General features: G+C 66.0%; 48 protein-coding genes and 4 tRNA genes. 33 read left to right on the top strand and 19 right to left on the bottom strand.

Features of this window, described 5'->3' with window-relative positions:
* Window positions 1–122 precede the first annotated feature (122 nt).
* From DFR45_RS13145 to DFR45_RS13135, 3 genes are all read left to right on the top strand, one after another.
* Window positions 123–527: a group II truncated hemoglobin gene (locus DFR45_RS13145; RefSeq protein ID WP_114484204.1), complete on the top strand. Its 405-nt coding sequence runs from the start codon at window positions 123–125 to the stop codon at window positions 525–527.
* 85 nt (window positions 528–612) lie between these two features.
* A complete protein-coding gene (locus DFR45_RS13140; RefSeq protein ID WP_114484203.1) occupies window positions 613–1,110 on the top strand; it encodes a MaoC family dehydratase in 498 nt (165 codons plus the stop codon).
* Between the two features lie 149 nt (window positions 1,111–1,259).
* Window positions 1,260–1,335 (top strand) — tRNA-His (locus DFR45_RS13135).
* An 89-nt stretch (window positions 1,336–1,424) separates the two neighbouring features.
* Here the strand turns inward: DFR45_RS13135 and DFR45_RS13130 are convergent.
* Genes DFR45_RS13130 through DFR45_RS13115 form a run of 4 tightly spaced genes read right to left on the bottom strand, consistent with a single transcriptional unit; the run spans window position 1,425 to window position 10,706 of the window.
* Window positions 1,425–3,053, bottom strand: coding sequence for an efflux transporter outer membrane subunit (locus tag DFR45_RS13130; RefSeq protein ID WP_114484202.1), 1,629 nt, complete (start codon window positions 3,051–3,053; stop codon window positions 1,425–1,427).
* Window positions 3,050–6,208 (bottom strand): efflux RND transporter permease subunit, encoded by a 3,159-nt coding sequence (locus DFR45_RS13125; protein WP_114484201.1) that lies wholly within the window; start codon window positions 6,206–6,208, stop codon window positions 3,050–3,052. Before DFR45_RS13125 ends, DFR45_RS13130 begins: the two co-directional genes overlap by 4 nt.
* Entirely contained in the window at window positions 6,205–9,345 is a 3,141-nt protein-coding gene (locus DFR45_RS13120) for a multidrug efflux RND transporter permease subunit (protein WP_114484200.1), read from the bottom strand. The genes DFR45_RS13125 and DFR45_RS13120 overlap by 4 nt, the downstream gene beginning before the upstream one ends.
* Window positions 9,342–10,706 (bottom strand): MdtA/MuxA family multidrug efflux RND transporter periplasmic adaptor subunit, encoded by a 1,365-nt coding sequence (locus DFR45_RS13115; protein WP_114484199.1) that lies wholly within the window; start codon window positions 10,704–10,706, stop codon window positions 9,342–9,344. Before DFR45_RS13115 ends, DFR45_RS13120 begins: the two co-directional genes overlap by 4 nt.
* Window positions 10,707–11,150: 444 nt before the next feature.
* Here DFR45_RS13115 and DFR45_RS14400 point away from each other — a divergent pair, with 444 nt between their 5' ends.
* The gene (locus DFR45_RS14400) at window positions 11,151–11,348 is read left to right on the top strand and encodes a hypothetical protein (RefSeq protein WP_144686970.1); all 198 of its coding nucleotides are present in this window, start codon (window positions 11,151–11,153) and stop codon (window positions 11,346–11,348) included.
* Between the two features lie 14 nt (window positions 11,349–11,362).
* On the opposite strand, the gene DFR45_RS13110 is transcribed toward DFR45_RS14400, so the two are convergent.
* Both DFR45_RS13110 and trxB read right to left on the bottom strand, forming a co-directional pair.
* A tRNA-Ser gene (locus tag DFR45_RS13110) sits at window positions 11,363–11,453 on the bottom strand.
* A gap of 188 nt (window positions 11,454–11,641) precedes the next feature.
* Entirely contained in the window at window positions 11,642–12,592 is a 951-nt protein-coding gene (gene trxB, locus DFR45_RS13105; protein WP_114484198.1) for a thioredoxin-disulfide reductase, read from the bottom strand.
* A gap of 216 nt (window positions 12,593–12,808) precedes the next feature.
* Between trxB and DFR45_RS13100 the strand changes: the two genes are divergently transcribed.
* The 10 genes from DFR45_RS13100 (at window position 12,809) to DFR45_RS13050 (ending at window position 23,466) form a co-directional block, all read left to right on the top strand.
* Window positions 12,809–15,139, top strand: a complete 2,331-nt coding sequence (locus DFR45_RS13100) for a DNA translocase FtsK (protein WP_114484197.1) — start codon at window positions 12,809–12,811, stop codon at window positions 15,137–15,139.
* Window positions 15,140–15,143: 4 nt separating this feature from the next.
* Window positions 15,144–15,776: an outer membrane lipoprotein periplasmic chaperone LolA gene (gene lolA, locus DFR45_RS13095; protein WP_114484196.1), complete on the top strand. Its 633-nt coding sequence runs from the start codon at window positions 15,144–15,146 to the stop codon at window positions 15,774–15,776.
* 28 nt (window positions 15,777–15,804) lie between these two features.
* Window positions 15,805–17,163: a replication-associated recombination protein A gene (locus DFR45_RS13090; RefSeq protein ID WP_114484195.1), complete on the top strand. Its 1,359-nt coding sequence runs from the start codon at window positions 15,805–15,807 to the stop codon at window positions 17,161–17,163.
* Between the two features lie 366 nt (window positions 17,164–17,529).
* Entirely contained in the window at window positions 17,530–18,459 is a 930-nt protein-coding gene (locus DFR45_RS13080; RefSeq protein ID WP_114484193.1) for a branched-chain amino acid ABC transporter permease, read from the top strand.
* Window positions 18,460–18,469: 10 nt separating this feature from the next.
* On the top strand, window positions 18,470–19,549 hold the full coding sequence (locus DFR45_RS13075; RefSeq protein ID WP_114484192.1) for an ABC transporter permease subunit: 1,080 nt from the start codon (window positions 18,470–18,472) through the stop codon (window positions 19,547–19,549).
* 33 nt (window positions 19,550–19,582) lie between these two features.
* On the top strand, window positions 19,583–20,368 hold the full coding sequence (locus DFR45_RS13070; protein WP_114484191.1) for an ABC transporter ATP-binding protein: 786 nt from the start codon (window positions 19,583–19,585) through the stop codon (window positions 20,366–20,368).
* 2 nt (window positions 20,369–20,370) lie between these two features.
* Window positions 20,371–21,096: an ABC transporter ATP-binding protein gene (locus DFR45_RS13065; protein ID WP_114484190.1), complete on the top strand. Its 726-nt coding sequence runs from the start codon at window positions 20,371–20,373 to the stop codon at window positions 21,094–21,096.
* Window positions 21,097–21,109: 13 nt separating this feature from the next.
* Window positions 21,110–21,472: a DMT family protein gene (locus DFR45_RS13060; RefSeq protein ID WP_114484189.1), complete on the top strand. Its 363-nt coding sequence runs from the start codon at window positions 21,110–21,112 to the stop codon at window positions 21,470–21,472.
* A gap of 313 nt (window positions 21,473–21,785) precedes the next feature.
* Window positions 21,786–22,433 carry a DUF47 domain-containing protein gene (locus DFR45_RS13055; RefSeq protein WP_114484188.1) on the top strand — a complete coding sequence of 216 codons (648 nt, stop codon included), beginning with the start codon at window positions 21,786–21,788 and terminating at the stop codon, window positions 22,431–22,433.
* Between the two features lie 22 nt (window positions 22,434–22,455).
* The gene (locus DFR45_RS13050) at window positions 22,456–23,466 is read left to right on the top strand and encodes an inorganic phosphate transporter (protein WP_114484187.1); all 1,011 of its coding nucleotides are present in this window, start codon (window positions 22,456–22,458) and stop codon (window positions 23,464–23,466) included.
* Window positions 23,467–23,539: 73 nt separating this feature from the next.
* Here DFR45_RS13050 and DFR45_RS13045 read toward each other — a convergent pair whose 3' ends face one another.
* A complete protein-coding gene (locus tag DFR45_RS13045; RefSeq protein WP_114484186.1) occupies window positions 23,540–24,007 on the bottom strand; it encodes an NINE protein in 468 nt (155 codons plus the stop codon).
* 9 nt (window positions 24,008–24,016) lie between these two features.
* The gene (locus DFR45_RS13040; RefSeq protein WP_114484185.1) at window positions 24,017–24,538 is read right to left on the bottom strand and encodes a GNAT family N-acetyltransferase; all 522 of its coding nucleotides are present in this window, start codon (window positions 24,536–24,538) and stop codon (window positions 24,017–24,019) included.
* Between the two features lie 222 nt (window positions 24,539–24,760).
* Here DFR45_RS13040 and rpsP point away from each other — a divergent pair, with 222 nt between their 5' ends.
* From rpsP to DFR45_RS13010, 6 genes are all read left to right on the top strand, one after another.
* Window positions 24,761–25,015, top strand: a complete 255-nt coding sequence (gene rpsP, locus DFR45_RS13035; protein ID WP_114484184.1) for a 30S ribosomal protein S16 — start codon at window positions 24,761–24,763, stop codon at window positions 25,013–25,015.
* A gap of 87 nt (window positions 25,016–25,102) precedes the next feature.
* The gene (gene rimM / locus DFR45_RS13030) at window positions 25,103–25,672 is read left to right on the top strand and encodes a ribosome maturation factor RimM (RefSeq protein ID WP_114484183.1); all 570 of its coding nucleotides are present in this window, start codon (window positions 25,103–25,105) and stop codon (window positions 25,670–25,672) included.
* A 31-nt stretch (window positions 25,673–25,703) separates the two neighbouring features.
* On the top strand, window positions 25,704–26,486 hold the full coding sequence (gene trmD / locus DFR45_RS13025; protein ID WP_114484182.1) for a tRNA (guanosine(37)-N1)-methyltransferase TrmD: 783 nt from the start codon (window positions 25,704–25,706) through the stop codon (window positions 26,484–26,486).
* A 153-nt stretch (window positions 26,487–26,639) separates the two neighbouring features.
* Window positions 26,640–27,029 carry a 50S ribosomal protein L19 gene (gene rplS / locus DFR45_RS13020; protein ID WP_114484181.1) on the top strand — a complete coding sequence of 130 codons (390 nt, stop codon included), beginning with the start codon at window positions 26,640–26,642 and terminating at the stop codon, window positions 27,027–27,029.
* An 84-nt stretch (window positions 27,030–27,113) separates the two neighbouring features.
* Window positions 27,114–27,830: a CoA pyrophosphatase gene (locus DFR45_RS13015; RefSeq protein ID WP_114484180.1), complete on the top strand. Its 717-nt coding sequence runs from the start codon at window positions 27,114–27,116 to the stop codon at window positions 27,828–27,830.
* A gap of 60 nt (window positions 27,831–27,890) precedes the next feature.
* Complete coding sequence (locus DFR45_RS13010; protein ID WP_114484179.1) at window positions 27,891–28,877, top strand: CobD/CbiB family protein; 987 nt, start codon at window positions 27,891–27,893, stop codon at window positions 28,875–28,877.
* A 592-nt stretch (window positions 28,878–29,469) separates the two neighbouring features.
* Here the strand turns inward: DFR45_RS13010 and DFR45_RS13000 are convergent.
* Window positions 29,470–29,841, bottom strand: a complete 372-nt coding sequence (locus tag DFR45_RS13000) for a potassium channel family protein (protein WP_241659460.1) — start codon at window positions 29,839–29,841, stop codon at window positions 29,470–29,472.
* 332 nt (window positions 29,842–30,173) lie between these two features.
* Here DFR45_RS13000 and DFR45_RS12995 point away from each other — a divergent pair, with 332 nt between their 5' ends.
* The 5 genes from DFR45_RS12995 (at window position 30,174) to rlmB (ending at window position 35,613) form a co-directional block, all read left to right on the top strand.
* Window positions 30,174–31,316: a S1C family serine protease gene (locus tag DFR45_RS12995; protein ID WP_114484176.1), complete on the top strand. Its 1,143-nt coding sequence runs from the start codon at window positions 30,174–30,176 to the stop codon at window positions 31,314–31,316.
* Between the two features lie 85 nt (window positions 31,317–31,401).
* Entirely contained in the window at window positions 31,402–32,781 is a 1,380-nt protein-coding gene (gene bioA, locus DFR45_RS12990) for an adenosylmethionine--8-amino-7-oxononanoate transaminase (protein WP_114484175.1), read from the top strand.
* 32 nt (window positions 32,782–32,813) lie between these two features.
* Window positions 32,814–33,512 (top strand): dethiobiotin synthase, encoded by a 699-nt coding sequence (bioD, locus tag DFR45_RS12985; RefSeq protein ID WP_114484207.1) that lies wholly within the window; start codon window positions 32,814–32,816, stop codon window positions 33,510–33,512.
* A gap of 102 nt (window positions 33,513–33,614) precedes the next feature.
* Window positions 33,615–34,853, top strand: coding sequence for an 8-amino-7-oxononanoate synthase (bioF, locus tag DFR45_RS12980; protein WP_114484206.1), 1,239 nt, complete (start codon window positions 33,615–33,617; stop codon window positions 34,851–34,853).
* 7 nt (window positions 34,854–34,860) lie between these two features.
* Entirely contained in the window at window positions 34,861–35,613 is a 753-nt protein-coding gene (gene rlmB / locus DFR45_RS12975; RefSeq protein WP_114484174.1) for a 23S rRNA (guanosine(2251)-2'-O)-methyltransferase RlmB, read from the top strand.
* Between the two features lie 69 nt (window positions 35,614–35,682).
* Here rlmB and DFR45_RS12970 read toward each other — a convergent pair whose 3' ends face one another.
* The 3 genes from DFR45_RS12970 to DFR45_RS12960 form a co-directional block, all read right to left on the bottom strand.
* On the bottom strand, window positions 35,683–36,651 hold the full coding sequence (locus DFR45_RS12970) for an aldo/keto reductase (RefSeq protein ID WP_114484173.1): 969 nt from the start codon (window positions 36,649–36,651) through the stop codon (window positions 35,683–35,685).
* Between the two features lie 415 nt (window positions 36,652–37,066).
* Window positions 37,067–37,663 (bottom strand): chromate transporter, encoded by a 597-nt coding sequence (locus DFR45_RS12965; RefSeq protein WP_114484172.1) that lies wholly within the window; start codon window positions 37,661–37,663, stop codon window positions 37,067–37,069.
* The gene (locus DFR45_RS12960; protein ID WP_114484171.1) at window positions 37,660–38,280 is read right to left on the bottom strand and encodes a chromate transporter; all 621 of its coding nucleotides are present in this window, start codon (window positions 38,278–38,280) and stop codon (window positions 37,660–37,662) included. The genes DFR45_RS12965 and DFR45_RS12960 overlap by 4 nt, the downstream gene beginning before the upstream one ends.
* Window positions 38,281–38,473: 193 nt before the next feature.
* Between DFR45_RS12960 and DFR45_RS12955 the strand changes: the two genes are divergently transcribed.
* On the top strand, window positions 38,474–39,319 hold the full coding sequence (locus DFR45_RS12955; protein WP_114484170.1) for a fumarylacetoacetate hydrolase family protein: 846 nt from the start codon (window positions 38,474–38,476) through the stop codon (window positions 39,317–39,319).
* Window positions 39,320–39,355: 36 nt separating this feature from the next.
* On the opposite strand, the gene DFR45_RS12950 is transcribed toward DFR45_RS12955, so the two are convergent.
* The 7 genes from DFR45_RS12950 to DFR45_RS12920 form a co-directional block, all read right to left on the bottom strand.
* Window positions 39,356–40,066: a protein-L-isoaspartate O-methyltransferase family protein gene (locus DFR45_RS12950; RefSeq protein ID WP_114484169.1), complete on the bottom strand. Its 711-nt coding sequence runs from the start codon at window positions 40,064–40,066 to the stop codon at window positions 39,356–39,358.
* Window positions 40,067–40,211: 145 nt separating this feature from the next.
* A complete protein-coding gene (locus DFR45_RS12945) occupies window positions 40,212–40,457 on the bottom strand; it encodes a formate dehydrogenase subunit delta (protein WP_114484168.1) in 246 nt (81 codons plus the stop codon).
* 8 nt (window positions 40,458–40,465) lie between these two features.
* Window positions 40,466–41,332 (bottom strand): formate dehydrogenase accessory sulfurtransferase FdhD, encoded by an 867-nt coding sequence (gene fdhD, locus DFR45_RS12940; RefSeq protein ID WP_114484167.1) that lies wholly within the window; start codon window positions 41,330–41,332, stop codon window positions 40,466–40,468.
* Window positions 41,329–44,226: a formate dehydrogenase subunit alpha gene (gene fdhF / locus DFR45_RS12935; RefSeq protein WP_114484166.1), complete on the bottom strand. Its 2,898-nt coding sequence runs from the start codon at window positions 44,224–44,226 to the stop codon at window positions 41,329–41,331. The genes fdhD and fdhF overlap by 4 nt, the downstream gene beginning before the upstream one ends.
* A gap of 25 nt (window positions 44,227–44,251) precedes the next feature.
* Window positions 44,252–45,817 carry a formate dehydrogenase beta subunit gene (locus tag DFR45_RS12930; RefSeq protein WP_114484165.1) on the bottom strand — a complete coding sequence of 522 codons (1,566 nt, stop codon included), beginning with the start codon at window positions 45,815–45,817 and terminating at the stop codon, window positions 44,252–44,254.
* A complete protein-coding gene (locus tag DFR45_RS12925; RefSeq protein WP_174564699.1) occupies window positions 45,817–46,326 on the bottom strand; it encodes a formate dehydrogenase subunit gamma in 510 nt (169 codons plus the stop codon). Before DFR45_RS12925 ends, DFR45_RS12930 begins: the two co-directional genes overlap by 1 nt.
* 21 nt (window positions 46,327–46,347) lie before the next feature.
* Window positions 46,348–48,021: an OFA family MFS transporter gene (locus DFR45_RS12920; protein ID WP_114484163.1), complete on the bottom strand. Its 1,674-nt coding sequence runs from the start codon at window positions 48,019–48,021 to the stop codon at window positions 46,348–46,350.
* Window positions 48,022–48,177: 156 nt separating this feature from the next.
* Between DFR45_RS12920 and DFR45_RS12915 the strand changes: the two genes are divergently transcribed.
* From DFR45_RS12915 to DFR45_RS12885, 7 genes are all read left to right on the top strand, one after another.
* The gene (locus DFR45_RS12915) at window positions 48,178–49,359 is read left to right on the top strand and encodes a substrate-binding domain-containing protein (protein WP_114484162.1); all 1,182 of its coding nucleotides are present in this window, start codon (window positions 48,178–48,180) and stop codon (window positions 49,357–49,359) included.
* Entirely contained in the window at window positions 49,356–49,892 is a 537-nt protein-coding gene (msrA, locus tag DFR45_RS12910; protein ID WP_114484161.1) for a peptide-methionine (S)-S-oxide reductase MsrA, read from the top strand. Before DFR45_RS12915 ends, msrA begins: the two co-directional genes overlap by 4 nt.
* An 80-nt stretch (window positions 49,893–49,972) precedes the next feature.
* Window positions 49,973–50,770: an enoyl-CoA hydratase-related protein gene (locus DFR45_RS12905; protein ID WP_241659461.1), complete on the top strand. Its 798-nt coding sequence runs from the start codon at window positions 49,973–49,975 to the stop codon at window positions 50,768–50,770.
* 143 nt (window positions 50,771–50,913) lie between these two features.
* Window positions 50,914–51,399, top strand: coding sequence for a hypothetical protein (locus tag DFR45_RS12900; protein WP_144686969.1), 486 nt, complete (start codon window positions 50,914–50,916; stop codon window positions 51,397–51,399).
* Between the two features lie 155 nt (window positions 51,400–51,554).
* A complete protein-coding gene (locus tag DFR45_RS12895; RefSeq protein WP_114484159.1) occupies window positions 51,555–53,732 on the top strand; it encodes a TonB-dependent receptor in 2,178 nt (725 codons plus the stop codon).
* 117 nt (window positions 53,733–53,849) lie between these two features.
* A tRNA-Val gene (locus DFR45_RS12890) sits at window positions 53,850–53,924 on the top strand.
* A 47-nt stretch (window positions 53,925–53,971) separates the two neighbouring features.
* Window positions 53,972–54,046, top strand: a tRNA-Val gene (locus DFR45_RS12885).
* Window positions 54,047–54,336 lie beyond the last annotated feature (290 nt).

The raw sequence follows: 54,336 nt of genomic DNA, 5'->3' as shown, positions 1-54,336 counted from the left end.
ATTCAACTTTGGGGGCTACCCGCATGGCCTGGCTCCTTTTGGGGATCATCGTGAATCGATGAAATCCCAGCCAGATTTTAAGCTTCATCAAGAATAAAACACTACACTAGATGCTATTTTGTATGGAAAAAGAAATTCCAGAAAACGTCATGACCGCCTTCGAATGGCTGGGCGGTGAAGACAGAGTGCGCGCGCTGGTCGAGCGTTTTTACGACCTCATGGATTTGGAGCCGGACTATGCCGAGCTGCGTGCCGTGCACGGCAGCGACCTGGACGGCGCGCGGCAAAAGCTGTTCTGGTTTTTGTGCGGCTGGCTCGGCGGCCCCGCGTACTACACCGAGCGCTTCGGCCACCCGCGGCTGCGCGCACGCCACTTGCCTTTTGCCATCGGCATCAAAGAGCGCGACCAGTGGGTCGCTTGCATGGGCCAGGCGATGCGCGAAACCGGTGTGCCCGAGGCGCTGCGCGCGCGCTTGCACGAGAGCTTCATGAACACGGCCGACTGGATGCGCAACAAGAGCGGCTGAGTCGCTGCGTCGCGCACGTGCTTGTGTGCTGCAGCGCCGCTGTGGCAAGCTCGGCCCATCTTTCTTGCTTTTCAGGAGACAGCCCATGACCCAAGCCACGAACGAGCCCGCCCCCCCCAGAACCATCAAATACTACTGGGAAGACCTGCCGGTGGGTACCACGCTCGAACTCGGCAGCGTAACGCCCACACGTGAGGAGATCATTGCGTTTGCCAAGCAGTACGATCCGCAACCCTTTCACATCGACGATGCGGCGGCCGCGCAGTCGGTGTTTGGCAAGCTCTGTGCAAGCGGCTGGCACACCTGCAGCCTGGCGATGCGGCTCACGGTCGATCATTTTCTGGGGCAGGCGGCTGGGCTGGGCTCGCCGGGGCTGGACAACCTGCGCTGGCTCAAACCGGTGTTCCCCGGCGACACGCTCACGCTGCGCCTGCACATCATCGAGGCGCGCCCCATGGGCTCACGCCCCGACGTAGGCCTGGCCCGCGCCAAGTGGGAGATGTTCAATCAACATGGCGAAGTGGTGCTGACCATGGAAGGCTCGGTAATGTTTCGCCGACGCTCGCCTGCGACGCAGGGCTGAATTTGCGGGAGGCCGGGTTTTCAGGTCGGCCGCTCAGGGGCCGTTCAGGTCGGTCGTTCAGGTCGGTCGTTCAGGTCGGTCGTTCAGGTCGGTCGTTCAGGTCGGTCGTTCAGGTCGGTCGCAGCGACAGGCTATAATTCGCAGCTACGGTGGCTGTAGCTCAGTTGGTAGAGTCCAGGATTGTGATTCCTGTCGTCGTGGGTTCGAGTCCCATCAGCCACCCCAACTGACACAAGAAAACCCAACTATCGAAAAGGTAGTTGGGTTTTTTTCTTTTTTGCCCCTTTCCCCCTTGTGTATCCTGCGCAAGAAGCTCATTGTTTGGTAGCAACCGGCATTTGCATGCAGTCGTTGATCGGCGGCTCGCTGCCGCGTGGCGGCAGGTCGGGGTCTTGCAGGCACGCGCGTGGCACGGGTTGCCAGCGGCCGGCGATGTTTTTGAGCAATTGGCTCACGGCCGCGAGCTGGCGGTTTTGCACGCCGAGCACCGTGGTTTCGCTCGTGAACACGCTCGTTTGCGCCGTCACCACGTTGAGATAGCCCACGGTGCCGGCGCGGTACTGGGCCAGCGTGATGGCCAGGGTTTTGCGCGCGGCGGCGAGCGCTTCTTGCTGCAGGGCCAACTCCTGCTGCAGTTGGCGTGCGAGCACGAGGTTGTCCTCCACCTCCTGCAGCGCCGTGAGCACGGTTTGGCGGTAGGTGGCGGTGGCTTGCTCGGCCGTGGCGCGGGCTTGGGCGCTGGCGAGCTTGCGCTGCCCGCCGTCGAGCCAGGCCTGCGAGATGCTGGGCCCGAGTGACCACAGGCGCGCGGGCGCGCTCAGCAGGTTGGCGAGCGTGGAGCGCCGAAAGCCCGCGTCCGCCGAGAGCGTGAGCGCAGGGAAGAAGGCCGCGTCGGCGGCGCCGATCTGCGCGTAGGCCGCGGCGACGCGCTGCTGCGCCGCGGCAATGTCGGGGCGGCGCTGCAGCAGGGTGGCGGGCAGCAGCGGCGGCAGCGCAGGCACGGCGGGCAGGGTGGCCGTGGCTGCGAGCTCGAAGGCCGCGGGCGCCTGACCGAGCAGCACGGCGAGCGCGTGTTCGAGCTGCGCGCGCTGCGCCACCATGTCGGCGCGCTGCGCCTGCGCGCTTTGCAGCTGGGTTTGTGCCTGCAGCACGTCGGTGCGTGCGGCCACGCCTTGGGCGTAGCGCGCCTGCGTCAAGGCGAGCGCGCGTTCGTAGCTCTGCACCGTGCGTTCGAGCAGCGCGAGCTGCGCTTCGGCCGTGCGCAGCGAGAAATAGCTTTGTGCCAGCAGGGCTTGCACCGACAGGCGCGCCGCGGCGAGGTCGTCGGCGCTCGCCTGGAGCTGCGCGGCGGCGCCGCGGCTGCTTTGTTCGAGGCGCCCCCAGAGGTCCAGCTCCCAGCTCGCGCTCGCCGTGAGTGAGACGCTGTTGGCAGGGTTGCCGACGCTGCCTGCGCTTGCGCCCAGGTTGCCCGTGCCGTTACCCGTGGTGGGACTTGCGCTGCGGCTGGCGCCGAAATCCGTGGACAGGCTTGGTGCCATGGCGCTGCGGCTCGCGGCGAGTACGGCGCGCGCGTTTGCGACGGCGGCGACGGCGCTTTGCAGCGTTGTGTTGCCCACGAGCACTTGCGCCTCGAGCGCATCGAGCGTGGGGTCGGCAAAAAGCTGCCACCAGGCGTCGGGCACGGGCGCGGTGGCCGGCGCGCGTTGCCACAAGCTTGCATCACCCGCGGCAGCGCCCGAGCGCTCCTGCGGCGGTGCGTCCTGCGCTTGCGCTTCCTTGAAGTGCGCCGGGGCTTGCAGCGGCGCGGGTGGGGTGACCTGCGTGACGCTGCAGGCCGAGAGCGCGAGCAAGGTGCAGACAACCGTGAGGCCCACGAGGCCGCGCTTGGGCGTGGCAGCGCATGCGAAAAACGGCGATGGAGGCGGGCGCAGGCGGTGGTTCATGGCAGCGGTGCAGCGGTTGGGGAAAGTGCGGCTTGCGGCTTGCGGCGCAGTTTGTCCATCAGCACGAAGACCACGGGCGTGGTGTAGAGCGTGAGCAGCTGGCTCAGGATCAGCCCGCCGACGATTGCGATGCCCAGCGGCTGGCGCAGCTCGGCCCCGTCACCGCGGCCGAGTGCGAGCGGCACGGCGCCCAAAATCGCGGCGCAGGTGGTCATGAGGATGGGGCGCAGGCGCAGCTGGGCCGCGCGAAAAATCGCGGCTCCCGGCGTCGTGAGGCCATGGCGTTGGCGTTCGATCGCGAAGTCGATCATCATGATCGCGTTCTTCTTGACGATGCCGATCAGCAAAATCACGCCGATCAGCGCGATGATGGAAAACTCAGTGCGAAACAGCATCAGCGCGAGCAGCGCCCCCACGCCCGCCGAGGGCAGCGTGGAGAGGATGGTTACGGGGTGGATCAGGCTTTCGTACAGGATGCCGAGCACCAGGTAGATGGCCACGAGCGCCGCGGCGATGAGCAGCGGCTGCGACGCAAGCGACTCTTGAAACGCGCTCGCCGTGCCCTGAAAGCTCGCGCGCACCGTGGCCGGCAGCCCGAGCTGCGTGGTGGCACGCTGGATCGCCGCCGTGGCCTGCGACAGCGACACGCCCAGCGGCAGGTTGAAGCTGATGGTCGAAGCCGGTGCGCCGCTTTGGTGGTTGACCGCGAGCGGGGTGTTGGTGGCCTCGAGGCGCGCGATTTGCGTGAGCGGCACCTGCGCGCCGCTGCTGCTCGTGAAATACAAATGCTGCAGCGTTTGCGGGCTTTGCAGGTGCTCTGGGGCGAGCTCCATCACCACCCAGTATTGGTTCAGCGGGTTGTAGATCACGCTGATCTGGCGCTGCCCGAAGGCGTCGTTGAGGGTGCTGTCTATGGCTGCCACGCTCACACCCAGGCGCGTGGCGGCGTCGCGGTCTATGACCAGCGAGGTTTGCAAGCCTTTTTCCTGCTGGTCGGTGTTCACGTCGGCCAGCTCGGGCAGGCGCGCGAGCGCACTGCGCACGCGCGGCTCCCAGGCGCGCAGTGTGGCCGTGTCGTCGGCCTGCAGTGTGAACTGGTATTGCGCGTTCGAGGAGCGCCCGCCCATGCGGATGTCCTGCACGGGAACGAAATACAGCTGCGCACCGGGCTCGTGCGCAAGGCGCTTGCGCAGGCGCGCGATCACCGCATCGACGGGCAGCTTGCGTTCGGCCAGCGGCTTGAGCGTGATGAAAAACATCGCCGTATTGCGCTGTCCGCCGCCGGTGTAGCCACTCACCGCAGCGACGGCCGGGTCGGACTGCACCAGCGCCATGAAGCGTTCGACGCGCGTGCGCATGATCTGGAACGAACTGCTCTGGTCGGCCTGCACGCTGCCGATCAGCGAGCCCGTGTCCTGCTGCGGAAAGAACGTTTTGGGGATCACCGCGTACAGGTAGATGTTGAGCGCGATCACGCCCAGCAGCGCGAGCACGGCGACGAGCGGGTGGCGCAAAGTCCAGGCAAGCGTGCGGCGGTAGCCGCGTGTGAGCGCGCGGCCCAGCGCCTGGCTCCAGCCGTCCCAGCGCCGCGCGCGCAGCGCAAACAAACCGCGGCCGGCACCGTGACCGTGACTTTGGGGCTGCGCCGAGGCTGTGGCTGCGCCGCTTTGCCGCGCGCGCGGCCGCAGCCACTGCGCGGCGAGCATGGGCGTGGTGGTCAGCGACACGGCCATGGACACGAGGATGGCTGTCGAGAGCACCACGGCGAATTCCCGAAACAACCGCCCGACGATGCCGCCCATGAGCAGCAGCGGGATGAACACGGCGATCAGGCTCAGCGAGATCGACACCACGGTAAAGCCGATTTCGCGCGCGCCCAGCAGCGCCGCCGCGCGCGGTGCGAGGCCGCGCTCAACGTGGCGCATGATGTTTTCGAGCACCACGATGGCGTCATCGACGACGAAGCCCGTGGCCACGGTGAGCGCCATGGCCGAAAGGTTGTCCAGGCTGTAGCCGCACAGATACATCACGCCGAAGGTGCCCGCGAGCGAGGTCGGCACGGCGATCGCGGGGATCAGGGTGGCGCGCCAGCTGCGCAGAAACAATAGCACCACGAGCACCACGAGGCCGACCGAGATCGCCATCGCGCGCTCGACCTCGCGCAGCGAGGCGCGGATCGTGGGCGTGCGGTCGCTGACCACGCTCAGCGTGATCGCCGGGGGAATGGAGGCTTGCAGGTGCGGCAGCAGGGCGCGTACGCGCTGCACCGTTTCGATGACGTTCGCGCCCGGTTGCTTGAGGATGAACAAGGTGATGGCTGGTTTGCCGTTCGTGAGACCGAAGTTGCGCACGTCCTGCACCGAATCCTGCACCTCGGCCACGTCGCGCAGGCGCACGGCGGCGCCGTCGCGGTAGCGCAGCAGCACGGGTGCGTAGTCGGCCGCGCGCTGGGCTTGGTCGTTCGCGGCGATCTGCCAGCTGCGCGTTTCATCCTCCACGCTGCCCTTGGGGCGGCGCGCGTTGGTCGCGGTGAGCGCAAGGCGCACCTGGTCGAGCGCGATGCCTTGCGCGGCGAGCTTGTCGGGGTCGAGCTCCACGCGCACCGCGGGCAGGGCGCCGCCGCCGATGTTGACCTGGCCCACGCCATCGACCTGCGCGAGCCGCTGCGCGAGCACCGTGGAGGCCGCGTCGTACATCTGGCCGCGCGTGAGCGTGTCCGAGGTCAGCGACAGCACCATGATGGGCGCACCGGCCGGGTTCACCTTGCGGTAGGTGGGGTTGCTCGGCATGCCGCTGGGCAGCAGGGTGCGCGCAGCGTTGATCGCGGCCTGCACGTCGCGCGCGGCACCGTCGATGTCGCGGTTCAGATCGAACTGCAGCGTGATGCGCGTATTGCCGAGCGACGAGCTCGAAGTGATTTCGTTCACGCCGGCGATGTTGCCGAGCACGCGCTCGAGCGGCGTGGCCACCGTTGCCGCCATGGTGTCGGGGCTCGCACCGGGCAGCGAAGCGCTGACCGAGATCGTCGGAAAATCCACCTGCGGCAGCGGCGCGATCGGCAGCAGCCCAAAGCCGAGCAAACCCGCGAGCATCACGCCCAGCGTGAGCAGCGTGGTCGCCACCGGCCGGGCGATGAACGGCGCGCTGAGGTTCACGGCTGCGCTCCGCCCGCCTGCGCTGCGTCATCGCTCTGGTGCCGCCAGGCGTTCCAGCGCTGCTGCAGCCGCGCAAAGCCCAGATAGATCACGGGCGTGGTAAAGAGCGTGAGCAGCTGGCTCACGATCAGGCCGCCCACCATGGTCACGCCCAGCGGGTGGCGCAACTCATGGCCCGCGCCCGTGCCCAGCATCAGCGGCAGCGCGCCGAGCAGCGCCGCGAGCGTCGTCATCAGAATCGGGCGAAAGCGCAGCAGGCAGGCCTGGTGGATGGCCTGGCGCGGCGGCAGACCCTGCAGGCGCTCGGCTTCGAGCGCGAAGTCGATCATCATGATCGCGTTCTTTTTGACGATGCCGATCAAGAGCACAATGCCGATCACGGCCACCACGCCGAGGTCCTGGCGCATCAGCAAGAGCGCGAGCAGCGCGCCCAGCCCCGCCGAGGGCAGCGTGGAGAGGATGGTCAGCGGGTGGATGTAGCTCTCATAGAGCACGCCGAGCACGATGTACATGGTCACCACGGCCGCGAGGATCAGCAGCAGCGTGCTGCTGAGCGAGGCGCTGAAGGCGGCAGCCGCACCCTGGAAGCTGGTTTCCACGCTCGCAGGCAGCTGCAGGCGTGCCTGCGCCGCTTCGATGGCCGCCACCGCGGGCCCGAGCGCAGCGCCCGGCGCGAGGTTGAACGACACCGTGGCCGCGGGAAATTGCGCCACGTGCTGGATTGCGAGCGCCGCGGGGCGCTCCAGCACGTGCGCGACCGAACGCAGTGGCACTTGCACCGTGCGCGTGCTGCCGTCCGCAGCCAAGGCCGTGCCGGGCACGTAAAGACCGTCGAGCGCACGCGGGCCGCTGCGCTGGCCCTCGGGTGCTTCGAGCACGACGCGGTACTGGCTGGTCTGGGTGTAAATGGTCGAAATCAGGCGCTGCCCGAACGCGTCGTACAGCGCAGCGTCTATCGCCGCCACCGTCACGCCCAGGCGGCCCGCGGCTTCGCGGTCGATTTCGACGTAGGCCTGCAGGCCCGCGTCCTGCAAGTCGCTGGTCACGTCGGCAAGCTCGGGCAACGCGCGCAGCGCGTCCAGCAGGCGCGTGTTCGCGAGCGCGAGGTCTTGCGCATTGGGCGAACTCAGCAGGAACTGGTACTGCGTTTTGGAGACGCGGTCTTCGATGGTCAAGTCCTGCACGGGCTGGAAGTACGCCGTGATGCCCGGCACATGCGCCGTGCGCGCACGCAGGCGCTCGACGATTTGCGTGGCCGAGGCCGTGCGCTGCGCGAAGGGTTTGAGCGTGATCTGCATGCGCCCGCTGTTGAGCGTGGCGTTCGCACCATCGACACCAATGAAAGAGCTCAAATGCTCCACGTCCGGCTCGCGCAGGATCGCGTCGGCCAGCGCCTGTTGGCGCGTGGACATGGCCGTGAACGAGGTGCTTTGCGTGGCCTCGGTCACGACCTGGATCAGCCCCGTGTCCTGCACCGGGAAAAACCCCTTGGGTACGGCAAGGTAGAGCAGCCCCGTGAGCGCAAGCGTGGCCGCGAACACGAGCAAGGTGCTGCCCGGGTGGTCGAGCACCCATTCGAGTGCGCGGTCGTAGCCTTGCACCAGGCGCTCGAACTGGCGCGTGCTCCAGGCGCCGATGCGCCCCGGTGCGTGCGCTTGCGCGGGGCGCAGCAGGCGCGCGCTCATCATGGGCGTGAGCGTGAGCGAGACGACGGCCGAGATCAGGATCGCCACGGCGAGCGTGATCGCGAATTCATGGAACAGCCGCCCGACCACGTCACCCATGAAAAGTAGCGGGATCAGCACGGCGATCAGCGAGATCGTCAGCGAGATGATGGTGAAGCCGATCTGCTGCGCCCCTTTGCGCGCGGCTTGCAGCGGCGTGTCGCCGGCCTCGACGAAGCGCGCGATGTTTTCGATCATCACGATCGCGTCATCGACCACGAAGCCCGTGGAGATCACGAGCGCCATGAGCGTGAGGTTGTTGATCGAAAAGCCCGCGAGGTAGATCACGCCGAAGGTGCCCACGAGCGCGAGCGGCACGGCCACGCTCGGGATCACGGTGGCGCTCGCGCTGCGCAGGAACAGAAAAATCACGAGCACCACGAGCGCCACCGAAAACAGCAGCTCGACCTTGGTGTCATCGACCGAGGCGCGTATGGTCACGGTGCGGTCGGCGATCACCTGCACGTCAACCGCCGCAGGCAGGCCCGCCTGCAGGCGCGGCAGCAGCGCCTTGACGCGATCGACGGTCTGGATCACGTTCGCGCCCGGCTGGCGCTGCACGTTCACGATCACGCCCGGCATGCGGTCGAACCAGGCCGCGAGGCGGATGTTCTCGGCGCCATCGACCGTGCCGGCCACGTCCTTGAGACGCAGCGCGCGGCCGTCCTTCCAGGCGAGGATGAGGTTTTCATAGTCGGCTGCGGACTGCAGCTGGTCGTTCGCGTCGATGGTGCTCGCGCGCAGTGGCCCGTCGAAGCTGCCCTTGGCCTGGCTCACGTTGCTCGCGGCGATGGCACTGCGCAGGTCTTCGAGCGACAGGCCCGCCGCAGCGAGCTTTTGCGGATCGGCCTGGATGCGCACGGCCGGGCGCTGCCCGCCCGCGATGCTCACGAGCCCCACGCCCTCGACCTGCGAGAGCTTGGGGGCGAGCTGGTTTTCGACGAGCTGGTGCACCTGGATCAGCGGCAGCGTGCGCGAGGTCACGGCGATGGTAAGCACGGGCGCATCGGCGGGATTGACCTTGCTATAGACCGGCGGCATGGGCAAATCGGTGGGCAGCAGGTTGCTGGCCGCGTTGATCGCCGCCTGCACTTCCTGCTCGGCCACGTCGAGCGCCAAGCCGAGCGAAAAGCGCAGCGTGATGACCGAGGCGCCGCCCGAGCTCATGCTGCTCATCTGGTTGAGCCCCGGCATCTGGCCGAACTGGCGCTCCAGCGGCGCCGTGACGGTGCTCGACATCACCTCGGGGCTCGCGCCGGGGTAGAGCGTGGTGACCTGGATGGTCGGGTAATCGACCTCTGGCAGCGCCGAAACCGGCATGAGCCGGTACGCGAGCAAACCCGCGAGAAAGATCGCCAGCATGAGCAGCGCGGTCGCCACCGGCCGGTCGATGAAGATGCGCGACGGATTCATGGCGCGCTGGTCGCGTTGCGCTGGCCGCTCGTGCTGCCACTGGACGCCATGCTCTGCGTGCGGCGATGACCTTTGCCTGTCGTTGCGTTGCCTGACTGCAGGGCCGATGGCGTAGCGGGCGATGTCGCCGGCGCCACGACCTCGACTTTGGCGCCTTCGCGCAGCCGGTCAGTGCCATCGACGACCACGCGCTCGCCGGGTTGCAGCGCGCCTTGCACGCCCGTCCAGCCGCCGTCGCTCGGGCCGGGCTGCACGTTGCGCACATGCACCGTGCCGTCGGCGCCTACCACATAGACGTAAAAGCCTTGCGCGCCGCGCAGCACTGCGGCCTGCGGCACGGCCAGCGCCTGCGGCAGTTGGCCGAGCTCGAGCACGACGTTCACTGACTGGTTCGGAAAGAGCGCGTCGTCCTGGTTAGGAAACAAAGCCTTGACCTTGATGGTGTCGGTGCTGGTGTCTATGGCGTTGTCCATGGTCGCCACCGTCCCCACGGCGAGCGGCTTTTTGCCGCCGCCGCGTTCCCAGGCTTCGACGGTCAGCGCTTTATGGGCATTCAATTGGGCGCTAAGCGCCGCCAGATGTGCCGAAGGGACTGCGAAAAGAAGAGCAATCGGGCGCGTCTGGGTGATGCTTACGATGCCGTTGGCGTCCGAGGTCTGCACGATGTTGCCGAGGTCTGCCTGCTTGAGCCCCACGCGCCCGCTGATCGGCGCCGTGACGCGCGTGTACGAAAGCTGCAGCCGCGCGTTCTGCACGGCGCCCTGGTCGGCGCGTACCGTGCCGTCGAGCTGGCGCACCAGCGCTTCCTGGGTGTCGAGCTGCTGCTTGGCGACGGCGTCCTGGCGCAGCAGTTCGCGGTAACGCGCCAAATCCATGCGCGCGTTGTCGAGCTGCGCCTGGTCGCGCGCGAGCGTGCCTTCGGCCTGGCGCAGGCTCGCTTCGAAACTGCGCGGGTCGATCTGCGCGAGCTGTTGCCCCTGCGTGACCTGCTCGCCTTCTTTGAAGTGCAGGCTCTGCAGCACCCCGCTGACCTGCGCGCGCACCACCGCGGTGTTGAGTGCCGTGATCGTGCCTATGGTCTGCACGGTAATGCGCAGGTCACGCCGCTGCACGGTCTGCACGGAAACGGGTTGGGGTAGCTGCATGCCACCCATGCCTCTACCTTTTTTACCAGTCGCTGGGCCGGCAGCGGCAGCGCCCGCATCGTCGCTGGACTTCGGCGCCTGGCTTTTCCAGCGCCAAACGGCACCGCTTGCAAGCACGACGGCGAGCAGCACAATCCAAGGCCAACGTTTGCGCCGGCGTGGCGGTTTTGCGGAGATAGGCAAAGGGGCGGACGGCGCAGCGGTCGATTCGGGCATGGTGCGTGCGAGAGAAAACTCCAGGCTCCGCAATGGTTTGCGGCGTCGCTACTATAGATGCCGCCCTTGTCAGCGCGGCAAAGGCAGTGCTTCTTTTCAGTAAAGAGAATCTGGCCTGCGCGCAATGTAAAAGGCGACCCAAACCCTGCCGCCTGCATCGCGAAACCACCCGCACGTGAGGGGTTCCTGCGCCGCCTCGAGACGCCGGATCAGGGGTTCCCGGTCGCAGCGATGCACGCATCGGCTGCGCGCTGCCTGCGCCATGCGCGGGAACGATGGAACGCGGCCTCGCTCCGGGCTTTTCGGGTTTGGTTTTTCAAGCTCCAAGCGAAAGGGCGCAGAGCCTCTTTTTGCCTAGGAGCCTGTCGGACTTTGGGCGTCGAAAGCGAGAATGGGCCCCGGCGAGGCCAGTTTTTGCCGGATTCGCCGCCCCATAGTGCTGCTATGGGGCAAGAAGACGGTGAAAAATGGGCCGCTGCGGCGCATTCGCAGCCGACGATTCCAAAGTCTGACAGGCTCCTAGGTGCGGCAGATGCAACCGGATCGACGGTGGTTGCGTGTGCCGATCGAGCTCTTGTCAGAAGGAGGATTTCGTTGCTTGCTTCTTTGGCTGCGAAGCCAAGGATTTTTGCAACTAATTGATTTTATTGACTTTTTGGCGGAGAGGGCGGGATTCGAACCCGCGGTGGGCTATTAACCCACACACGCTTTCCAGGCGTGCGACTTAAACCGCTCATCCACCTCTCCGGAAAGCCTGCCATTGTAGCAGTGGCAGAAACAAGCAAACAACCTAAGATTTTGCGAGCCCAAAGCAGAAATGGCCCCACGACTGACGCAAATCAGGCTCTGGCAAGGCGCTCGCCCCATGGCAAAACCCTTTGCTGCATCCTTGTTTGCGTAAGCCGTGGGGTATTTCTGTTTTGTGGTTGGCCGGCTCAAGACTGTTCCAGAAAACGCTGTGCGTCGAGCGCCGCCATGCAGCCCGTGCCGGCACTCGTGATGGCCTGACGATAAACGTGATCCTGTACATCGCCGGCGGCAAAAATGCCGGGTACGCTGGTTTGCGTGGCAAAGCCTTTGTGGCCACCTTGGGTGAGGATGTAGCCGTTTTCCATCGCGAGCTGGCCCTCGAAGATGGCAGTATTGGGCGCGTGGCCGATCGCGATGAAGCAGCCTTGCAGGGCGATTTCTTCAGTACTGCCGTTTTGCACGTTTTTGATGCGAATGCCCGTCACGCCACTGGCGTCGCCCAGCACCTCGTCGAGGGTATAAAAAAGCTTGAGCTCGATCTTGCCCGCGGCGACTTTTTCCATGAGCTTGTCCACCATGATGGGTTCGGCGCGGAATTTGTCGCGCCGGTGCACCACGGTGACTTTGCGCGCGATGTTCGAGAGGTACAGCGCTTCTTCGACGGCAGTGTTGCCGCCGCCGATCACGCATACGTCCTGGTCGCGGTAGAAAAAGCCGTCGCAGGTGGCGCAGGCCGACACGCCCTTGCCCATGAAGGCTTGCTCCGAGGGCAGCCCCAGATACTTGGCAGACGCGCCCGTGGCGATGACCAGCGCGTCGCAGGTGTAGGTGCCGCTGTCGCCCATGAGCGTGAACGGGCGCCGGCTGAAATCGACTTTGTGGATGTGGTCGAACACGATCTGCGTGCCAAAGCGCTCGGCGTGCGCCTGAAAGCGCTGCATCAGTTCTGGCCCTTGCACGCCGTTGACGTCGGCGGGCCAGTTGTCCACTTCGGTCGTGGTCATGAGCTGGCCGCCTTGGGCGATGCCGGTGATCAACAGGGGGCGCAGATTGGCGCGCGCGGCATAGATCGCCGCCGTATAGCCCGCCGGCCCCGAGCCGAGGATCAGAACTTGTGCATGTTGGGTGTTGGACATGGTGTGTGCTGAAGTGAAAAGGAGAGAGATGTCGTGCGCGCCAGTATCGGCCAAAAAGAGGGCGCGAGGTGCACTGCGAGGGCAAGATTTGCCTATCGCTGCGATTGTAAAAACCGGTGGCCGCGCTTTGCCCGGCCATGCCCAAGCCGTCGTTACCAGACGCTACCGGCGGCGCCTGGGCATAGGGTAAGCTCGTTGTCTGCTGATGGTTTGTCTATGACGTACTCGCTCAATACTTTGAATGCTTCGTCCCGCACCGGCCCGGCCCCGCGCACGGGGGCGGCTCGGTTTGGTGTCGAACTTGGTCTTTTCGTGGGCTTCGTGCTGCTGGTGTTCTGGCTGCTGGCTTTGCTGAGTTATGCACCACAAGACGCTGCCTGGTCTACGGCGGGGATGGGCAGCGATGGCGTGGTGCGCAATTGGGGCGGGCGCGTGGGCGCGTGGCTGGCCGATGGCAGCTATTTTTTGCTGGGTTTTTCGGTTTGGTGGTGCGTGTTCGCGGCGCTGCGCGCCTGGGTGGCGGCGCTCGCGCGCTGGATGCGCGGCGGTGCGCAGGCGCCCGGCGCGGCCCCGGCATGGCAGCGGCGTGCCTTGTTTTGGGGCGGGCTGGCGCTGCTGCTGGCTGCGAGCACGGCGCTCGAATGGTCACGCCTGTACCGGCTGGAGCATTGGCTGCCGGGGAGTGCCGGCGGCGTGCTCGGGGCCGTGATCGGCCCGTTGGCGATGCAGTGGTTCGGTGCCACGGGCTCGGCGCTGCTGGGCATCGTGGCCATGGTGCTCGGGGCGGCGCTGGTGCTGGATTTTTCCTGGGGCGCGGTGGCCGAGGCTCTGGGGGCGCGCATCGACGCGCTGGTGCAGTCGCGCCGCAGCTCGCGCGAGGCCGCGCAGGACAAGGCCGAGGGCCGGCGCGCTGCACGCGCACGTGAAGAGGTGGTGCGCGAAGAGCGTAGCGAAGCCGAGGGGGCACACCCGCAGCCCGTGCAGATCATCGAGCCCCAGCAGGAACAGGCGCCGCAGAGCACCCGCGCGGCGAAAGAGCGGCAAAAGCCCTTGTTCACCGAGCTGCCCGACAGCCACCTGCCGCTGGTCGACTTGCTCGATGCGCCCCTGCAGCGCCAGGAAACCGTCGCGCCCGAGACGCTGGAGATGACCAGCCGCCTGATCGAGAAAAAGCTGCGCGACTTCGGCGTCGAGGTGCAGGTAGTCGCGGCCATGCCCGGGCCCGTGATCACGCGCTACGAGATCGAGCCCGCCACGGGGGTGAAGGGCGCGCAGATCGTCGGCCTGGCCAAGGATTTGGCGCGCTCGCTGAGCCTGGTGTCGATCCGCGTGATCGAGACCATTCCGGGCAAGAACTACATGGCGCTGGAGCTGCCCAATGCCAAGCGCCAGTCGATCCGGCTCGCGGAAATTCTGGGCTCGCAGGTCTATCACGAGGCCAAGTCGCTGCTCACCATGGGGCTGGGCAAGGACATCGTGGGCAAGCCCGTAGTGGCCGATCTTGCCAAGATGCCGCATGTGCTCGTGGCCGGTACCACGGGCTCGGGCAAGTCGGTCGGGCTCAACGCCATGATTCTGTCGCTGCTCTACAAGGCCGAGGCGCGCGACGTGCGTCTGCTGCTGATCGACCCGAAGATGCTCGAAATGTCGGTGTACGAGGGCATCCCGCACCTGCTCGCGCCCGTGGTCACCGACATGAAGCAGGCCGCGCAGGGCCTCAACTGGTGCGTGGGCGAGATGGAGCGGCGCTACAAGCTCATGAGCAAGCTGGGCGTGCGCAACCTTGCGGGCTACAACGCCAAGATCGACGAGGCCAAGGCGCGCGGCGAGTCCATCGCCAACCCCTTCAGCCTCACGCCCGAGGAGCCTGAGCCATTGCAGCGCCTGCCCTACATCGTGGTGGTGATCGACGAGCTCGCCGATTTGATGATGGTGGTGGGCAAGAAGATCGAGGAGCTGATCGCGCGCCTCGCGCAAAAGGCGCGCGCCGCGGGCGTCCATTTGATTCTGGCCACACAGCGCCCCAGCGTCGATGTGATCACGGGCCTGATCAAGGCCAACATCCCCACGCGCATCGCCTTCCAGGTGAGCAGCAAGATCGACAGCCGCACCATCCTCGACCAGATGGGCGCCGAAGCGCTGCTGGGCATGGGCGACATGCTCTACATGGCCAGCGGCACGGGCCTGCCGATCCGCGTGCACGGCGCCTTCGTGAGCGACGAGGAGGTGCACCGCGTGGTCAGCTACCTCAAGAGCCAGGGCGAGCCCGACTACATCGACGGCGTGCTCGAAGGCGGCAGCGTCGAGGGCGAGGTGGATGCCTTCGGCGAAGGGGGTGAAAGCGGCGAAAAAGACCCCATGTACGATCAGGCCGTGGCCATCGTGCTCAAGGACCGCAAGGCCAGCATCTCGTACGTGCAGCGCAAGCTGCGCATAGGCTACAACCGCGCGGCGCGCTTGCTCGAGGACATGGAAAAAGCTGGTCTGGTGAGCAGCCTGACCACGAGCGGCCAGCGCGACGTGCTCGTGCCCGGGCGCGAGGAGTGATGTGTTGAAAAGAGCGATTGTTACTTTTTTGATAGCTGCCAGCGCACAAATGGCGAGCGCTAGCGGCCTAAAAAGCCTGGAAAATTTCCTGCAGAACACGCAGGCCGGCCAAGCCGAATTCACGCAGGTCGTGACCATGCCCGCGAAAGACGGACAGGCCGCGCGCAGCAAAACTTCGAGCGGCAGCTTCGCCTTCCAGCGCCCGGGGCGCTTCAAGTTCGTCTATCAAAAGCCATTCGCGCAAACCATCGTCGCCGACGGACAGACGCTATGGCTCTACGACGCAGACTTGAACCAGGTCACGCAGCGCAAGCAGGCCGACGCGCTGGGCAGCACGCCCGCGGCCTTGCTCGCGTCCGCAGCCGACCTGGCTGCGCTGCGCGCGCAGTTCACGCTCGAAGACGCGCCTGCGCAAGACGGCCTCGAATGGGTGCAGGCCACGCCCAAAACCAAGGACGGGCAACTGCAGCGCGTGCGCGTGGGTTTTGCGGGCGAACAGCTCGCGGCGCTGGACATTCTCGACAGCTTCGGCCAGCGCTCGCTGATTCGCTTCAGCCACGTGCAGAGCTTGCCCGCGCTGCCGCCGGGCACCTTCGCCTTCAAGCCGCCCGCGGGCGCCGACGTGCTGCGGCAATGAGGGTGCCGTTGCCCGCCTGGATGAGCCGATGAGCGCCCTTTCTGCCAACCCTTCCGCCAGCCCTGCCGCTGCCCCCCGCATGCACCAGCCGCTGGCCGAGCGCCTGCGCCCGCGCCGGCTCGCCGACGTGATCGGGCAGCAGCATGTGCTCGGGCCGGGCATGCCGCTGCGCCTGGCGTTCGAGTCGGGGCGGCCGCACAGCTGCATCTTCTGGGGGCCGCCGGGCGTGGGCAAGACCACCATCGCGCGGCTCATGGCCGAGGCATTCGACGCGCAGTTCATCAGCATCAGCGCGGTGCTCGGTGGCGTGAAGGACATCCGCGACGCCGTGCAGCAGGCCGAAGCGGCGCGCGCGGGCCTGCTGCCGCGCGCCACCATCGTGTTCGTCGATGAGGTGCACCGCTTCAACAAAAGCCAGCAGGACGCCTTTTTGCCGCATGTCGAAAGCGGGCTGTTCACCTTCATCGGCGCGACCACGGAAAACCCCTCGTTCGAGGTCAACTCGGCGCTGCTGTCGCGCGCCACGGTCTATGTGCTGCAGCCGCTCACGCCCGCCGATTTGAAGCAAATTCTGGCCCTAGCCCAGGCGCAGCAAGCGCTACCAGCTATCGAAGAAGAAGCAATCGAGCGTCTCGTCGCCTACGCCGACGGCGATGCACGCCGTCTGCTCAACACGGTCGAAACACTTGCCATCGCAGCCGCGCAGGAGCAGCGCGCGCAGATCACCGACGCCTGGCTCTTGCAGGTGCTGGGTCAGCAGCTGCGCCGCTACGACAAGGGCGGCGAGCAGTTCTACGACACCATCAGTGCGCTGCACAAGGCGGTGCGCGGCTCCGACCCCGACGCGGCGCTGTACTGGCTCGTGCGCATGCTCGACGGCGGCGTCGATCCGCGCTACATCGCGCGGCGCATGGTGCGCATGGCAAGCGAGGACATCGGCCTGGCCGACCCGCGCGCGCTGCGCCTCGCGCTCGACGCTGCCGAGGTCTACGAGCGCCTGGGCAGCCCCGAGGGCGAGCTGGCGCTGGCCGAATGCGTGCTCTATCTGGCCGTGGCGCCCAAGTCGAACGCGGTGTACCGCGCCTACAACGCGGCGCGCGCCTGGGTGCAAAAAGACGGCACGCGCCCTGTTCCCTTGCATTTGCGCAACGCGCCCACCAAGCTCATGAAGCAGCTCGACTACGGCAAGGACTATCGTTACGCGCACGACGAGGAGGACGCCTTCGCCGCGGGTGAGCGCTACCTGCCCGAAGGCATGCCCGAGCCGCATTTTTATGCGCCCGTCGAGCGCGGGCTCGAGATCAAGATCGCGCAAAAGCTGCGCGATCTGCGCGCGCGCAACGCGGCCGCGCGAGCGCAGGACACTTCGCAGACTGGCGAAGCGTGACAGCCCCGCTCGGGGACTGCTGACAGCGGGGAAAACCCTGTGTCATGCGGCTGTAAAAGCGTCGGCCGCTCTGACTACAATCGCACCCACCCGAAACCCGCACAGCATCGTAGTGCAGTGTTCGACGCTATCTGCGACATAAAACCGCGTCTTTTCGGCCCGGGCCGCGTTGCAAATCCTCGCGATACCACCCGGTATCGCTGCGGTTTGCGCCTTGCCCAGACCAAAAATCCATCGGTTTTATTGGTCGCATCCAGCATCAAACACTGCACTAACCTGGCGGGTTTTTTGCTACTTTTTGCGAAACCCGGCGCCTATCCCGCGCTTGGTGCAGGACCACCCCACGTTACCAACGAAGGACTCTTTATGGACATCTTGCTGCAGCAGATCATCAACGGTCTGGTTTTGGGCAGCATGTACGCCTTGATAGCCCTGGGCTACACCATGGTGTACGGCATCATCCAGCTCATCAACTTCGCCCATGGCGAGGTGCTCATGGTGGGCGCGCTCACCAGTTGGAGCTGCATCGGCTGGATGCAGCAGGCCATGCCCGGCGCGCCCGGCTGGCTCATTTTGCTGCTGGCGACGCTGATCGCCTGCACCGTGGCGGCGGCGCTCAATTTCGTGATCGAAAAAGTGGCCTACCGCCCCTTGCGCAACAGCCCGCGGCTTGCGCCGCTGATCACGGCCATCGGCATGTCCATTTTGCTGCAGACGCTGGCCATGATTATCTGGAAGCCCAACTACAAGCCCTATCCCATGCTGCTGCCCGCGCAACCGGTGGAATTCGGCGGCGCCGTGATCACCTCCATGCAAATACTGATTCTGGGCGTGACGGTGGTGGCGCTCGCGGCCATGGTGTATCTCGTGAACTACACCAGGCTGGGCCGCGCCATGCGCGCGACGGCCGAGAATCCGCGCGTGGCGGCGCTCATGGGCGTGAAGCCCGACATGGTGATTTCGGCCACCTTCATCATCGGCGCGGTGCTCGCGGCCATCGCGGGCATCATGTACGCCTCCAACTACGGTACGGCGCAGCACACCATGGGCTTTTTGCCGGGGCTCAAGGCCTTCACGGCGGCGGTGTTCGGCGGCATAGGCAACCTTGCTGGGGCCGTGGTCGGCGGCATCCTGCTTGGCCTGATCGAGGCCATCGGCTCGGGCTACATAGGCACGTTCACGGGCGGCATCCTGGGCAGCAACTACGCCGACATCTTCGCCTTCATCGTGCTCATCATCATCCTCACGCTGCGCCCCTCGGGCCTGCTGGGCGAGCGCGTGGCCGACCGCGCTTGAGAGGCATACCATGAAAAACAACAAAACCGCACAATGGATCATCGGCACCCTCGCCGTGCTGCTGCTGCCCTTCGTGCTGCAGTATTTCGGCAATGCCTGGGTGCGCATTGCCGACCTGGCGCTGCTCTATGTCATGCTGGCGCTGGGCCTGAACATCGTGGTCGGCTACGCCGGCCTGCTGGACTTGGGCTACGTGGCTTTTTATGCCGTGGGCGCCTATCTGTTCGGCTTTCTTGCCTCGCCGCAGCTCAGCGACAACTTCGCCACTTTCGCAGCGCTGTTCCCCAATGGCCTGCATTTCTCGGCCTGGTTCGTGGTGCCGCTCGCGGCGCTGGTGGCGGCGCTGTTTGGCGTGCTGCTGGGCGCGCCCACGTTGAAACTGCGCGGTGACTACCTGGCCATCGTGACGCTGGGCTTTGGCGAGATCATCCGCATCTTCCTGAACAACCTCGATCACCCCATCAACCTCACCAACGGCCCCAAGGGCGTGGGCCAGATCGATTCGATCCAGCTCTTCGGCCTGAACCTGGGTAAGCGCCTGGAGTTGTTTGGCTTCGACATCGCCTCGGTCACGCTCTACTACTACCTGTTTCTCGTGCTCGTGGTGTTCAGCGTGTTCGTGAGTTACCGCCTGCAGGATTCGCGCATAGGCCGCGCCTGGATGGCCATCCGCGAGGACGAGATCGCCGCCAAGGCCATGGGTATCAATACGCGCAACATGAAGCTGCTGGCTTTTGGCATGGGCGCGTCGTTCGGGGGCGTGGCGGGTGTGATGTTCGCGGGCTTTCAGGGCTTCGTTTCGCCCGAGTCGTTCAGCCTGATGGAGTCGGTGATGATCGTCGCCATGGTGGTGCTCGGCGGCATCGGACACATCCCGGGCGTGGTACTGGGCGCCGTGCTGCTGTCGGCTCTGCCAGAGGTGTTGCGCTACGTGGCGGGGCCGCTGCAAGGCATGACCGACGGACGCCTGGATTCGGCGATCTTGCGCCAGCTGCTCATCGCGCTGGCCATGATCATCGTCATGCTGCTGCGTCCGCGCGGCCTGTGGCCCGCGCCCGAGCATGGCAAGAGCCTGTTGCACAAAACCTGATTCAGCACCCCGATCGCACAAGAGAATCTCCCTATGACGGAACCAACATCGAACGACGTGGTGCTGAAAGTCACGGGCGTATCCAAGCGCTTTGGCGGCTTGCAGGCGCTCTCGGACGTGGGCATCACCATTTACCGTGGCCAGGTGTATGGCCTGATCGGCCCCAACGGCGCCGGCAAGACCACGTTCTTCAACGTGATCACCGGGCTCTACACCCCCGACAGCGGCAGCTTCGAGCTCGCTGGCAAGCCCTACGAACCCACGGCAGTGCACGAGGTCGCCAAGGCCGGTATCGCGCGCACCTTTCAAAACATCCGCCTCTTTGCCGACATGACCGCGCTCGAAAACGTCATGGTCGGGCGCCACGTGCGCACGCGCTCGGGACTGCTCGGCGCAGTGCTGCGCACCAAGCGCTTCAAGGAAGAAGAGGCCGCGATCGCGCGGCGCGCGCAGGAATTGCTCGACTACGTGGGCATAGGGCAGCTCGCCAGCTTCAAGGCGCGCACGCTGAGCTACGGCGACCAGCGGCGCCTGGAGATCGCGCGCGCACTTGCCACCGATCCACAGCTCATCGCGCTCGACGAGCCCGCCGCGGGCATGAATGCGACCGAAAAGCTGCAACTGCGCGCACTCATAGACCGCATTCGCAAGGACAACCGCACGATCTTGCTGATCGAGCACGACGTGAAGCTCGTGATGGGCCTGTGCGACCGCGTCACGGTGCTCGACTATGGCAAGCAGATCGCCGAAGGCACGCCCGACACGGTGCAAAAGGATGAAAAAGTGATAGCCGCCTATTTGGGCACCGGAGGACATTGAGCATGGCCCAACCATCGAACGAAATCCTGTTGCAAGTGCAAGGGCTGAAAGTCGCCTACGGCGGCATCGAAGCCGTCAAGGGCGTGGACCTGGAAGTGCGTGCGGGCGAGCTGGTGACGCTGATCGGCTCCAACGGCGCGGGCAAGACCACCACCATGAAGGCCGTCACGGGAACCCTGCCTTTCGACGGTGAAATCCGCTATCTTGGTGAGAGCATCCGCGGCAAGGGTGCCTGGGACTTGGTGCACAAAGGCCTGGTCATGGTGCCGGAAGGGCGCGGCGTGTTCGCGCGCATGACCATCGTCGAAAACCTGCAGATGGGCGCCTACACACGCAAGGACAAGGCTGGCATCAAGGCTGACATCGAGCGCATGTTCGGCATCTTTCCGCGCCTGCGCGAGCGCAAGGATCAGCTCGCGGGAACGATGTCGGGCGGCGAGCAGCAGATGCTCGCAATGGCGCGCGCGCTCATGAGCCAGCCCAAACTGCTGCTGCTCGACGAGCCCTCGATGGGCCTGTCGCCCATCATGGTGGACAAGATTTTCGAAGTCGTGCGCGACGTGTATGCGCTCGGCGTGACGATCTTGCTCGTCGAACAAAACGCGAGCCGCGCACTCGCGCTGGCCGATCGCGGTTACGTCATGGACTCGGGACTCATCACCATGAGCGGCCCGGGGCAGGAGCTGCTCAACGACGCGCGAGTGCGCGCGGCGTATCTAGGCCAGTGATGCATTGCCAGTGATGCATTTCTTGCAGTCTCTGCCCGTTCCCTTGCAAACCGTTCTGTTGCTCGTAGCGAGCAATGTCTTCATGACCTTTGCATGGTACGGGCACCTCAAGAACCTTGCGTCTGCACCTTGGTACGTGGCAGCACTCGTGAGCTGGGGCATCGCCTTGTTCGAGTACCTGCTGCAGGTGCCGGCGAACCGCATCGGCTTCACGCGCTTCGACGTGGGCCAGCTCAAGATCTTGCAAGAGGTCATCACGCTCACGGTGTTCATGCCGTTTGCGGTGTTCTACCTCGGCCAGCCGTTGCGCTGGGACTACCTGTGGGCGGCGCTTTGCATGGTCGGTGCGGTGTATTTCGTTTTTCGCGGCGCTTGACGCCGACGGCGGGGCTCCAGGAGCCTGTCGAACTTTGGAATCGTCGGCTGCGAATGCGCCGCAGCGGCCCATTTTTTACCGGCTTCTTGCTCCATAGTTATCCCACTATGGGGCTGCGAATCCGGCAAAAACTGGCCTCGCCGGGGCACCTTCTCGCTATCGACGCCCAAAGTCCGACAGGCTCCTGGCAGCCCGATTTTTCCGAGCCAGCTGCGCGGTTAAACTCGCGCGTCACGAAAACGTCACAAACTTTCACCTTCGCCAGCCCGGCTTGGGCTCGCGAAATCTACGCATCCCCACAGGAGTCCCGCCCATGCTGTTTGGCAAGCTGTTGCCACGCGAAGGCAATTTTTTTCAGATGTTCGACCAACATGCCGAGCGCATCGTCGAGGCCGCGCACGCCTTCGCCCAGTTGGTCGCACATTACAACGACCTGCACCTGCGTGAAAAATACAACCAGGATGTCGATAACGCCGAGCGCGCTGCGGATCGCGTGACGCACGAGGTCAACAAAAGCATCCACAAGACCTTCATCACGCCCATAGACCGCGAGCAGATCCACTCGCTCATCAACACCATGGACGACGTGGCCGACCTGATCCAGGACTCGGCCGAGACCATGGCACTTTATGACGTGCACCACATGACGGTCGAGATTTCGCGCCTTACCGATTTGAGCGTCAAGTGCTGCGAGCGCCTGCGCGACGCCGTGCACCTGCTCGAAAAAATCGCCGAGCCCGCCGTGGCCGAGGCCGCACTCAAGACCTGCGAAGAAATCGACCGCCTCGAAAGCGACGCCGACCGCGTGATGCGCGCCGCCATGAGCAAACTGTTCCGTGAGGAGCCCGACGTGCGCGAGGTGATCAAGCTCAAGGCCATCTACGAGCTGCTCGAAACCATCACCGACAAGTGCGAAGACGTGGCCAACATCATCGAGGGCATCGTCCTCGAAAACTCCTGAGCAGGGCAGGGAGCCAAGGCGCATGCAAACCGTCTCTACGGCCCTTTGGGTGGTGGTGCTGCTGGTCGCGCTCGCGATCCTGTTCGATTTCATGAACGGGTTTCACGACGCCGCCAATTCGATCGCCACGGTCGTGTCCACCGGCGTGCTCAAGCCCGCGCAGGCGGTGCTGTTCGCGGCGTTTTTCAACGTGGTGGCGGTGTTCGTGTTCCACCTGAGCGTGGCCGCCACGATTGGCAAGGGCATCGTGCAGCCCGGGGTGGTCGATACCCACGTGGTGTTCGGCGCCCTCGTGGGGGCGATCGCGTGGAACGTCGTCACCTGGCTGTACGGCATCCCGAGCAGTTCCTCGCACGCGCTCATCGGCGGCATCGTCGGCGCGGTGATCGCCAAGACCGGCGCGGGCGCGTTGATCGGGGCGGGCATCCTCAAGACGGTGCTGTTCATCTTCGTCTCGCCGCTGCTGGGCTTTTTGCTCGGCTCGCTCATGATGGTGCTGGTCGCCTGGGTTTTCCGCCGCATGCGCCCGAGCCGCATCGATCACTGGTTTCGGCGCCTGCAGCTGCTGTCGGCGGGGGCCTACAGCCTCGGGCACGGCGGCAACGACGCGCAAAAAACCATGGGCATGATCTGGCTGCTGTTGATATCCACGGGCTATGCTTCTGCCGGCGATGCGGCGCCGCCTACCTGGGTGATCGTGAGTTGTTACCTGGCCATAGGTCTGGGCACCATGTTCGGTGGCTGGCGTATCGTCAAGACCATGGGTCAGCGCATCACCAAACTCAAGCCCGTGGGTGGCTTTTGTGCAGAGACGGGCGGGGCGTTGACGCTGTTTCTGGCTACCGCGCTCGGTATTCCGGTTTCGACCACGCACACCATCACGGGTGCCATCGTCGGCGTGGGCTCGACGCAACGCGCGAGCGCGGTGCGCTGGGGCGTGGCAGGCAACATCATCTGGGCGTGGATATTGACCATCCCGGCGAGCGCCTTCGTCGCAGCGATCGCATACTGGCTGAGTTTGCAGCTTTATTGATTGCTATTTTGTTGGTAGCTGATAGCGCTTGATGGATGAGCACTACAGCCACTTTTCATTGGTATTTCCGAGCTCACTGCGAAATGCGGCGCGCCTCTTCGATCTGGTACTCGAAATAACGCTGAAAGCTGAACGCGATGCTCGCCATGAGCACCGCCGTGCCCACCATCAGCGCGCCCGCAATCGCGAAGATCGTGAACCAGTTGGTGCGTCCCGGCGCAGCGTCGGGCGCGGCCTGGGGGTTGAAGCGCGCATTCCACTTTTCGGGCGTCATGAGTCCGTACAGGATGGCGCGCAGCGCGCAGCCCGCGATCGTGAAGCCCAGCAGCGGGATCAGCAGCCAGCTCAGCACGTCGTCCTGCCCCAGCTGCTGTACGCGCTCTATGCCATAGAGCCCGAGCGCCGTGGGAATGGGCAGCAGCCAGCCGAGCCAGTCGCCCAGGCCGTGCAGGTAAAAGCGGTGCAGCCCCAGCGGCCCGCCCACGAAGGCGAGCCAGGCGGCAAGGGTTTTGTTCTTGGTTTTGGGTGCTTGTGTGGTCATGGTGCGCGATTATTCCGGCGAACTGCGGTCGCCATCGCCCAGGGGCTTTTCCATGAGCACGATGTCGCGCCAGGCGCCAAACTTCCAGCCGGCCGAGCGCACGATCCCGACGTCGGTGAAGCCCAGCGCCCGGTGCACGCCAATCGAGCCCGCATTGGCCGAGTCGCCGATCACCGCGAGCAGCTTGCGCACGCCGCGGGCTTCGCATTGCGCCACCAGCGCCGCGAGCAGTGCGCGCCCCAGCCCTTGGCCGCGTGCCGCGTCTGCAAGGTAGATCGAGTCCTCGCAGCAATAGCGGTAAGCCGGGCGCGGTTTGAACCAGTTGGCGTAGGCAAAACCCAGGATTTGCCCCTCTTTTTCCGCGACCAGCCAGGGCAGCCCGCGGGCTTGTACCTCGGCGTGGCGCCGCAGCATTTCGCAGGCGTCGGGCGGATCGATTTCGAAGGTGCCCGTGCCGTGCAGCACATGGTGGGCATAAATGGCCGTAACAGCGGCCATGTCGTCGGGAAAGCAGGCGCGAATGGAATGCATGGAATGCCAGGGTTGGGGAAAAGAAGGGTTGCAAAATTGTGTGTATCGCTCGATATAATCAAAGGTTTTGCAGCGTGTGGCTGGCCGGGTGGTCATGCCGCGTGTCTCAACGCTGCGCAATCGCTGCTTTCGGCCGCTGTGGTCTATGGCAGCATATACCGAGGCTTGCCGCACATGGACTGTTGCCCTTGCGCGAGCTTTTGTACCCGAGGATAAATCAACATGGTCGTCATTCGACTCTCCCGCGGCGGCTCCAAGGGCCGTCCGTTCTTCAACATCATCGTCGCCGACAAGCGCGTGCGCCGTGACGGTCGCTTCATCGAGCGCCTGGGTTTCTACAACCCCGTAGCCAAGGATGGCGAAGAAGGTCTGCGCATCGCCCAGGACCGTCTGGCGTACTGGAAGAGCGTGGGCGCGCAGGCGTCGCCCACAGTCGAGCGCCTGATCAAGCAAGCGGCCAAGCAGCAGGCTGCTTGAAGGTCGTTCGACTTCTGCACATGCAACGGGTTTCGTCGGCAGGCGCTGACGGGCCCGTTTTTTCTTTTTCCTGGGGTTTCGCTCCTCATGTCCGCCGCCTTGTCGCTCGATCTGGTTGACTTGCCCGCCGACGCCGTGGAAGTCGGTCGTATCGCGGACGCTTGGGGCGTGAAGGGCTGGTTCAAGGTGCTGCCCTACAGCGCCATGCCAGAAGCCTTGTTTTCGTCCAAACGCTGGTACCTGCAACCCGCAGAGCGCGGCGTGCGCGGGTTCGAGGGCACGCGCCTGTTACGCATTCGCGAGGCCAAGGAGCACGCGGACACCATCGTTGCCTGGGCGCAGGACATCCCCGATCGCGACGCGGCCCAAGCCCTGCGCGGCGCGCGCATCTTCGTGCCGCGCTCGAGCTTCCCGAGCACCGGCGCCGACGAATACTACTGGGTCGATCTGCTCGGCCTGGCCGTGGTCAACCGTGAAGGCGTGGGGCTGGGCGAAGTGCGCGAACTGCTCTCCACAGGCCCTCAAACCGTGCTCGTGCTGAGCTACCAGCAAGAGGGCAAAGCGCACGAGCGCATGATCCCTTTCGTTGCGGCCTACGTCGATCGGGTCGATCTTGCTGCGCGGCGCATCTTCGTCGATTGGCAGCCCGATTATTGAAAAGCATCGGGCAGCGTTGCCAGAGTGCCCTATGCGCTTCGACATCATCACCCTGTTCCCCGAACTGTTCGCGCCTTTTTTGGCCAGCGGCGTGACGCGCCGCGCCTACGCGAGTGGCCAGGTGCAGGTGCAGCTATGGAACCCGCGCGACTACGCCGAGGGCATGTACCGGCGCGTCGACGACAGGCCCTTCGGCGGCGGGCCGGGTATGGTGATGCTGGCCGAGCCGCTCGCGCGCTGCCTAGCCGCGATCCGCGCGGCGCGCCATGAAGAGGAAGGCGCACGGGCGCCCGTTGTGCTGTTTTCACCCATAGGCAAGCCATTGAACCAGGCGCAGGTCGAGCACTGGGCGGCCAGCAGTGGCGCCATCCTGTTGTGCGGCCGCTACGAGGGCATAGACCAGCGCTTCATCGACGCGCACGTCGATGTGCAGATCAGCCTGGGCGACTTCGTGCTCTCGGGGGGCGAGATCGCCGCCATGGCGCTGCTCGACGCCGTGGCGCGTCTGCAGCCCGGCGTGCTGCACGATGCGCAAAGCCATGAATGCGACAGCTTCAGCCAGGCGCTCGACGGGCTGCTCGACTGCCCGCACTACACCCGTCCCGAAGCATGGGCCGGCCGCACCGTGCCCGCCGTGCTGCTGTCGGGCCACCATGCCGAGATCGAGCGCTGGCGGCGCACCCAGCGCCTGAGCCTCACGGCCAGACACCGCCCCGACCTGATCGCTGCAGCGCGCGCAGCCGGACGCCTGAGTGCCGCGGACGAGGCCGTTCTGGCAAAAAATCAGCAAGAAAACGCAGCTGACTTGCTATAATGATGGGCTTTTCGATCCTCTGTCCGGCCGTTTTGCGAGCAGGAATTTTGCGGCAATGCTGCGGCAAAATGATCTGATTCCTCTTGCAAAACTTTGAAACGTCAATCCCGACACAGCCGCTTGTGGCGCGGACATGATCCTTGGGTGGCACACATGAACCTGATCCAAATCCTCGAAGCGGAAGAAATCGCCCGCCTCAACAAAAACATCCCCGAGTTCGGCCCCGGCGACACCGTGGTCGTGAACGTCAACGTGGTCGAAGGCACGCGCAAGCGCGTGCAGGCCTACGAAGGCGTGGTCATCGCCAAGCGCAACCGCGGGCTCAACAGCGGCTTCACGGTGCGCAAAATCTCCAGCGGCGAAGGTGTGGAGCGCACCTTCCAGACCTACAGCCCGCTGATCGCGAGCATCGAAGTCAAGCGCCGCGGCGACGTGCGCCGTGCCAAGCTCTACTACCTGCGCGAGCGCAGCGGCAAGTCGGCCCGCATCAAGGAAAAGTTGCCCGCGCGCAAAGCCACGGCCAACGCTGCAGCCGCTGTATAAGCCGCAGGCGCGATTGCAAACAAGCCGCTACAGTGGGTGCTGTAGCGGCTTTTTGTTTGTGCCGCGGCTCATTGACTCTTTGACGTGACTTCTTCCGACTCATCTCCTTCCACCGCGCGCGCGCCTTCCTTGACCCAGCCCGGTTTTGATCCGCGCCAGGTTCCCATTGCCGGTATCGACGCCCACCTGCCTGCCGTGCCCGCGCAGCTGCAGACGCCCGAGGCGCTGCGTGCGCGCTTTGCCAAACCGCCGCAATGGACACCCGAGGTGGCGCAGGAGCCGGTGTTCACCAACCGGCCGCTGGCGCAGGCCGCGGTGCTGCTGCCCATCGTCTTGCGCGAGGAACCCACGGTGTTGCTCACGCAACGCACGCCGCACCTGTCTTCGCATTCGGGACAGGTGGCTTTTCCGGGCGGGCGCGTCGATCCCGAAGATGCCTCGCTCGTGCACACCGCCCTGCGCGAGGCGCAGGAAGAGGTGGGGCTGCCGCCCGACATCGTCGAAGTGCTGGGTTTGCTGCCGACCTATGTCACGGGTTCGGCCTTTGCCGTCTCGCCCGTGGTGGGGTTGGTGCAGCCACCTCGCCAGCTGCAGCCCAACCCGCACGAGGTGGCCGAAGTTTTCGAGGTGCCCCTGGCATTTTTGTTGAATCCGGCGCACCACAGGCGCCATGTGTACGAATTGGGCGGAATCCGGCGTGAATGGTTCTCCATGCCCTATGAATATGGAAGCAAAAGCTATTACATTTGGGGCGCCACGGCGGGCATGCTGCGCAATTTTTACCGCTTTCTGATGGCCTGAAACACGGCCTGCGCTGGACATGCGCCGGACGCTCATCCGACCTCAGTATGATTCCGGCCCATGAGCTTTTTCGCCATTTTGCTGGCCTTGCTGATCGAGCAGGCGCGCCCGCTGGCCCGCAACAACCCCATCCATGCCGCGCTGCGCGCCTGGGTCTTGGCCGTGGGCCGCAATTTCGACGCCGGCAAAGCCCATCATGGCTGGGTGGTGTGGAGCCTTACGGTATTGCCGCCTGCATTGCTGGCGCTGCTCGTGCACTGGCTGCTGCTCAAGTGGGTGGGCTGGCCCGTGGCGGTGCTGTGGAACGTGGCCGTGCTCTACGTCACGCTGGGGTTTCGCCAGTTCAGCCACCATTTCACGCGCATTCGTGACGCTCTGGAGGAAGGCGACGAAGACATGGCGCGCGCACGTCTGGCGCAGTGGCAGCAGGTCGATGTCGGTGATTTGCCGCGCAGCGAAATCGTGCGCCACGTGATCGAATACTCCGTGCTGGCCGCGCACCGCCACGTGTTTGGCGTGCTCGCCTGTTATTCCATCCTGGCGGCTCTCGGTCTCGGGCCTGCGGGGGCCGTGCTCTACCGCATGGCCGAATTCGTGGCACGTTTTTGGTGCCACAAAGGGGTGCGCCTCATTCAGCCGGCCAGTGAAGCGCTGCAACGCGCGGCGATGCAGGCATGGGCGTTCATCGATTGGCTGCCGGCGCGCTTGACGGCGCTCAGTTTCGCCGTGGTGGGTGACTTCGAGCAGGCCATTGAGGGCTGGCGTTTTTACGCGCAGCGTTTCCCGAACGACAACGACGGCGTGATCCTGGCAGCCACGGCAGGGGCGATCGACGTGCGGCTGGGTGGCGCTGCGCTCAAGTCCCGCGCCGAAGCGCCGTCGCTGGAGGACTTCGAAGTCGATGTTGAACGAGGAGACAGCGATAGCACGCCGGGTCGTGAGGCTGAACTTGGCCATTTGCGCAGCGTGGTCGGGCTGGTCTGGCGCTCGGTGGTCGTCTGGCTGCTGCTGCTGGCTTTGCTGACTTTGGCGCGTTTGCTCGGCTGATGGCACACAAAGTTACGTCTTTTATGCGCCATGGGGCTTCTGTGCGTACCTGATTTGCTACAAACGGCGGCCATCACTTTTCGGGAGGAATATCGTGAAGCTTGGATTTTTGGGGGACCGTGTATGGGCGGGCGCTTTGGCTTTGGCGGCGCTGACAATGGCCCATGGTGCCCACGCACAGACGTATATCAACGCGACCGTCGGCGGCGAGCTGTCACCGGGTGTCTATGGCCGCATCGATATCGGCAACGGGCCGCCGCCTGCGCTGATCTATCCGCAGCCAGTGATTGTCGAGCGGCCAGCTGTCATGGTGCCGCGCTCGCCCATCTACCTCTACGTGCCTCCAGGCCACGTGAAGAATTGGAGTCGTTATTGTCATCGCTACAACGCGTGCAACCAACCCGTGTATTTCGTGAAGGAGCCGCCGCGTCGACCTGCCCCCGCATACGGCCCGCCACCTCCTCCTGCTCATCGCCATGAGGGCCATGGGCCGCGTGGGAATCCGCATGAGGGGGGATGGCGGGATGATCGCGGAGGCAATCACGGTCGTGGCCATGGCCGCGACCGTGATTGATGCGCAAGCTGCTCGGCCTCATTCGATGCGATCGCGCAGTGCGCGTACCTCGGTGCGCAGCATGCGTACATCCTCGCGCAGCCGTATGAGTTCCAGCATCAAGTCGTTTTCCAGCTGGTTTTCTTCGACCTCCACATCTTTCTCGACAAAGATCGCTGCGAGCGAGGCGGTGGCGATCGACAACACAGCCAAACCGAGCAGCACGACGATGACAGCGAACATCCGCGAAAAATGGGTGCTCGGCACCAAGTCGCCATAACCCACGGTGGCCGCCGTGGTGAAGGCCAGCCACAAACCGTCGGAAAAGGTTTCGATCTGGGGGTCGAGCGCCCAAAAGCCGACGCCACCCAAGCCCAGGATCAGTGAACACAAAATCAGCGAATAGAGCACGCCCTGCCGGGCCAGGTGGATTCGTTTGGATGGGGTTGGTCGTTTCATGTTCGGGCTTGGACGCGCATGCAGGATGCCAGCGCCATTATCAATCTGGACTTACGCAAACAAGGATGCCGTAGAGTGTTTTGCCATGGGGCGAGCGCCTTGCCTCACCCCGATTTGCGTGAGTCGTGTCAATGTCGCAGCCGTTGCCGCGCTAAGCGACAATAGCCACGCCACATGCGCGCTGGACTTGCGTCAACAAGGATGCCGCGAGGCGTGTGGCCATGGCGCGAACGCCTTGCCGAATCCCGAGTAAGTCGAGTCACTATGTTTTTGGAACTTCAACGATGAAACGTTTCTGGCTGTTGTTTGCCCAAACCGTGACGGTAGGCGTCGCGCTGTATTTCGTGGTCGCCACTTTGCAGCCAGACTGGGTGCGGCAATCTCCCTGGTACCCCAGAGCCGGCGTGGCGTTGTTCGAGGCGCCAGCTACTAGCGGTTCTGTGGTTCCGCCCGGGAGTTTTCGTGTCGCGGTGCACAAGGCGCTGCCGGCCGTGGTGAGCATCACCACGAGCAAAGAGGTGCGCATTCCGCGCATCAATGATCCCTGGTTCCGGTTTTTCTTTGGTGATGTTCCGAACCAAACGCAAATCGGTTTGGGCAGCGGCGTCATCGTCAGTCCGACGGGCTACATCCTCACCAATAACCACGTCGTCGAAGGCGCGGACGAAATCGACGTCTCGCTCATGGACGGGCGCCGCAGCCGCGCGCGCGTCGTGGGGACGGACCCCGACACCGACCTTGCCGTACTCAAGATCGATCTCGAAAAACTTCCTGTGATCATCTTGGGCAACTCCGACAGCCTGGACGTGGGAGATCAAGTGCTGGCCATAGGCAACCCTTTTGGCGTCGGCCAGACCGTCACCGGCGGTATCGTGAGCGCCTTGGGGCGTAGCCAGCTCGGCATCAATACGTTCGAGAACTTCATCCAGACCGACGCTGCAATCAACCCGGGCAATTCGGGTGGAGCGCTGATCGACGTGCAGGGTAACCTCGTGGGCATCAACACGGCCATTTATTCGCGCTCTGGCGGCAGCATGGGCATTGGCTTTGCCATTCCGGTGGCGACCGCAAAGCAAGTGTTGGAGGGCATCATCAAAGATGGCCAGGTAACGCGTGGCTGGATCGGTGTGGAGCCCAATGAGCTTTCGCCAGAACTGGCCCAGACTTTTGGCGTCAAGGCCGACCGCGGCGTGCTCATCACCGGGGTGTTGCAAGGCGGGCCGGCAGCGCGTGCAGGTCTGCGGCCAGGGGATGTGATTTTGCAAATCGACGGCAAGCCGGTGGCCAATGTCTCAGAATTGCTCACCACGGTTGCAGCGCTCAAACCGGGCACGCCCAGCACTTTCACGCTGCAGCGCGGTGATGCTACGCTGGAGCTCAAGGTCGTTCCGGCCGTGCGCCCGCGCATCCCCCGCGTGGCCCAGTAGTTGCCCTGGCTGGGCCGTAGTACGCGCCCGGACGGCCCGGGTTTTACACTGCGCATTGCTTCGTTTTTCGCCAAGTTTCGACCGCATGCCCTCTTTTTCTGCTGCAACTCCTACCACCCCTTCGTTCCCCGATCCGCACGACGCCTTGGCGCAGCGCAGCCTGCAGTACGTCTGGCACCCCTGCACGCAGATGAAGCAGCACGCAGGCCCGCGTGCGGTGCCGCTGGTGTCGATCGCGCGCGCCGCCGGTGTGTGGCTTTATGACTACCAGGGCCGGCGCATCCTGGACGCGCTGAGCTCGTGGTGGGTCAACCTGTTCGGGCACAGCCATCCGCACATCCAGGCGGCGCTGCGCGAGCAGCTTGCGCAGCTCGACCACGTGATGCTCGCGGGCTTCACGCACGCGCCCGTGGTGGAGCTGTCGCAGCGCCTGCACGAGCTGACCGGGCTGGGGCACGCCTTTTACGGCAGCGACGGCGCCTCGGCGACCGAGATCGCACTCAAGATGAGCGCGCACTACTGGCGCAACGCCGGCCGGCCCGAAAAATGCCGCTTCGTCGGCCTTGCGGGCGGCTACCATGGCGAAACCGTGGGCGCGCTGGCCGTGACCGACATCGACATCTTCCGCACCGCCTACGCCCCGCTGGTGCGCCTGGGTGCCACCGTGCCCAGCCCCGACGCGCGCCAGGCGCAGCCCGGCGAGAGCGCCGCCGACGTGGCGCAGCGCTGCGCGCGCACGCTCGAGGCCTGGCTTGCGGCGCACCATGCCGAAACCGCCGCGCTGATCCTCGAGCCGCTGGTGCAGTGCGCTGCCGGCATGGCGATGTACGACCCGCTGTACCTGCGCGAGGCGCGCGCGCTGTGCGACCGCTACGAGGTGCACCTGGTGGTCGATGAGATCGCCACGGGCTTCGGGCGCACGGGCAGCCTGTTCGCGCACCAGCAGGCGGGCATACGGCCGGATTTTCTATGCCTCTCCAAGGGGATCACGGGCGGCACGCTGCCGCTGTCGGTGGTGCTCACGACCGACACGGTCTATGAGGCGTTTTACGACGATGAAGTGGCGCGTGGCTTCTTGCATTCGCACTCCTACACCGGCAATCCGCTCGCATGCCGCGCGGCGCTCGCGACGCTGGAGCTTTTTGCACAGACCCAGGCGATCGCACGCAACCAGACGCTCGCGCAGCAGATCAGCACGGCGCTCGCGCCGCTCTCCGACCATCCGCGCGTGCGTCATGCACGGCACCAGGGCATGATCTGGGCCTGGGACGTGCAAACGCGCCTGCCCGACTTCAGCCAGCGCCTGCACCACCACGCGCTCGCGCACGGCGTGCTGCTGCGCCCCATTGGGCACGCGCTCTACATCATGCCGCCCTACGTGATGGACGAGGAGGCGATCGACTGGCTCGCGCGCGGCGCGCTCGGTGCGCTCGAAGCCACGCTGGCCGAGGAGGGGCAGGCATGAACGGCGCTACGCACACGGCCGCGGCACATCGCATGCAATTGATTCCGTCACCCGCGTTCGCCTGTTTCGTCACCGGCACCGACACCGGCGTGGGCAAGTCGCTGGTCAGCGCGGCGCTGCTGCGCGCGCTCGCGCGCCACTACCCGCGCGTGGTCGGCATGAAGCCCGTGGCCGCCGGCACTATTCATACGCCGCAAGGCCCGGCAAGCGAAGACGCGCTGCAGCTGCGCGCCGCCTCCACCGTGGCCGTGCCGCCTGCGCTCGACAACCCCGTGCTGCTGCCCGATCCGCTCTCGCCGCACCTGGCCGCAGAGCGCGCGGGCGTGCGCATCAGCGTGCCCGCGCTGCAGGCCCGCTACGAGGCGCTGTGCGAGCATGCCGACGCCGTGGTCGTGGAAGGAGCGGGCGGTTTTTTGGTGCCGCTGGCCGAAGACTGCACCATCGCCGACCTGGCGCAGGCGCTCGCCATTCCCGTGGTGCTCGTCGTTGGACTGCGCCTGGGTTGTCTGAACCACGCGCTACTCACGGCGCAGGCGATCCGCGCGCGCGGCCTGCCGCTCGCCGGCTGGGTGGCAAACCAGATCGACCCTGACATGGCCGCCGTCGAAGACAACGTCGCCTACCTGCGCCGCCACCTGGGCGCGCCCCTGCTGGGCCGCATAGGCTACCTGACGCAGCCGCTAAGCGCTGCCGTAGAGCTCGCGCTGCCGCCGGAATGGCTGCGCCGTTGACTATCTTTTAAATAGCAAAAACCTTTCTCCTAAAAACGTTGCTTGCGCTTATCCGATAAGCGCAAGCAGCTACACTTTGAGAAGCAAAAAAGCCAAAATTCCATGTCTCTTTCCCCAACCCCGCTCGCTGCGGGTGAAGCCTCTACGCCCACTTCGTGGCTCGATGAAATCCCCGCGCGCCTGGCCGAGATCGAACGCGCGCAGCTGCGCCGTCAGCGCCGCGTCACCATGCCCGGGCAGGGCGCGCAGCTGTGGGTCGATGGTGCGCTCATGCTCGCCTTTTGCAGCAACGATTACCTGGGCCTGGCCACGCACCCCGCGCTCGCGCAGGCCGCGCGCGATGCGAGCTGGACGTACGGCGTGGGCGCGGGCGGCTCGCCCATGGTCAGTGGCCACAGCGTGGCCAACGCCGCGCTCGAGCAAGCGCTCGCGGAGTTCGTGCAGCTGCCGCGCGCGCTCTATTTCTACGCCGGCTATGCCACCAACACCGGCATCATCCCGGCGCTCGTCGGCCCCGGCGACGCCTTGTTTTCCGACGCGCTCAACCATGCCTGCCTGATCGACGGCGCACGCCTGTCGGGCGCGCAGATCCACCGCTACGCGCATGCCGACCTCGTGGCGCTCGAGCAAGCGCTGGCGCAAAGCACGCAGCGGCGCAAGCTCGTCATCAGCGACGCGGTGTTCAGCATGGACGGCGACGTGGCCGACATCCGCGCGCTGCTGGCGCTGTGCGAGCGCTACGACGCGCTGCTGCTGCTCGATGATGCGCACGGCTTCGGCGTGCTCGGGCCGCAGGGGCGCGGCAGCCTGGCCGAGGCCGGGCTCACGGGCGCGCAGGCGGCACGCCGCGTGCTCTACATGGCCACGCTGAGCAAGGCCGCGGGCGTGGCCGGCGCCTTTGTGGCCGGTGATGCGACGCTGATCGAATGGCTGCTGCAAAAAGCGCGCACCTACACCTTTGCCACCGCCGCGCCCGCGCTGCTGGCCAACGCCTTGCGCACCAGCGTGCACCTGATCGAACAGGGCGACGCGCTGCGCGCGCAGCTGCAGGCGCGCGTGGCGCAGCTGCGCGCCGGGCTGCTGCCGCTGTGCAACGCCGCCACGGGCTGGCGCCTGCTCGATTCGCGCACGCCCGTGCAGGCGCTCGTGATCGGCGACAACGCGCGCGCCCTGGCCGCCATGGAAAGCCTGCGCCAGCAAGGCCTGTGGGTGCCCGCGATCCGCCCGCCCACCGTGCCTGCAGGCACCGCGCGCCTGCGCATCGCGCTCTCGGCCGCGCACACGGCGCACGACGTGCAGCGGCTGGTCGATGCGCTCTCTGAGATTGCGCGCCGCCGATAATCCCCCCATGTCCAGCCCCAAAGTCCTGTTCGGCTTCCACGCCGTGGGCGTGCGCCTCAAGACCGCGCCCGAGTCCATCGTCGAGGTGTATTACGAGCCCACGCGCCGCGATGCGCGCATGCGCCAGTTTCTGGAGCGCGCGCGTGCCGCCGGCGTGCGGCTGATCGAGGCCGACGGTTTGCGCATCGCGCGGCTCGCGGGCACGCAAGGGCACCAGGGCGTGGCGGCGCGCGTGCAGCCGCTGGCGCAGGCGCGCTCGCTCGACGATCTGCTCGACGGCCTCGAAGCCGCGGGCGGCGCGCCGCCGCTGTTGCTCGTGCTCGACGGCGTGACCGATCCGCACAACCTCGGCGCCTGCCTGCGCGTGGCCGATGGTGCGGGCGCGCACGCCGTGATCGCGCCCAAAGACCACGCCGTGGGCATCAACGCCACCGTGGCCAAGGTCGCCAGCGGCGCGGCCGAGACCGTGCCGTATTTCATGGTCACCAACCTCGCGCGCACGCTGGGCGAGCTCAAGGAGCGCGCAATCTGGGTGCTGGGCACGAGCGACGACGCGCCGCAGTCGCTCTACCAGGCCGACCTGCGCGGCCCCACGGCGCTGGTGCTGGGCGCCGAAGGGCAGGGCATGCGCCAGCTCACACGCAAGACCTGCGATGCGCTCGTGCACATTCCCATGCGCGGCGCGGTCGAGAGCCTCAACGTCTCGGTCGCGAGCGGCGTGTGCCTGTACGAGGCGCTGCGCCAGCGCTCGGCAAGCTGAGGCTTAGATTTCCCGCTGCGCGGTGAAGTGCAGATGAGGGCGCTGCGGCAAAGCCGAGTGCCCATGGACTCACACCCCTTCGGCGCTGTCCAGCGTCAGCTCTTCGAGCGCGTCGGGGTCGAGTTGCAGCTGCGTGGCGCCCACCAATTCCTGCAACTGGGCGACCGAGGTCGCACTCACGATCGGCGCCGTGATGGCCGGCTGTGCCATCTGCCAGGCCAGCGCGACCTGGGCGGGCGTGGCCTGGTAGCGTTCGGCCACTTCGTCGAGCGTGGCCAGGATGCGCAGACCGCGCGGGTTCAGGTACTGCGCCACGATGCCCGCGCCGCGCGGACTTTTGCCGGCGTCTTCGGCACTGCGGTACTTGCCGCTCAGAAAGCCCGAGGCGAGCGCGTAGTAGTTGATCACGCCGATTTCATGGGCGAGGCAGATCGGGCGTAGTTCGTCTTCGAACACCGCGCGATCGTAGAGGTTGTACAGCGGCTGCAGGCTTTCGTAGCGCGGCAGGCCCAGCGCGACGCTGGTCTCGAGCGCTTCGGCTAAGCGCGGCGCGCTGTAGTTCGAGGCACCGATTGCGCGCACCTTGCCCTCTTTGATGAGCGCGGCAAAGGCTTCGAGCGTTTCGGCCAGCGGTGTGTCGGGGTCGTCCTCGTGCGATTGGTACAGGTCGATGTAGTCGGTCTGCAGGCGGCGCAGCGAATCTTCGACGGCGGCGCGAATGTACGCGGGACGCAGGCCTTTTTTGCCCGGACCCATCTCCTTCCCGACCTTGGTCGCGAGCACGATGCGGTCGCGTTTGCCGCTTTTGCGCAGCCACTTGCCGATGATGGTCTCGGACTCACCGCCCTGGTGCCCCGGCACCCAGCTTGAATACATGTCTGCGGTATCGACGAAGTTGAAGCCCGCATCGACCCAGGCGTCGAGCAGCGAGAACGAGGTGGCTTCGTCGGCCGTCCAGCCAAACACGTTGCCGCCGAAGCACAGCGGCGAAACTTGCAGGCCGGAGCGACCCAGCGGGCGCAAAGGGGGTGTGGTCATGGCGATCTCCTTGGAGTGAAAACTATGGTGCGCTAGCAGCCTGTCGGACTTTGGGCGTCGATAGCGAGAAGGCGCCCCGGCGAGACCAGTTTTTGCCGGATTCGCCGCCCCATAGCGGGACTATGGGGCAAGAAGCCGGTAAAAAATGGGCCGTTGCGGCGCATTCGCAGCCGACGATTCCAAAGTCCGACAGGCTGCTAGTGCAGTGTTCGACGCTATCTGCGACATAAAACCGCGTCTTTTCGGCCTGGGCCGCGTTGCAAATCCTCGCGATACCGCCCGGTATCGCTGTGGTTTGCGTCTTGCCCAGACCAAAAATCCATCGGTTTTATTTTTGTCGCATCAAGCATCAAACACTGCACTAGCGTAGCCGCACATTGTTGCAGCAGATGCGACTGGCGTGCATAGACCTTGCTCAAACCCAGCCCAGCGCGCCGAGCAAAGCGCCCGCGCCCAGCAGCCACAGCAGGTGCAACCGTGTGCGCCACACGAGCAGCGTGGCCAGCGCAGTCAGCAGCCACAGCGGCCAGGCGCGGGTGACGGTGCCGTGCGCGCTGCTGAGCAGCCAGGTCGTCGCGAGCAGCAGCCCGATCACCACCGGTGCGAGCCCCTGCTTGAAAGCGCGCACGCTGCGTCGCGTGCGGTTGCGCTGCGCCCAGCGCGTGGCCAACCAGGTCAGCGTGGTGCTGGGCAGCAGCGTGCCGAGCATGGCAAGCAGCATGCCCAAGGTGGCCAGGGCCCAGCGCTGCGCACCGGCGCCGCCCGCGTTCAGGCCCACGTTCCAGCCGAGCAGGGCGATGAACAGCAGATTCGGCCCCGGTGCGGCCTGCGCGATCGCGATCGAGGCGCTGAACTGCGCGTCGCTGAGCCAGCCTTGGCGCACGACCAGAAAACGGTGCATGTCGGGCGCCGTGCCGATCGCGCCGCCCACGGCGAGCAGCGACACCGAGGCGTAGTAGAGAAAAAGCTGCAGCCAGTCGGCCGGCTGCAGGTGCAACAGCGGGGCGCTCATGGCAGCACTTTCGCTTGCGCTTCTTCCGGCGCTTGCACTTGCGGCAGCTTGCGCCAGGTGAGCACGCAGGCCAGGCCGCCGAGCGTGGGCAGCAGCCAGGCGAGCGGCCAATGCAGCCAGGTCATGGCGACGAAGGTGGCCGCCACGAACAGCCCGCACCACCACGGGCCCAGCGGGTGCGTGCGCAAGCTGCGCGCGAGCTTGAGCCCCGTGCCCGCGATCAGCCCTGCCGACACGGCGCCCATGCCGCGCAGCGCGCCAGCGACGGCGGGGTGCGTGGCAAAGTGCGCGTAGAGCACGGCCAGCACCAGTACGAGCAGCAGCGGAAACAGCAGCATGCCCGCCAGCGCCGCGAGTGCACCGCGCAGCCCGAAATAGCGGTCGCCCACCATGAGCGCGAGGTTCACCACGTTGGGCCCCGGCATGATCTGCGCCACGGCCCAGCTTTCAACGAACTCCTCGGCGCTGAGCCAGCGCTTTTTCTCGACCAGTTGGCGCTGCACCACGGCCACCACACCGCCAAAACCTTGCAGGGCCAGCCAGGTGAAGGACCAGAACAAATCGGCAGGGTTGCGCGGACGCGCAGGTGCCGTCATGGAAAGCGAAGGAGAATCCATGGATTGGTAATGAAATAAGCCGCTTGCCCAGGAATATCAAGCGCAAGCAGCTATCAAAAATATACTTTCGAAAGCCCATACACCGCATGCGCCTGCGAATGGTAAGCTGCGGCGGCAGCCGATGGAGGGCTGCGGTTTTTGCGCGCCATGACGGCAGCGATCACGGCGCGCTGCATTTCAAGGAGACTGAGCAATGAAGCTGATCCGTTACGGCACACCCGGCGCCGAGCGCCCCGGGCTGGTCGATGCGCAGGGCGTGGTGCGTGACTTGTCCATGTTGCTGCCAGACCTCGGGCCGGCGCAGCTCAGCCCGCGCACGCTTGCTGCGCTCGCGGCGATCGACGCGGGCCGTCTGCCGCCCGTGGAGGGCGAACCGCGCCTGGGCTGCCCCGTGGGTGGCGTGGGCAAGATCGTCTGCGTGGGGCTGAACTACGCCGACCACGCCAAGGAGGCCGGCATGCCCATTCCGGCCGAGCCCGTGCTGTTCATGAAGGCCATCACCGCGCTGAGCGGCCCGAACGACCCGGTGCGCATCCCGCCCGGCGCGCAAAAAACCGACTGGGAGGTGGAACTCGGCGTGGTCATAGGCACGCGCGCGAGCCATGTGCGCAAAGACACCGCGCTGCAGCATGTGGCCGGCTATGTGCTGGCCAACGACGTGTCCGAGCGCGCCTACCAGAGCGAGCGCGGCGGCCAATGGGACAAGGGCAAGAGCTACGACAGCTTCGCCCCCATAGGCCCGTGGCTCGTGACCAGCGACGAGCTGCCCGATCCGCATGCGATCAACCTGTGGCTCGAGGTCAACGGCCAGCGCATGCAGGACGGCAACACGCGCAACTTCATCTTCGACGTGCCCACGGTGCTGGCCTACATCAGCCAGTTCATGTCGCTCGAACCCGGCGACATCGTGCTCACGGGCACGCCCGCGGGCGTGGGCCTGGGGCAAAAGCCTACGCCCTGGTTCCTCAAGCCTGGCGACGTGATGCGCCTGGGCGCCGCCGGGCTGGGCGAGCAGACGCAGATCTGCATCGCCGATTGACGCCGCCATCGGCGCTGTCCGCGCCGATGAAGGTGTTCAGAATTCGAACGCCACGGGCTCGGGGAAGCCGAGCAGGCGCGGCGCGTTGCAGTCCCAGGGCTGGCTGGCTTCGAAGCGGTTTTCGACCTGGCGCACCAGCGTGAAGCGCATGATGGGTTCGTCGCCGACGATGGCGCCCAGGCGCCCGCCGGGGCGCAGCTGGTCGAGCAGCCGCGCGGGGATTTCGCCCACCGAGCCGCTGAGCACGATGATGTCGAAGGGGCCCTCGGGCAAGGCGTCATGCGCGCCGTCGGCCACGCGCACATGGGCGTTGCCGATGCCGGCACGCTGCAGGTTGCGGCGCGCGAATTCGGCGAGCTCGGGCACGATGTCGAGCGACACCACCTGTTGCGTGCAGCTGGCCAGCAGCGCCGCCATGTAGCCCGAGCCCGCGCCGATTTCGAGCACACGGTCATCGGGCTGGGGGCGCAGGTCTTGCAGCATGCGTGCCTCCACGCGCGGCGGCAGCATGCAACGCCCCAGGCGCAGCGCCTGTTCGGGCTCGCCGAGCAGCGGGATTTCGGTGTCCATGAACGCCATGGCGCGGTACGCGGGCGGCACGAAGTCTTCGCGGCGCACTTTTTCAAGCAATTCCAACACTTGCTCATCGAGCACGTTCCACGGACGGATCTGCTGCTCGATCATGTTGAAGCGGGCGCGGACGATGGGGTCACTCGGGTCGGCGGTGGAATTCAGGGGCAGATTCATCAGGGGCTCCGAAGGAGGAGGGCGGGCATCGCAGCAGCACGCGGCTGCACGGAGCGCGTGCGCAAAGAGGCTGCGATTTTAGAGCCTTTGTTTCGCGCAAGAACCCACGCCACGGCAGTGCATCATGCTGCCGCGATCTTACGGATCAACTGTCGCTTGTCGCTGCAGGCGGCTCGACGAGCGCGCGGTGGGCACGCAGGGCGTCTGCGACGATGGGCCGCAGGCCCGCGCCGCCGGCGTCGAGGTGGGCAAGCAATTCCCGGCGCATGCGCGGCTCCCAGAATTTGCGCAGGTGCTGGGCGACTTCTTGCAGGGCTTGGTCGCGCTCGGGCATGGCCTCGAAAAAAGTGCCGATCTGGTTGGCCATGCGCAGCAGGTGGTGGATGTCCATGGTGCGGTTCAGGTTGCGGTTCGGGTGGAGGAAGTGAACGGGGACTGGGGAACTGGGGCGAGGCCGAAGCGTTCTGCAAAGGTGTAGGCCACGCAGTCATCGTCGCGCACGAAACCCGCCAGCGCCAGACCGCAAGCCTGCGCCGTCTCTATCGCCAGTGCCGTGGGTGCGGACACCGCGGCGAGCACGCCGGCGCCCGCCATTGCAGCCTTTTGCACCATCTCGAAGCTCGCGCGGCTCGTGACGAGGATGAAGCCCTCGGCCGGATCCACGCGCGCGCGCACCATCGCGCCGACGAGTTTGTCGAGCGCGTTGTGCCGGCCCACGTCTTCGCGCGCGAATTGGATCGTGCCGGCACGGTCGCACCAGGCCGCGGCGTGGCTCGCGCCGGTGAGCTGCTGCATCGGCTGGGCGTGGCGCAGCGCGCGCTGCGCGCACGCCAGTGCCGACGCTGGCACTTGCACCGCGGGCACGCGCGGCAGGGTGCGGTGCACCTGCGCGAGGCTGTCGGTGCCGCAGAGTCCGCAGCCGGTGCGCCCGGCCAGTGTGCGGCGGCGCTGCTGCAGGCGCCAGGCGCAGGCCGCGGCCACTTCGAGCTGCAGCTCCAGGCCCTCGGCCACTTCGTGCACTTCGCAGCCATAGAGTTCGGCCGGGCCGTCGAGCAGACCCTCGGTCAGGGCAAAGCCGAGCGCGAAGTCCTCGAGGTCGCCGGGGCTGGCGAGCATGACGGCGTGCGAAATACCGTTGAAAACCAGCGCTACCGGCACCTCCTGTGCCACCCAGTCGGGCTGTGGCTGTGCGCGGTCACCGTGCCACGCGACCACATCACAGCGGCGGATGCCCGCGGGCAGCAAGGCGGCATCCGGGGGTTTCATTTGCCGAATACCTCGGCTGTGTGCGCTTGCCGGCGTGGCAGCAAGGCCAGTTGCTGGCGCGTGAAGTCGGCCCAGCGGCGCTGCCATTCGGACGGCTGCATCACTTTGCTCACCTGCACGGCCGTGACCTTGTATTCGGGGCAATTGGTGGCCCAGTCGGAATTTTCGGTGGTGATCACGTTGGCGCCCGATTCCGGAAAGTGGAAGGTGGTGTAGACCACGCCGGGCTGCATGCGCTCGCTGATCTGCGCACGCAGCACGGTCTGGCCTGCGCGACTGCTCACGCCCACCCAGTCGCCGTCCTGGATGCCGCGCTCCTGGGCGTCGTGCGGGTGGATTTCGAGGCGGTCTTCGTCGTGCCAGTGCACGTTGGGCGTGCGCCGCGTCTGCGCGCCGACGTTGTACTGGCTCAGGATGCGTCCCGTGGTCAGCAGCAGCGGGTAGCGCGCGGTGACCTTTTCTTCGCTCGGCACGTAGGGCGTGTTGAAAAACCGCCCCTTGCCGCGCACGAAGCCATCGACGTGCATGATGGCCGTGCCGGCCTCGTCGGTGTGTTCGTTGCAAGGCCACTGCACGCTGCCCAGGCGTTCGATTTTTTCGTAGCTCACGCCGGCGAAGCTGGGCGTGAGCAGCGCGATCTCGCGCATGATCTCTTCGGGGTGGTTGTAGTGCATGGGGTAGCCGAGCGCGTTGGACAGCTTCATGGTCGCCTCCCAGTCGCCCAGGCCGGCCAGCGGCGGCATCACCTGGCGCACGCGGCTGATGCGCCGCTCGGCGTTCGTGAAGGTGCCGTCCTTTTCCAGAAAGCTCGCGCCGGGCAGCAGCACGTGGGCGAACTTGGCCGTTTCGTTGAGGAAGATGTCCTGCACGATCACGCACTCCATCGCGCTCAGCGCCGCGGCCACGTGCTGCGTGTTCGGGTCGGACTGCACGATGTCCTCGCCCACGCAATACAGACCCTTGAAGCTGCCGTCCAGCGCGGCCTCGAACATGTTGGGGATGCGAAGGCCCGGCTCGGGGCTGATCTCCACGCCCCAGGCGGCCTCGAAAGTGCTGCGCACCGTGCTGTCGCTGATGTGGCGATAGCCGGGCAGCTCGTGCGGAAAGCTGCCCATGTCGCAACTGCCCTGCACGTTGTTTTGCCCGCGCAAGGGGTTCACGCCCACGCCCTCGCGCCCTACCATGCCGCAGGCCATGGCGAGGTTGCAGATGCCCATCACCATGGTCGAGCCTTGCGCGTGTTCGGTCACGCCCAGGCCGTAGTAGATGGCCGAGTTCGGGCCGCTCGCGTACAGGCGCGCGGCGGCGCGCACTTCGGCCGCGGGCACGCCGGTGACGGACTCGAAGGCTTCGGGCGAGTTTTCGGGACGGCTGACGAAGGCCCGCCAGGCCTCGAAGCTCTGCAGGTCGCAGCGCTCCTGCACGAAGGCTTCGTTGACCAGCCCTTCGGTCACCACCACGTGCGCCAGGGCGTCGATGATGGCCACGTTGGTGCCCGGCTTGAGCGCTAGGTGGTGCTGCGCATGGATATGCGGCGAGCGCACGAGGTCTATGCGCCGCGGGTCGATCACGATCAGTTTCGCTCCCTGGCGCAGGCGTTTTTTCATGCGCGAGGCGAACACCGGGTGCGCGTCGCTCGGGTTGGCGCCTATGACCATGATGACGTCGGCGTGCTCGACCGACTTGAAGGTCTGTGTTCCCGCCGAGGTACCGAAGGTCTGGCCCATGCCGTAGCCCGTGGGCGAATGGCACACGCGCGCGCAGGTGTCCACGTTGTTGGTGCCCAGCGCGGCGCGCACCAGTTTTTGCGTCAGGTACACCTCTTCATTCGTGCAGCGGCTCGAGGTGATGCCGCCCACCGCGTCCTTGCCGTAGCGTGCCTGGATCGCCTTGAGGCGCGTAGCGGCGAAGTCGATCGCATCGTCCCAGCTCACTTCGCGCCAAGGGTCGGTAATTTTTTCGCGCACCATGGGCGTCTTGATGCGGTCCGGGTGCGTGGCGTAGCTCCAGGCAAAGCGCCCCTTGACGCAGGAATGGCCCTCGTTGGCCTTGCCGTCCTTCCACGGCACCATGCGCACCACGGTGTTGCCTTTCATCTGGGCCTTGAAGCCGCAGCCCACGCCGCAATAGGCGCAGGTGGTGATCACGCTGTGCTCGGGCTGGCCGAGTTCGATCACGGTCTTTTCCTGCAAGGTCGCGGTCGGGCAGGCCTGCACGCAGGCGCCGCAGCTCACGCATTCGCTGTCCATGAAGGGCTGCTGCTGGCCCGCAGACACGCGCGACGCAAATCCGCGGCCCGCAATCGTCAGCGCGAACGTGCCCTGCACCTCCTCGCAGGCGCGCACGCAGCGGTTGCAGACGATGCACTTGGCTGGGTCGTACGTGAAGTAAGGGTTGGACTCGTCCTTTTGCGCGCAGGTGTGGTGCGCCCCGGCGACGCCGTCCACGCTCTCGCCCGCGACGCCGTAGCGCACGTTGCGCAGCCCCGTCACGCCGGCCATGTCCTGCAGCTCGCAGTCGCCATTGGCGCTGCAGGTCAGGCAGTCCAGCGGGTGGTCGCTGATGTAGAGCTCCATCACGCCCTGGCGCAGCTGTTGCAGCCGCAGCGTCTGCGTGTGCACCACCATGCCGGGCTCGACCGGCGTGGTGCACGAGGCTGGGAAACCCCGGCGGCCCTCGACTTCCACCAGACACAGCCGGCACGAGCCGAATGGCTCCAGGCTGTCGGTGGCGCAAAGTTTGGGCACGTGGATGCCCGCGTGCACGGCAGCGCGCAGCAGCGAGGTGCCCTTGGGCACGGCGACGTGGTAGCCGTCTATGGTCAGGGCGACGGTCTCCTCGGCGCTGCGCGCGGGAGTGCCGTAGTCGATCTCGGGGGGGAGGTGGGGCAGCATCGTCGGTCTCCTTCGGTGGTCGGACTCAGGCGGCGAGGTCTTGGGTTGCGGTGAGGCCGAAGTCCTGGGGGTAGTGCTCTAGCGCCGAGAGCACGGGGTAGGGCGTCATGCCGCCCATGGCGCACAAACTCGAGTGGAGCATGGTGTCGCACAGATCGCGCAGCAGCTGGACTTGCTGCAGTCGGTGTTCACCGCGCAGCACCCGGTCTATGACCTCGACGCCGCGCGTGCTGCCGATGCGGCAGGGCGTGCACTTGCCGCAGCTCTCGAGGGCGCAGAATTCCATGGCATAGCGCGCGAGCCGCGCCATGTCGGCGCTGTCGTCATGCACCACGACGCCGCCGTGGCCCAGTACCGCGCTGAAGGCGGCGTAGGCTTCGTAGTCCAGCGGCTCGTCCCATTTCGAGGGCGGCACATAGGCGCCGAGCGGGCCGCCGACCTGGATCGCCTTGACCGGCCTGCCGCTGCGCGTGCCGCCGCCGAAGTCGAACACCAGCTCGCGCAGGCTCAGGCCAAAGGCTTTCTCGACCAGGCCACCGCGCAGCACGTTGCCCGCAAGCTGAAAGGGCAGGGTGCCGCGCGAGCGCCCCATGCCGTAATCGCGGTAAAAAGCGCTGCCGCGCGCCAGGATGAGGGGCACGCTGGCGAAGCTGATCACGTTGTTGATCACGGTGGGCTGCCCGAACAGCCCTTGCAGCGCCGGCAGCGGCGGTTTGGCGCGCACGATGCCGCGCTTGCCCTCGATGCTCTCGAGCATCGCGGTTTCCTCGCCGCAGACATAGGCACCGGCGGCCTTGCGCACTTCGAGGTGGAAGGCGTGCGCGCTGCCGCGCACGCGCGCACCGATCACGCCCGCTGCAGTGGCGCGAGCTATGGCTTCGCGCAGCATCGCCACGGCGTGCGGATATTCGGCGCGCACATACACGTAGCCGCGCGTCGCGCCCACGGCCAGCGCGGCGATGGCCATGCCCTCGATGAGCATGTACGGATCGCCCTCGAGCACCATGCGGTCGGAAAAAGTGCCCGAATCGCCTTCGTCGGCGTTGCAGACCACGTACTTTTGCGCCGCCTGCGCCTGCGCGACGGTTTGCCACTTGACGCCGGTCGGAAAGGCCGCGCCGCCGCGCCCGCGCAGGCCGCTGCCCTGCACCTCTTGCACGACGGCGGCGGCGCCCAGCGCCAGCGCCCGATCCAGTCCCTGCCAGCCGCCGTGGGCCTCGTAATCGGCCAGCGACAGCGGATCGGTCACGCCCATGCGCGCGAAAGTGAGGCGCTCTTGCCGCGCGAGGTAAGGAATCTGCTCGGTCGGGCCCAGGCACAGCGCGTGCGCGGCGCCTTGCAGCAGCCCCGCGTCGAGCAGGCCGGGCACGTCCTGCGGCGCCACCGGCCCGTAGGCGATGCGCCCGGCGGGCGTGGCGACTTCGACGAGCGGCTCGAGCCAAAACATGCCGCGCGAGCCGTTGCGCACCAGTTGCAGGGGCAGCTGGCGCGCCGCGGCGCCCGCTTGCAGCGCGGCGGCCACCGCGTCGGCGCCCAGCGCGAGGGCGGCGCTGTCGCGCGGCACATAGACGGTGACAGGGTTCGTAGCCATCACACTGCCTCCGCATCGGTCAAGGATTCGGCGAGCAGCTGTTCGAGTCGCTCGGGCGTCACGCGCGCGTGCAGTTTTGCGCCGATCTGCACCGCCGGCGAGGATGCGCACAGGCCCAGGCAATAGACTGGCTCCAGCGTCACCGCGCCGTCCGCGCGCGTGCCGTGGCGTGCGCAGCCGAGCACGCGCTCGGCATGGGCGAGTAGCTCTTCGGCGCCGCAGGCCTGGCAGGCTTCGGCGCGGCAGATCTGCACCACCTGCCGCCCCGGCGGTTCGCTGCGAAAGAAGTGGTAGTAGCTGATCACGCCATGCACCTCGGCCCGCGAGAGATCGAGCGCGCGCGCAATCATGGGCACTGCCTCGCTCGGCACATAGCCGAGCGCATCCTGCACCGCATGCAGCAGCGGCAGCAGCGCGCCGGGCTGGTCGCGGTGCGCGGCGATCGCCTCGGCGACTTTGCTCAAATCGGGAGCTTTAAGGGGAAGGGGTTTCATCGCAGACGGGCCCATGGTGGATGCTGGAAACGGTGCTCAATGAAAGAACTGGCTCGCGCTCAAGAGCGTGCGGTACACGCCCCAGGCGAGCGGGATGCCAACGGCGATCCAGGCTGCCCACACCAAGGCGGGGTTGCTGGGGTGGTAGGACGCAAGGCTCGTGCCGACTTCGCTGGCTTCGGCGCGCTCGTGCGCCAGACGTTTTTCTTCGGCGAGTTCGGCCTCGGTCATGAAGTGCTTGTCTGCCACCGGGCGGATCATCAGGTTGCAAAGCAGCCCGATCACCAGCATGCCGACCAGGATGTACATGGTCTGGTTGTAAACCTGTTCACGGGGGATTCCCAGGCCGAGCTGATAGTCGCGCATGTAGTTCACCACCACGGGCCCGAGAATCCCTGCGGTGGACCATGCGGTCAGCAAACGACCGTGGATCGCCCCGACCATCTGCGTGCCAAAAAGGTCCGCCAGGTAAGCCGGCACGGTGGCGAAGCCCCCGCCGTACATGCTCAGGATGATGCAAAAGGCAGCCACGAACATCAGTTTGTTCCCCGCGGCTGCGCTGATCGGGACGCTGAAATACAGCAGGCCACCGAGGATGAAGAAAATCGAGTAGGTCATCTTGCGTCCGAGCTTGTCTGACAGACTGGCCCAGAAGAAACGGCCCACGATGTTGAACAGGCTCAGCAGCGCGGCAAAGCCTGCGGCCACGCCGGCGATGGCCGTCAGTTGGGTCTTGTCCAGTTCGCTGAATTTGGCGGGAACGCCGATCAGGCTGCCGCCGAACACCTCCTGCAGCATCGGGCTGGCCATGCCGATCACGCCGATACCCGCCGACACATTCATGCACAGCACCATCCACACCAGCCAGAACTGCGGAATGCCCCAGACTTTTTTCACGTGCACATGGCCGTGCGTAATCATGGCATTCGTCTGCCCTTGCGCGGGTGGCGTCCAGCCCTCGGGTTTCCAGCCCTGCGCCGGAATCCGGTAGCCGAAAGCCCCGATCAGCATGGCGATGGTGTAGATCACGCCCATGACGACGAAGGTCTCCCACACGCCTACGCTGGTCGGCGTGGCGAAATGCTTCATCAGCTCTGCCGCCAGGGGCGAACCGATCATGGCACCGCCGCCAAAACCCATGATGGCCATACCGGTGGCCATGCCCCGTTTGTCGGGAAACCACTTGATCAATGTGCTCACCGGTGAGATGTAGCCCAGGCCCAGGCCGATGCCGCCGATGATGCCCGAGCCGAGAATCATCATCCAGAATTGGTGCAGGTACACGCCCAGGGCCGAGAACAGCATGCCGCCGCCCCAGCAAAGCGCCGCGATCACGCCCACTTTGCGCGGCCCCACGCGCTCGAGCCAGCCGCCCCAGATGGCGGCCGAGAGACCGAGAAAGACGAAAAACAGCGTATACATCCAACCCAGCGTTGAAATCGGCCAATCGCAGCTGGTGGTGAAAAGTTGCTGGAAAAAGCCCACGTCGGGGCCGCACTTGATGGATTCCTTGATGCCCAGCGCCTTGGACAAGGGCAGCCAGAACACCGAAAAGCCATAGGCCATGCCAATGCACAGGTGAATGGCCAACGCTGCGGGTGGCACCAGCCAGCGGTTGAAGCCAGGCGCGGCGACGATGCGCTCTTTGGACAGAATGCCGCCCTTGGAGGGATGCGGGGCAAGTGTCTGTGGACTGAGTGTGCTGGACATCGGGTCTCCTTTGGTATGAATTTGTCTTTGCATGGAAAATGGTGCCATCGCAGCCATGTTTTGCGAGCCCGCAGATCATCGCCGGACTTTTTCAAGGCTTCAATATGAAGACAAACCGCAAAAGCATTGGCAGCTGAGTTCTTAAGTGATAACCCTATGAAAGAAATTTCGATCCGCCCGGTCTGGGGCATTCATGAGCCTGGTGGTCGTCCCTTGCCAGCGCGGATCATCGAGCTGCTCGTACAGGTGTCCGAATCCGGAAGCCTGCTGCTCGCGGCGCGTGCGCTGGGGCTGTCCTACCGCCGTGCCTGGGATTTGGTGCGCGAAGGGGAAGAGCACTTCGGGGCCGCACTGCTCGTGATGGAGCGCGGGCGCGGCTCGACGCTCACCGAACTGGGGACGCGCATCGTGTGGGCCGACAAGCGCATCCGTGCGCGTCTGCAGCCCATTTTGGAAACGATGGCGTCCGAGCTCTCCGAGGAGCTGCGCAACGCCTTGCGCGAGGCACCGGCCGCCTTGCGTCTGCACGCGAGCCACGGCTTTGCCATCGAACGCCTGATCGAACGCCTGGGGCATGAGGGGCTCCAGTTGCACATCAGCTACGCCAGCTGCAGTGCTGCCGCGGCCGCCCTGCGCGAGGGCGAGTGCGACATGGTCGGCATGCACCTCCCGCTCGGGCCGCTGCAGGACATGGCGCTGCAGCACTACCGTCCCTGGTTGCAGGGCATGGCGCTGACCCTGGTGGACATCGCGCAGCGGCGCCAGGGCTTGATGGTGCAGCGCGGCAACCCCAAGGAGGTGTTTTCGCTGGCCGACCTCACGCGCCCGCAGGTGCGCTTCATCAACCGGCAGGCGGGCTCGGGCTCGCGGCTGCTGCTCGAGGGCCTGCTGGCGCAGCAGGGCATAGACGCCACGCGCATCGCCGGTTTCGAGCAGGGCGAATACACCCATTCGGCGGTTGCGGCCTACGTGGCCAGCGGCATGGCCGACGTGGGCTTCGGTCTGGAGCCGCCGGCGCGGCACTTCAAGCTCGACTTCGTGCCCATCGCCACGGAGCGCTACTTTCTGCTGTGCCGCGACGACGTGTTGCCGACGCCGGCGGCACAAAAAGTGCTGGCCGTATTGCGCGATCCATCCTTTCAGTCCGTGCTGTCGCAATTGCCGGGCTACGACCCCGCCTGCGCAGGGGTCGTCATGCCGCTCGCGCAGGCCTATCCGGCGCTCGGTGAAGTGCGCCGCCGCGCGTCTGCACGGCGCCCGGCCGGGGCGGGGCAAAGCCCTGCAGCCGTCGCTGGCAACGTTCAGCCCAATGCCCACCCATGGAGGAAACCTGAATGAACACGGAGACACTGGTGCTCGCTGGCGGTTGTTTTTGGTGCACCGAGGCGATTTTTCAGCGCGTGCGCGGCGTCCTCGACGTGCAAAGCGGTTACTGCAACGGCTACGTGCCGCAGCCGAGCTACGAGCAGGTCTGCACGGGCACGACTGGGCATGCCGAGGCCGTGCGCGTCACGTTCGACCCAGCGCAGATCGGCGTGCGTGAAATTTTGCAAATCTTTTTCGCCACGCACGACCCCACCACGCCCAACCGCCAGGGCAACGATGTGGGGCCGCAGTACCGCAGCGGGATTTATTACGAGCGCCCCGAGCACGGCGAGGCCGCGCGCGCCTTGATCCATGAGCTCGAGGCGCAGCAGGTGTTCGACGCCCCCATCGTCACCGAGGTTCAGCCCTTGGAGCAGTTCTGGCCCGCCGAGGATTACCATCGCGACTATTTCGCGCGCCATCCGCAGCAAGGCTATTGCGCCTTCGTCATCGCGCCCAAGCTGGAAAAATTCCGCCAGACCTTTGCGCAGTATCTGAAACCGTGAGGACCGTGCCGACGACAGGCTGGCCAGGCGTTCAGGCGCCAGCGTGGCGCCGTTTTCCCATCCAAAAAGAGGAGACAAACATGCATGAAGTGATGGAGCAAACCGTGGACACCATACGCTGGAGCGTCGCACACGGCATAGGGCGCATCGTGTTCGACCGCAGCGATGGCCCGCACACGCTTGCGCTGGCGGCCACGGCGGCACTGGCGCGTGCGGTGGATGAGGTGGCGGAGGCGCGCCCGCGCGTGGTCTTGCTCAGCGGCAGCGGCGGGCTGTTCAGCGCCGGCGGCAACATCGCCGAGATGCGCGCGCATGCCGAGACCCTGGAATCCTACCTGCGCGCACTCGTGGACATCGCGCACCCGGCGCTCCTGCGTTTGTCGCAGCTGCCCGTGCCCGTGGTCACGGCGATCAACGGCCCGGTCGGCGGTGGTGGAGTGGGCTGGGCGCTGTGCGGCGATTTTGCGCTGGCGGCCGCGTCCATGAAATTGCGCACGGGCTACGTGGCGCTGGGCCTGTCGCCGGACATGGGGGCGTCGTATTTCGTCACGCGCCGCGTGGGTGCGATGCGTGCGCGCCAGCTGTTCATGCTCAGCGATCCGATAGACGCACGCCAATGCCTTGAAATGGGGCTGGTCGACGAGGTCGTGCCCGACAGCGAGCTGGCGCAGCGTGCCGAAGCCCTGTGCGCGCGCCTTGCGGCTGCACCCCGGGGATCACTGGCCAAGATCAAGCACCTGTGCGAAGGCGCGATGCAGCGCGGTCTGCAGGCACAGCTGGCGCTCGAGCAAGCCTTGCTGCAAGAGTGCACGCACAGCCAGGACGCGCGCGAAGGGCTGCAAGCCTTTCTCGAAAAGCGTGCGCCGCGCTTTCACTGACGCGAAATACGAACACGACTTACGCCAATCGGGGTTCAGGCAAGGCGCGCGCACCATGGCAAAACACTTTGCTGCATCCTTGTTTGCGTGAGTCCAGACGTAGCGTGGGCCAAGCCGTGCACAAACTGCGCAACCCCTGTGCAATGAACGCGCTCCGGCGTGGCTGGGAGAGTGTGCGCCGCGCTGCGCTTGCATGGCTGCTGCTGGCCCTGGTGCTGGTGCCCACCGTGGGGCAGCTGCACAAGGTGCTGCACTTCGCGCCGCACGCCGGGCAGGGGCGCGCTATGGCGGTGCTGCGCGCACACGGGCTCGATGTGCGCGGCACTGCCGCAGGGGCAGTTGGGGCAATTGGGGTAGAGGCCGGAGCCGAGGCTCAGGGTGCGCTCTCGCCCGGCGCAGCCGCCGCCTCCGAAAAAGACTTTTCCCAAGGTCTGCGGCGCCTGCTGCCGCAGCACACGGCGGCCGACTGCGAGCTGCTCGACCAGCTCGCGCTCGGGCAGGCGCTGCACGCCGCCGCGCTCGTCCTGCCAACGGCGCTGCCGCCCGGCGCTCCTGCTGCACGGCCCCTCGTCGGGCGCGTGGTGCGGCACGTCGCAGCGTTTCGCGCACGCGCTCCGCCGACGCGCTGAAAACTCCTTCTTTCATAGCTGCTAGCGCTTACCAGATAAGCGCTATAGCCTATTTTCATTCTTATTTTGGCAACGCTGCCATGCGCCGGCCATGGCCCGCATGGGCAGGGCGGCGCGTGCCGCCCTGGCGTTCCTCGTACCCAAAGTTTGCTTTCATGAAGTCCTCTCAAAAATCCTCTGCTGTTTTGGCGCGGCGGCCCGTGGCGCTGGCCGTGGGGCTGCTGCTGACGAGCCTTGGTCTGGCCCATGCCCAAAGCGTTCCGTCCGCCGCTGCGCCAGCCTCCGCTCCAGCGCCTGCGACTCCTGCGGCGAGCGCCTCCACGGCCACGCCTGCCACCGTCTCCACCCCTGTCCCCGTTCCCGTTCCCGTTTCCGTCTCGGAGACGCCCACGCTCGCCACCGTCACGGTATCCGCCAGCGGCCTGCAGCTGGGCAGCAGCGAGCTGGCCACGCCTGTGACCGTGCTCGAAGGTGACGAGCTCGTGCAGCGGCGCGCCGCGACGCTGGGCGACACGCTGGACGGCATGCCGGGCATCAGCGCGAGCCACTTCGGCGCGGGCGCGAGCCGCCCCATCATCCGCGGCATGGACGGCCCGCGCGTGAAGATCCTGAGCGACGGCGCCGAACTGCAGGACGCCTCCACCGTGAGCCCCGATCACGCGGTCGCGTCCTCCCCCTTGCTCGCGCGCCAGATCGAGGTGCTGCGCGGCCCTTCGGCGCTGCTCTATGGCGGCGGTGCCGTGGGCGGCGTGGTCAATGTGCTCGACGACAAGGTGCCCACCGCCATCCCTGAGAAGGGCTACACCGGCAGCGCCGAGCTGCGCGCGAGCAGCAACGCACGCGAAAAAGCCGGCGTGTTCGCGCTCACCGGCGGCACGGGGCACCTCGCGCTGCACGTCGAAGGCGCGGCCAACGACGCGCAGGACTACCGCGCCGGCAGCGGCTGGCCGCAAGGCTCGCGCGTGCCCGGCAGCTACCAGCGCGGCGACACGGGCAGCGTGGGCCTGTCGTGGATCGACACCGACGGCTACCTCGGCGCAGCCTACACGCGCCAGACGGCCAAATATGGCTTGCCGGGTGATGACGCCGCGCACGCGGGCTGCGGCGCCGAGGGCAACCGGCTGGTCTGCCCCGCCGACGCAGCGCCCGCAGAAGCTTCCACCGATGCCACCGCACCCATGGTCGATCTGCTCAGCGAACGCTGGGACTTGCGCGGCGAGCTGCGCAACCCGTTCGCCGGCATCGCCGCCGTGCGCCTGCGCAGCGGCCTCACGCATTACCGGCACAACGAGATCGAGGACGGCGCGGTCGGCACCACCTTCAGCAACCAAGCCTACGACAGCCGCATCGAGCTCGAGCACCTGCCGATCGCGGGCTGGCGCGGCCTCGTGGGGCTGCAGCTCGGGCAGCGCAAATTCCGCGCCGACGGCGAGGAATCCTTCATACAGCCCACGGCCACGCACAAAGTGGGCCTGTTCGCGCTCGAGGAGTACCGGTGGCAGGACTGGCGCTTCGAAGCCGCGCTGCGCCACGACCGCCAGAGCGTCGAGGCGCAAAGCAGCGGGATCGAACGCGATCACCACGGCACTTCGGCCTCGCTCGGCGCGGTGTGGAAGTTCACGCCCGGCTACGCCCTGGGCGCCTCGTTCACGCGCGCCGTGCGCTTGCCCACGGCCGAAGAGCTCTACGCCCAGGGCCTGCACCTGGCCACGCGCACCTACGAGCGCGGCAACGCCGATCTGCGCGCCGAGACGGCGCAAAACATCGACCTGAGTTTGCGCAAGACGGCCGGCGACACCACTTTCGAGCTCAGCGTGTTCCGCAACCACATCGCCAACTACATCTACGGCCGCACCGTCGATGAGCTCGGCGGTCTGCAGCTGCTGCAATACAGCCAGCAGGACGCCACCTTCACCGGCTTCGAAGGTCAGGTGCACCAGCGCCTCACGCGGCACCTGGGGCTCACGCTGCGCGGCGACGCGGTGCGCGCGCACCTGGACGACGGCAGCCGCGTGCCGCGCATGCCCGCTGCGCGCGCGGGGCTGCGCCTGGACGGCAGCTGGGGCCCTTGGCAGGGCTACACCGAATGGCTGCAGTTGGCGCGCCAGGATCGCACCGCCGCGTTCGAAACGCCCACACCGGGCTACGGCATGCTGAATGTGGGCCTGAGCTACGGTGGCACATCGAGCGGGGCGTTCGGGCAGCGCTGGCAGATCTACCTCAAGGCCAATAATTTGAACAACCGCCTGGCCTACGCGAGCACCTCGTTCATCAAGACCGCCGCGCCGCTCATGGGGCGCGACATCACGCTGGGCCTGCGCGTGGAGTTTTGAGTTTGGGGCCGTCGTGCGCTGGATCGCTCGGCCCTCAGCCCCTGCGTGGCCCCCTGGGCTCCAAGGGCAAAAAGTGCTGCTGGCCTGTGCCATAATCGCGGGCTCAGCGCAGCACTTGGGTGATTAGCTCAGCGGTAGAGCACTGCCTTCACACGGCAGGGGTCACATGTTCGATCCATGTATCACCCACCAATTTCCGTGCGCCGCGTTTTTCACGCGCGGCATGCAGTTCGCGCCTTGGGTGATTAGCTCAGCGGTAGAGCACTGCCTTCACACGGCAGGGGTCACATGTTCGATCCATGTATCACCCACCAACATACATTGCGCCTCGAGTCCCGCCGTTGATCTTGCTCGAAGGCCGCTTTGCCTATCCATTCGGGCTACTTCTGCGTTCTCGATGACTGGGCGCGCGTGCCTGGGGTGCCGGTAGAATCTTCGCGATTCCTTGCTATCGGCTTGGTGGCAAGCGCCGCGGGTGCATCGGCCCGGCGTTACGCTAAGCCCCATCTACCCCATGACCCTCCTCGTCACCGGCGGCGCCGGCTTCATCGGCAGCAATTTCGTGCTCGACTGGCTTGCGCACAGCGACGAGCCCATCGTCAAC

This window comes from Extensimonas vulgaris (genome assembly GCF_003337425.1).
Classification (GTDB): Bacteria; Pseudomonadota; Gammaproteobacteria; order Burkholderiales; family Burkholderiaceae_C; genus Extensimonas; species Extensimonas vulgaris.
The sequence above is the reverse complement of the archived record's forward strand: the minus strand, read 5'-3'. Positions and strand labels throughout refer to the sequence as shown.

What these genes read in the sequence shown, in the direction of transcription:
- DFR45_RS12970 (WP_114484173.1), bottom strand. Translation starts at nt 36,651, where the DNA reads ATGACCACACCCCCTTTGCGCCCGCTGGGTCGCTCCGGCCTGCAAGTT.
- rimM (WP_114484183.1), top strand. Translation starts at nt 25,103, where the DNA reads ATGTCCGCCGCCTTGTCGCTCGATCTGGTTGACTTGCCCGCCGACGCC.
- DFR45_RS12920 (WP_114484163.1), bottom strand. Translation starts at nt 48,021, where the DNA reads ATGTCCAGCACACTCAGTCCACAGACACTTGCCCCGCATCCCTCCAAG.
- DFR45_RS12950 (WP_114484169.1), bottom strand. Translation starts at nt 40,066, where the DNA reads ATGAATCTGCCCCTGAATTCCACCGCCGACCCGAGTGACCCCATCGTC.
- trmD (WP_114484182.1), top strand. Translation starts at nt 25,704, where the DNA reads ATGCGCTTCGACATCATCACCCTGTTCCCCGAACTGTTCGCGCCTTTT.
- DFR45_RS13130 (WP_114484202.1), bottom strand. Translation starts at nt 3,053, where the DNA reads ATGAACCACCGCCTGCGCCCGCCTCCATCGCCGTTTTTCGCATGCGCT.
- bioD (WP_114484207.1), top strand. Translation starts at nt 32,814, where the DNA reads ATGCAATTGATTCCGTCACCCGCGTTCGCCTGTTTCGTCACCGGCACC.
- DFR45_RS13045 (WP_114484186.1), bottom strand. Translation starts at nt 24,007, where the DNA reads ATGACCACACAAGCACCCAAAACCAAGAACAAAACCCTTGCCGCCTGG.
- DFR45_RS13055 (WP_114484188.1), top strand. Translation starts at nt 21,786, where the DNA reads ATGCTGTTTGGCAAGCTGTTGCCACGCGAAGGCAATTTTTTTCAGATG.
- DFR45_RS12945 (WP_114484168.1), bottom strand. Translation starts at nt 40,457, where the DNA reads ATGGACATCCACCACCTGCTGCGCATGGCCAACCAGATCGGCACTTTT.
- rplS (WP_114484181.1), top strand. Translation starts at nt 26,640, where the DNA reads ATGAACCTGATCCAAATCCTCGAAGCGGAAGAAATCGCCCGCCTCAAC.
- DFR45_RS14400 (WP_144686970.1), top strand. Translation starts at nt 11,151, where the DNA reads ATGGGGCAAGAAGACGGTGAAAAATGGGCCGCTGCGGCGCATTCGCAG.
- DFR45_RS13115 (WP_114484199.1), bottom strand. Translation starts at nt 10,706, where the DNA reads ATGCCCGAATCGACCGCTGCGCCGTCCGCCCCTTTGCCTATCTCCGCA.
- DFR45_RS12930 (WP_114484165.1), bottom strand. Translation starts at nt 45,817, where the DNA reads ATGGCTACGAACCCTGTCACCGTCTATGTGCCGCGCGACAGCGCCGCC.
- DFR45_RS13040 (WP_114484185.1), bottom strand. Translation starts at nt 24,538, where the DNA reads ATGCATTCCATTCGCGCCTGCTTTCCCGACGACATGGCCGCTGTTACG.
- DFR45_RS13090 (WP_114484195.1), top strand. Translation starts at nt 15,805, where the DNA reads ATGAGCGCCCTTTCTGCCAACCCTTCCGCCAGCCCTGCCGCTGCCCCC.
- DFR45_RS13145 (WP_114484204.1), top strand. Translation starts at nt 123, where the DNA reads ATGGAAAAAGAAATTCCAGAAAACGTCATGACCGCCTTCGAATGGCTG.
- DFR45_RS12915 (WP_114484162.1), top strand. Translation starts at nt 48,178, where the DNA reads ATGAAAGAAATTTCGATCCGCCCGGTCTGGGGCATTCATGAGCCTGGT.
- DFR45_RS13060 (WP_114484189.1), top strand. Translation starts at nt 21,110, where the DNA reads ATGCATTTCTTGCAGTCTCTGCCCGTTCCCTTGCAAACCGTTCTGTTG.
- DFR45_RS13080 (WP_114484193.1), top strand. Translation starts at nt 17,530, where the DNA reads ATGGACATCTTGCTGCAGCAGATCATCAACGGTCTGGTTTTGGGCAGC.
- trxB (WP_114484198.1), bottom strand. Translation starts at nt 12,592, where the DNA reads ATGTCCAACACCCAACATGCACAAGTTCTGATCCTCGGCTCGGGGCCG.
- rpsP (WP_114484184.1), top strand. Translation starts at nt 24,761, where the DNA reads ATGGTCGTCATTCGACTCTCCCGCGGCGGCTCCAAGGGCCGTCCGTTC.
- DFR45_RS13070 (WP_114484191.1), top strand. Translation starts at nt 19,583, where the DNA reads ATGACGGAACCAACATCGAACGACGTGGTGCTGAAAGTCACGGGCGTA.
- fdhD (WP_114484167.1), bottom strand. Translation starts at nt 41,332, where the DNA reads ATGAAACCCCCGGATGCCGCCTTGCTGCCCGCGGGCATCCGCCGCTGT.
- DFR45_RS13075 (WP_114484192.1), top strand. Translation starts at nt 18,470, where the DNA reads ATGAAAAACAACAAAACCGCACAATGGATCATCGGCACCCTCGCCGTG.
- rlmB (WP_114484174.1), top strand. Translation starts at nt 34,861, where the DNA reads ATGTCCAGCCCCAAAGTCCTGTTCGGCTTCCACGCCGTGGGCGTGCGC.
- DFR45_RS12895 (WP_114484159.1), top strand. Translation starts at nt 51,555, where the DNA reads ATGAAGTCCTCTCAAAAATCCTCTGCTGTTTTGGCGCGGCGGCCCGTG.
- DFR45_RS13050 (WP_114484187.1), top strand. Translation starts at nt 22,456, where the DNA reads ATGCAAACCGTCTCTACGGCCCTTTGGGTGGTGGTGCTGCTGGTCGCG.
- DFR45_RS13140 (WP_114484203.1), top strand. Translation starts at nt 613, where the DNA reads ATGACCCAAGCCACGAACGAGCCCGCCCCCCCCAGAACCATCAAATAC.
- DFR45_RS12965 (WP_114484172.1), bottom strand. Translation starts at nt 37,663, where the DNA reads ATGAGCGCCCCGCTGTTGCACCTGCAGCCGGCCGACTGGCTGCAGCTT.
- DFR45_RS12960 (WP_114484171.1), bottom strand. Translation starts at nt 38,280, where the DNA reads ATGGATTCTCCTTCGCTTTCCATGACGGCACCTGCGCGTCCGCGCAAC.
- msrA (WP_114484161.1), top strand. Translation starts at nt 49,356, where the DNA reads ATGAACACGGAGACACTGGTGCTCGCTGGCGGTTGTTTTTGGTGCACC.
- bioA (WP_114484175.1), top strand. Translation starts at nt 31,402, where the DNA reads ATGCCCTCTTTTTCTGCTGCAACTCCTACCACCCCTTCGTTCCCCGAT.
- bioF (WP_114484206.1), top strand. Translation starts at nt 33,615, where the DNA reads ATGTCTCTTTCCCCAACCCCGCTCGCTGCGGGTGAAGCCTCTACGCCC.
- DFR45_RS12905 (WP_241659461.1), top strand. Translation starts at nt 49,973, where the DNA reads ATGCATGAAGTGATGGAGCAAACCGTGGACACCATACGCTGGAGCGTC.
- DFR45_RS12900 (WP_144686969.1), top strand. Translation starts at nt 50,914, where the DNA reads ATGAACGCGCTCCGGCGTGGCTGGGAGAGTGTGCGCCGCGCTGCGCTT.
- DFR45_RS12995 (WP_114484176.1), top strand. Translation starts at nt 30,174, where the DNA reads ATGAAACGTTTCTGGCTGTTGTTTGCCCAAACCGTGACGGTAGGCGTC.
- fdhF (WP_114484166.1), bottom strand. Translation starts at nt 44,226, where the DNA reads ATGCTGCCCCACCTCCCCCCCGAGATCGACTACGGCACTCCCGCGCGC.
- DFR45_RS13065 (WP_114484190.1), top strand. Translation starts at nt 20,371, where the DNA reads ATGGCCCAACCATCGAACGAAATCCTGTTGCAAGTGCAAGGGCTGAAA.
- DFR45_RS12955 (WP_114484170.1), top strand. Translation starts at nt 38,474, where the DNA reads ATGAAGCTGATCCGTTACGGCACACCCGGCGCCGAGCGCCCCGGGCTG.
- DFR45_RS13010 (WP_114484179.1), top strand. Translation starts at nt 27,891, where the DNA reads ATGAGCTTTTTCGCCATTTTGCTGGCCTTGCTGATCGAGCAGGCGCGC.
- DFR45_RS13120 (WP_114484200.1), bottom strand. Translation starts at nt 9,345, where the DNA reads ATGAATCCGTCGCGCATCTTCATCGACCGGCCGGTGGCGACCGCGCTG.
- DFR45_RS13100 (WP_114484197.1), top strand. Translation starts at nt 12,809, where the DNA reads ATGACGTACTCGCTCAATACTTTGAATGCTTCGTCCCGCACCGGCCCG.
- DFR45_RS12925 (WP_174564699.1), bottom strand. Translation starts at nt 46,326, where the DNA reads ATGGGCCCGTCTGCGATGAAACCCCTTCCCCTTAAAGCTCCCGATTTG.